This window comes from Paenibacillus sp. J22P143 (assembly GCF_059692035.1).
Window position 1 is genome coordinate 1 of the sequence record NZ_JCAUAQ010000014.1, and the last position, 57,671, is coordinate 57,671.

57 protein-coding genes and 1 pseudogene (1 of these 58 running past the window's edge) are annotated in these 57,671 nt (G+C 44.8%); 20 read left to right on the top strand and 38 right to left on the bottom strand.

Going from position 1 to position 57,671, the window contains the following annotated elements; all coding sequences use genetic code 11:
• Positions 1-198: 198 nt before the first annotated feature.
• The 4 genes and pseudogenes from AC58PQ_RS18490 to AC58PQ_RS18505 form a co-directional block, all read right to left on the bottom strand.
• A pseudogene (locus AC58PQ_RS18490) lies at positions 199-486 on the bottom strand (YolD-like family protein); the annotation flags it as partial.
• Between the two features lie 266 nt (positions 487-752).
• Positions 753-1,055, bottom strand: a complete 303-nt coding sequence (locus tag AC58PQ_RS18495; protein ID WP_497244237.1) for a DinB/UmuC family translesion DNA polymerase — start codon at positions 1,053-1,055, stop codon at positions 753-755.
• A 48-nt stretch (positions 1,056-1,103) separates the two neighbouring features.
• Positions 1,104-1,352, bottom strand: a complete 249-nt coding sequence (locus AC58PQ_RS18500; RefSeq protein ID WP_497244049.1) for a hypothetical protein — start codon at positions 1,350-1,352, stop codon at positions 1,104-1,106.
• Positions 1,349-1,540, bottom strand: a complete 192-nt coding sequence (locus AC58PQ_RS18505) for a Y-family DNA polymerase (RefSeq protein WP_497244051.1) — start codon at positions 1,538-1,540, stop codon at positions 1,349-1,351. Before AC58PQ_RS18505 ends, AC58PQ_RS18500 begins: the two co-directional genes overlap by 4 nt.
• Before the next feature lie 558 nt (positions 1,541-2,098).
• Here AC58PQ_RS18505 and AC58PQ_RS18510 point away from each other — a divergent pair.
• Genes AC58PQ_RS18510 through AC58PQ_RS18520 form a run of 3 tightly spaced genes read left to right on the top strand, consistent with a single transcriptional unit; the run spans position 2,099 to position 5,589 of the window.
• On the top strand, positions 2,099-3,367 hold the full coding sequence (locus AC58PQ_RS18510) for a nucleotide sugar dehydrogenase (RefSeq protein WP_497244053.1): 1,269 nt from the start codon (positions 2,099-2,101) through the stop codon (positions 3,365-3,367).
• 24 nt (positions 3,368-3,391) lie between these two features.
• On the top strand, positions 3,392-4,501 hold the full coding sequence (locus AC58PQ_RS18515) for a DegT/DnrJ/EryC1/StrS family aminotransferase (RefSeq protein ID WP_497244055.1): 1,110 nt from the start codon (positions 3,392-3,394) through the stop codon (positions 4,499-4,501).
• Positions 4,498-5,589, top strand: coding sequence for a Gfo/Idh/MocA family protein (locus AC58PQ_RS18520; protein WP_497244057.1), 1,092 nt, complete (start codon positions 4,498-4,500; stop codon positions 5,587-5,589). Before AC58PQ_RS18515 ends, AC58PQ_RS18520 begins: the two co-directional genes overlap by 4 nt.
• Positions 5,590-5,647: 58 nt before the next feature.
• On the opposite strand, the gene AC58PQ_RS18525 is transcribed toward AC58PQ_RS18520, so the two are convergent.
• Positions 5,648-7,021, bottom strand: a complete 1,374-nt coding sequence (locus AC58PQ_RS18525) for a glycosyltransferase (protein ID WP_497244059.1) — start codon at positions 7,019-7,021, stop codon at positions 5,648-5,650.
• Between the two features lie 237 nt (positions 7,022-7,258).
• On the opposite strand from AC58PQ_RS18525, the gene AC58PQ_RS18530 reads away from it, so the two are divergent.
• Genes AC58PQ_RS18530 through AC58PQ_RS18545 form a run of 4 tightly spaced genes read left to right on the top strand, consistent with a single transcriptional unit; the run spans position 7,259 to position 10,856 of the window.
• Positions 7,259-8,212, top strand: coding sequence for an NAD-dependent epimerase/dehydratase family protein (locus AC58PQ_RS18530; protein WP_497244061.1), 954 nt, complete (start codon positions 7,259-7,261; stop codon positions 8,210-8,212).
• 16 nt (positions 8,213-8,228) lie between these two features.
• Positions 8,229-9,197, top strand: coding sequence for a CgeB family protein (locus tag AC58PQ_RS18535; protein ID WP_497244063.1), 969 nt, complete (start codon positions 8,229-8,231; stop codon positions 9,195-9,197).
• 25 nt (positions 9,198-9,222) lie between these two features.
• On the top strand, positions 9,223-10,191 hold the full coding sequence (locus AC58PQ_RS18540; RefSeq protein WP_497244065.1) for an ATP-grasp domain-containing protein: 969 nt from the start codon (positions 9,223-9,225) through the stop codon (positions 10,189-10,191).
• Entirely contained in the window at positions 10,188-10,856 is a 669-nt protein-coding gene (locus tag AC58PQ_RS18545; protein ID WP_497244067.1) for an HAD family hydrolase, read from the top strand. Before AC58PQ_RS18540 ends, AC58PQ_RS18545 begins: the two co-directional genes overlap by 4 nt.
• A 169-nt stretch (positions 10,857-11,025) precedes the next feature.
• On the opposite strand, the gene AC58PQ_RS18550 is transcribed toward AC58PQ_RS18545, so the two are convergent.
• Positions 11,026-11,379, bottom strand: coding sequence for an O-methyltransferase (locus tag AC58PQ_RS18550; RefSeq protein ID WP_497244239.1), 354 nt, complete (start codon positions 11,377-11,379; stop codon positions 11,026-11,028).
• Positions 11,380-11,676: 297 nt separating this feature from the next.
• Between AC58PQ_RS18550 and AC58PQ_RS18555 the strand changes: the two genes are divergently transcribed.
• Positions 11,677-12,936, top strand: a complete 1,260-nt coding sequence (locus tag AC58PQ_RS18555; RefSeq protein WP_497244069.1) for a methyl-accepting chemotaxis protein — start codon at positions 11,677-11,679, stop codon at positions 12,934-12,936.
• Between the two features lie 119 nt (positions 12,937-13,055).
• Here AC58PQ_RS18555 and AC58PQ_RS18560 read toward each other — a convergent pair whose 3' ends face one another.
• On the bottom strand, positions 13,056-14,873 hold the full coding sequence (locus AC58PQ_RS18560; protein ID WP_497244071.1) for a M3 family oligoendopeptidase: 1,818 nt from the start codon (positions 14,871-14,873) through the stop codon (positions 13,056-13,058).
• Between the two features lie 147 nt (positions 14,874-15,020).
• On the opposite strand from AC58PQ_RS18560, the gene AC58PQ_RS18565 reads away from it, so the two are divergent.
• From AC58PQ_RS18565 to AC58PQ_RS18575, 3 genes are read left to right on the top strand one after another with little or no spacing between them, the layout of a single operon-like run.
• Positions 15,021-15,185 carry a YycC family protein gene (locus AC58PQ_RS18565; protein WP_497244073.1) on the top strand — a complete coding sequence of 55 codons (165 nt, stop codon included), beginning with the start codon at positions 15,021-15,023 and terminating at the stop codon, positions 15,183-15,185.
• Between the two features lie 3 nt (positions 15,186-15,188).
• Positions 15,189-15,434 carry a hypothetical protein gene (locus AC58PQ_RS18570; RefSeq protein ID WP_497244075.1) on the top strand — a complete coding sequence of 82 codons (246 nt, stop codon included), beginning with the start codon at positions 15,189-15,191 and terminating at the stop codon, positions 15,432-15,434.
• Between the two features lie 27 nt (positions 15,435-15,461).
• Positions 15,462-16,571, top strand: coding sequence for a diguanylate cyclase (locus tag AC58PQ_RS18575; protein WP_497244077.1), 1,110 nt, complete (start codon positions 15,462-15,464; stop codon positions 16,569-16,571).
• Positions 16,572-16,634: 63 nt separating this feature from the next.
• On the opposite strand, the gene AC58PQ_RS18580 is transcribed toward AC58PQ_RS18575, so the two are convergent.
• Positions 16,635-17,336, bottom strand: coding sequence for a DUF2225 domain-containing protein (locus AC58PQ_RS18580; RefSeq protein ID WP_497244079.1), 702 nt, complete (start codon positions 17,334-17,336; stop codon positions 16,635-16,637).
• Between the two features lie 88 nt (positions 17,337-17,424).
• Positions 17,425-17,817: a globin domain-containing protein gene (locus AC58PQ_RS18585; protein ID WP_497244081.1), complete on the bottom strand. Its 393-nt coding sequence runs from the start codon at positions 17,815-17,817 to the stop codon at positions 17,425-17,427.
• A gap of 298 nt (positions 17,818-18,115) precedes the next feature.
• Between AC58PQ_RS18585 and ylbJ the strand changes: the two genes are divergently transcribed.
• The 4 genes from ylbJ to AC58PQ_RS18605 all read left to right on the top strand — a co-directional run bounded on the left by ylbJ (position 18,116) and on the right by AC58PQ_RS18605 (position 23,579).
• Positions 18,116-19,354 carry a sporulation integral membrane protein YlbJ gene (gene ylbJ, locus AC58PQ_RS18590; protein ID WP_497244083.1) on the top strand — a complete coding sequence of 413 codons (1,239 nt, stop codon included), beginning with the start codon at positions 18,116-18,118 and terminating at the stop codon, positions 19,352-19,354.
• Positions 19,341-21,950 carry an alpha-glucan family phosphorylase gene (gene glgP, locus AC58PQ_RS18595; RefSeq protein ID WP_497244241.1) on the top strand — a complete coding sequence of 870 codons (2,610 nt, stop codon included), beginning with the start codon at positions 19,341-19,343 and terminating at the stop codon, positions 21,948-21,950. Before ylbJ ends, glgP begins: the two co-directional genes overlap by 14 nt.
• 133 nt (positions 21,951-22,083) lie before the next feature.
• Positions 22,084-22,755, top strand: coding sequence for a flagellar brake protein (locus AC58PQ_RS18600; protein WP_497244085.1), 672 nt, complete (start codon positions 22,084-22,086; stop codon positions 22,753-22,755).
• Between the two features lie 11 nt (positions 22,756-22,766).
• Positions 22,767-23,579: an NAD kinase gene (locus AC58PQ_RS18605; RefSeq protein WP_477590437.1), complete on the top strand. Its 813-nt coding sequence runs from the start codon at positions 22,767-22,769 to the stop codon at positions 23,577-23,579.
• A gap of 87 nt (positions 23,580-23,666) precedes the next feature.
• Here AC58PQ_RS18605 and AC58PQ_RS18610 read toward each other — a convergent pair whose 3' ends face one another.
• Positions 23,667-23,987, bottom strand: a complete 321-nt coding sequence (locus AC58PQ_RS18610) for a YutD family protein (protein WP_497244087.1) — start codon at positions 23,985-23,987, stop codon at positions 23,667-23,669.
• A gap of 42 nt (positions 23,988-24,029) precedes the next feature.
• On the bottom strand, positions 24,030-24,977 hold the full coding sequence (gene lipA / locus AC58PQ_RS18615; RefSeq protein ID WP_497244089.1) for a lipoyl synthase: 948 nt from the start codon (positions 24,975-24,977) through the stop codon (positions 24,030-24,032).
• Between the two features lie 85 nt (positions 24,978-25,062).
• Here lipA and larE point away from each other — a divergent pair, with 85 nt between their 5' ends.
• From larE to larC, 3 genes are read left to right on the top strand one after another with little or no spacing between them, the layout of a single operon-like run.
• Positions 25,063-25,911 (top strand): ATP-dependent sacrificial sulfur transferase LarE, encoded by an 849-nt coding sequence (gene larE, locus AC58PQ_RS18620; protein ID WP_497244091.1) that lies wholly within the window; start codon positions 25,063-25,065, stop codon positions 25,909-25,911.
• Complete coding sequence (gene larB, locus AC58PQ_RS18625; protein ID WP_497244093.1) at positions 25,908-26,681, top strand: nickel pincer cofactor biosynthesis protein LarB; 774 nt, start codon at positions 25,908-25,910, stop codon at positions 26,679-26,681. Before larE ends, larB begins: the two co-directional genes overlap by 4 nt.
• 9 nt (positions 26,682-26,690) lie before the next feature.
• On the top strand, positions 26,691-27,614 hold the full coding sequence (gene larC / locus AC58PQ_RS18630) for a nickel pincer cofactor biosynthesis protein LarC (RefSeq protein ID WP_497244095.1): 924 nt from the start codon (positions 26,691-26,693) through the stop codon (positions 27,612-27,614).
• A 25-nt stretch (positions 27,615-27,639) separates the two neighbouring features.
• Here the strand turns inward: larC and larC2 are convergent, their stop codons facing one another.
• Positions 27,640-28,134 carry a nickel pincer cofactor biosynthesis protein LarC2 gene (gene larC2 / locus AC58PQ_RS18635; RefSeq protein WP_497244097.1) on the bottom strand — a complete coding sequence of 165 codons (495 nt, stop codon included), beginning with the start codon at positions 28,132-28,134 and terminating at the stop codon, positions 27,640-27,642.
• Between the two features lie 215 nt (positions 28,135-28,349).
• Here larC2 and AC58PQ_RS18640 point away from each other — a divergent pair, with 215 nt between their 5' ends.
• Positions 28,350-29,297 (top strand): M23 family metallopeptidase, encoded by a 948-nt coding sequence (locus tag AC58PQ_RS18640; RefSeq protein ID WP_497244099.1) that lies wholly within the window; start codon positions 28,350-28,352, stop codon positions 29,295-29,297.
• A gap of 36 nt (positions 29,298-29,333) precedes the next feature.
• Here the strand turns inward: AC58PQ_RS18640 and yunB are convergent, their stop codons facing one another.
• Positions 29,334-30,101: a sporulation protein YunB gene (gene yunB, locus AC58PQ_RS18645; protein ID WP_497244101.1), complete on the bottom strand. Its 768-nt coding sequence runs from the start codon at positions 30,099-30,101 to the stop codon at positions 29,334-29,336.
• A 524-nt stretch (positions 30,102-30,625) separates the two neighbouring features.
• Here yunB and AC58PQ_RS18650 point away from each other — a divergent pair.
• On the top strand, positions 30,626-31,489 hold the full coding sequence (locus tag AC58PQ_RS18650; protein ID WP_497244103.1) for an IS1595 family transposase: 864 nt from the start codon (positions 30,626-30,628) through the stop codon (positions 31,487-31,489).
• A gap of 429 nt (positions 31,490-31,918) precedes the next feature.
• Here AC58PQ_RS18650 and AC58PQ_RS18655 read toward each other — a convergent pair whose 3' ends face one another.
• The 25 genes from AC58PQ_RS18655 to AC58PQ_RS18775 all read right to left on the bottom strand — a co-directional run.
• On the bottom strand, positions 31,919-32,482 hold the full coding sequence (locus AC58PQ_RS18655) for a 5' nucleotidase, NT5C type (RefSeq protein WP_497244105.1): 564 nt from the start codon (positions 32,480-32,482) through the stop codon (positions 31,919-31,921).
• 26 nt (positions 32,483-32,508) lie between these two features.
• The gene (locus tag AC58PQ_RS18660; RefSeq protein WP_497244107.1) at positions 32,509-33,153 is read right to left on the bottom strand and encodes a pentapeptide repeat-containing protein; all 645 of its coding nucleotides are present in this window, start codon (positions 33,151-33,153) and stop codon (positions 32,509-32,511) included.
• Positions 33,154-33,210: 57 nt separating this feature from the next.
• Entirely contained in the window at positions 33,211-33,819 is a 609-nt protein-coding gene (locus AC58PQ_RS18665) for a sigma-70 family RNA polymerase sigma factor (RefSeq protein ID WP_497244109.1), read from the bottom strand.
• Between the two features lie 261 nt (positions 33,820-34,080).
• Positions 34,081-35,103 (bottom strand): ATP-grasp domain-containing protein, encoded by a 1,023-nt coding sequence (locus tag AC58PQ_RS18670; RefSeq protein ID WP_497244111.1) that lies wholly within the window; start codon positions 35,101-35,103, stop codon positions 34,081-34,083.
• Positions 35,100-35,933 carry an HAD family hydrolase gene (locus AC58PQ_RS18675; RefSeq protein WP_497244113.1) on the bottom strand — a complete coding sequence of 278 codons (834 nt, stop codon included), beginning with the start codon at positions 35,931-35,933 and terminating at the stop codon, positions 35,100-35,102. Before AC58PQ_RS18675 ends, AC58PQ_RS18670 begins: the two co-directional genes overlap by 4 nt.
• The gene (locus AC58PQ_RS18680; RefSeq protein ID WP_497244115.1) at positions 35,930-37,063 is read right to left on the bottom strand and encodes a cysteine protease StiP family protein; all 1,134 of its coding nucleotides are present in this window, start codon (positions 37,061-37,063) and stop codon (positions 35,930-35,932) included. The genes AC58PQ_RS18675 and AC58PQ_RS18680 overlap by 4 nt, the downstream gene beginning before the upstream one ends.
• Complete coding sequence (locus AC58PQ_RS18685) at positions 37,036-38,451, bottom strand: phosphoribosyltransferase family protein (protein WP_497244117.1); 1,416 nt, start codon at positions 38,449-38,451, stop codon at positions 37,036-37,038. Before AC58PQ_RS18685 ends, AC58PQ_RS18680 begins: the two co-directional genes overlap by 28 nt.
• A complete protein-coding gene (locus AC58PQ_RS18690; RefSeq protein WP_497244119.1) occupies positions 38,396-39,499 on the bottom strand; it encodes an HpcH/HpaI aldolase/citrate lyase family protein in 1,104 nt (367 codons plus the stop codon). Before AC58PQ_RS18690 ends, AC58PQ_RS18685 begins: the two co-directional genes overlap by 56 nt.
• 86 nt (positions 39,500-39,585) lie before the next feature.
• Positions 39,586-40,332, bottom strand: a complete 747-nt coding sequence (locus AC58PQ_RS18695) for a TerC family protein (RefSeq protein WP_497244121.1) — start codon at positions 40,330-40,332, stop codon at positions 39,586-39,588.
• A 219-nt stretch (positions 40,333-40,551) separates the two neighbouring features.
• A complete protein-coding gene (locus tag AC58PQ_RS18700; RefSeq protein ID WP_497244123.1) occupies positions 40,552-41,133 on the bottom strand; it encodes a TerD family protein in 582 nt (193 codons plus the stop codon).
• A gap of 49 nt (positions 41,134-41,182) precedes the next feature.
• Entirely contained in the window at positions 41,183-41,782 is a 600-nt protein-coding gene (locus AC58PQ_RS18705) for a TerD family protein (RefSeq protein ID WP_497244125.1), read from the bottom strand.
• 239 nt (positions 41,783-42,021) lie between these two features.
• Positions 42,022-42,948: a sulfatase-like hydrolase/transferase gene (locus AC58PQ_RS18710; RefSeq protein WP_497244127.1), complete on the bottom strand. Its 927-nt coding sequence runs from the start codon at positions 42,946-42,948 to the stop codon at positions 42,022-42,024.
• Between the two features lie 33 nt (positions 42,949-42,981).
• A complete protein-coding gene (locus AC58PQ_RS18715) occupies positions 42,982-44,352 on the bottom strand; it encodes a TrkH family potassium uptake protein (RefSeq protein WP_497244129.1) in 1,371 nt (456 codons plus the stop codon).
• Between the two features lie 30 nt (positions 44,353-44,382).
• Positions 44,383-45,183, bottom strand: a complete 801-nt coding sequence (locus AC58PQ_RS18720; protein WP_497244131.1) for a sugar phosphate isomerase/epimerase family protein — start codon at positions 45,181-45,183, stop codon at positions 44,383-44,385.
• Positions 45,184-45,361: 178 nt separating this feature from the next.
• Complete coding sequence (locus AC58PQ_RS18725; RefSeq protein WP_497244133.1) at positions 45,362-45,532, bottom strand: hypothetical protein; 171 nt, start codon at positions 45,530-45,532, stop codon at positions 45,362-45,364.
• Positions 45,505-45,693: a hypothetical protein gene (locus AC58PQ_RS18730; RefSeq protein WP_497244135.1), complete on the bottom strand. Its 189-nt coding sequence runs from the start codon at positions 45,691-45,693 to the stop codon at positions 45,505-45,507. The genes AC58PQ_RS18725 and AC58PQ_RS18730 overlap by 28 nt, the downstream gene beginning before the upstream one ends.
• Positions 45,694-46,055: 362 nt before the next feature.
• On the bottom strand, positions 46,056-46,328 hold the full coding sequence (locus tag AC58PQ_RS18735) for a hypothetical protein (RefSeq protein ID WP_497244137.1): 273 nt from the start codon (positions 46,326-46,328) through the stop codon (positions 46,056-46,058).
• A gap of 122 nt (positions 46,329-46,450) precedes the next feature.
• Positions 46,451-47,296, bottom strand: a complete 846-nt coding sequence (locus AC58PQ_RS18740) for an ATP-dependent DNA ligase (protein WP_497244139.1) — start codon at positions 47,294-47,296, stop codon at positions 46,451-46,453.
• 109 nt (positions 47,297-47,405) lie between these two features.
• On the bottom strand, positions 47,406-48,488 hold the full coding sequence (locus AC58PQ_RS18745) for a Gfo/Idh/MocA family protein (protein ID WP_497244141.1): 1,083 nt from the start codon (positions 48,486-48,488) through the stop codon (positions 47,406-47,408).
• Between the two features lie 321 nt (positions 48,489-48,809).
• Positions 48,810-50,687 carry a heparinase II/III domain-containing protein gene (locus AC58PQ_RS18750; RefSeq protein ID WP_497244143.1) on the bottom strand — a complete coding sequence of 626 codons (1,878 nt, stop codon included), beginning with the start codon at positions 50,685-50,687 and terminating at the stop codon, positions 48,810-48,812.
• A gap of 85 nt (positions 50,688-50,772) precedes the next feature.
• A complete protein-coding gene (locus tag AC58PQ_RS18755; RefSeq protein WP_497244145.1) occupies positions 50,773-52,344 on the bottom strand; it encodes an extracellular solute-binding protein in 1,572 nt (523 codons plus the stop codon).
• Positions 52,345-52,456: 112 nt separating this feature from the next.
• Complete coding sequence (locus AC58PQ_RS18760) at positions 52,457-53,317, bottom strand: carbohydrate ABC transporter permease (RefSeq protein ID WP_497244147.1); 861 nt, start codon at positions 53,315-53,317, stop codon at positions 52,457-52,459.
• A 1-nt stretch (position 53,318) separates the two neighbouring features.
• The gene (locus tag AC58PQ_RS18765; protein WP_497244149.1) at positions 53,319-54,239 is read right to left on the bottom strand and encodes an ABC transporter permease; all 921 of its coding nucleotides are present in this window, start codon (positions 54,237-54,239) and stop codon (positions 53,319-53,321) included.
• Between the two features lie 237 nt (positions 54,240-54,476).
• Positions 54,477-56,774, bottom strand: a complete 2,298-nt coding sequence (locus AC58PQ_RS18770; RefSeq protein WP_497244151.1) for an AraC family transcriptional regulator — start codon at positions 56,772-56,774, stop codon at positions 54,477-54,479.
• Positions 56,775-56,904: 130 nt separating this feature from the next.
• A protein-coding gene (locus AC58PQ_RS18775; RefSeq protein WP_497244153.1) for an endo-alpha-N-acetylgalactosaminidase family protein crosses the window boundary here: on the bottom strand, positions 56,905-57,671 show its final stretch. The gene runs 6,949 nt beyond the window's last position; 767 of the gene's 7,716 nt are visible here — the last part of the coding sequence; its start codon lies off the right edge, out of view; the stop codon is at positions 56,905-56,907.

The window sequence follows — 57,671 nt, forward strand, 5'->3', positions numbered from 1 at the left end:
CACGTTTTATGGAGGCGTCCTTTTCCTTTACTGTGATACGGTCATTATATTCGTCAATCCCTGGACAGGCAATTCCGTCAGCTTTTGGGCATTATGATTCAGCGGCAACACGACTAGTTAGTACAGTAAAATTACCTACTTAGCGTATAATGGCTTTAGGTATCTATTATAAATCATTAAGGATCGATCAATTCATCTTTAGTCCATTTCTTTGCTTAACTCTGCCTTCAGAACATTTCTGTAACCAATCCATTCCCAATCCTCTGCTCCACTAAACAGTTCAACAGTGTCTAATCGAAATTCTCCATGTTTACTACGCGCTACGATACCTGTAATTGAGTGAATCTTAAATTCTTCATATAAAGTTAACTCGATCGGTGTCTTGTACATCTGCGACAGACTCAGCACCGCTGATATATTTAGTATTTCTTGCTCATCACGTATAGGACGCGAGATTCGTTGACTTTCTCTTTGATTTCTAATTGCCGACTCTTTATGTTAAGGAAGCATCATCCGACTGGACACCCAAAGACCATTCAGTTCTAATTTCTTGCTCATCTATAATGACCTCCAATTTTGCCAGCTCTATCCGCAGCAAGACCGGCTTTCATTAAACTCGAAGCGCGAATAATTGCTGTATTCCCTTTTTAATCCCATCAAGAACGCTATTGAGTTTTCGAATCTTCGTTATGTCTTCGAAGACAAGTTGTGTCACTTCCTCATCTTCAAGTGATCCAAGTGTGACACCAACTTTACGGACTGGGAGACCGTTCCAATTGCGGTGTACTGTAAGGCATTTTTCGTTGCTGACTGAATCCTGTAGGGGCATCGTAAGGTGAACACATGCAAAATACATGGACGGTTCCGCTGTTGAATCCTCTAGTTCTTGCATCGCGGCACACCTCTTCCGTTAATTCCAAGAGAACGATATCAACTTCTTCCGCTGTCGTGTAATCTCGCGGCAACGTCATTGCATGGCCGCTGGACTTTGGTGCTACGTTAAATGTCCCTGGTGTAACTAGACTATCGTCGAGACCATTGGCAGTCCGCCACATCACCTCTGCTTGTATATCCGATTGCTTACCAAAGCGAGCTCGAAACTTCTATTTAAGGGCAGCGAGAGGAGTTCGAGCAACATGACCAATCGTCGTCATTCCAAGCGCCACAAAGTGCCTCGTCATCCTAGAACCCACCCCGTACATCTTATCCACGGTTAGAGGCCATAGATCACGCTCTACATTTTCTTTACCGAGAGTGAAAATACCGTTTGCATTTATCTTTGCAAAATTATCTGTCGCTTGCTTTGCAAGTATTTTGGTCGGACCGATACCTACGCGGACACGTATGTTCATGGATGCTGCAAATTTTTTTGAATCATGACTGCCAACTCTTCTGGTGTGGTGTGGAAATGATTAAGTGATCCTGTCACGTTCAAGAACTGTTCATCAATTGAAAACACCTCTACAAGATCCGTATACTCCTTGTAAATGTCTGTAATCGCTAGTGAAACATCAATATACCGCTGCATGTGCGGACGCATTACGATACCGTCTGGACATAGTTGCAGCGCCTCCCCTAGCCGCTGTGTTAGTGATTCCAAAGCTTTTAGCGATTGGGCATGCTGCCAAAATTATTCCTGATCTCCTAGCAGGATCTCCGGCCACAATCGCCCTCTCTCCATCTATTGACAGAAAGGCAAAAAACGACGGTTTATTTTATATGCAGTCTGACTTATGTCCAAGCAATCACTATGTACCGAGCGTAAATTATACCGTAATGAAAATTCACTTACTGAGAGGAATGAGTAAATATGAGCGGAGTAGGTTATGGTGTTGTTGACAGCCAGTAAGATGACCATAACTACGATGTTCTCTTGGAGTGTAACCATGAGCTTTCCGTCTCGCAGTTCGAAATAGACTATTGACGCCTTCACTTCGGAAGTAACACGCCTTTAGTGTTATCCTGTATGTTTTTAATTGGATGGCTGTCCCCGTTTCAATGACCAGTAAAAATAATTGAATAAATAGAAATTTCATCTTCATCACTTTTAGATATTTCTTGTACTACAATGAGAACGTCTGAAGGAGGTCTGGCACTTATGTCCAACAATAGGGAAACTGTTGCCATTATTGGCTTAGGTTATGTGGGGCTGCCGCTCGCCATTGCTTTTGTTAAAAAAGGCTACAAGGTATTCGGTGTTGATATTAACGAAAAGAGAGTCGAGGTATTGCGTAATGGAAAAAGCTTTATTTCTGACATAAGTGATGATGAGATCGGAAGACTCATAGATTGCAAAAGATTTGAAGCAACAACGGACTACCTTGTTCTAAGTAAAACGGATCATATTATTATCTGTGTACCAACTCCCCTGCGAAATAAAGAGCCGGATTTATCTTATGTCTACTCAACTATTAATCAGATGGCACCTTATCTGCAGCCGGGACAATTAGTAGTACTCGAGAGCTCCACTTACCCCGGAACTACAGAGGATATCATTAAGCCGCTTTTGGAAAACCATGGCTTTACAATAGGTTCTAATCTTTTTCTTGGATATTCTCCGGAACGAATTGATCCGGGCAACATGCAGTTTACTCTGGAGCAAATTCCGAAAATTGTGAGTGGGGTGACGGATTGTTGTCTCGAGAAAGTAGCAAAGCTGTATAGAGACGTTTTCCAAACAATCGTTCCTGTATCTTCCCCTCGTATTGCGGAGTTTGTAAAAATCTTAGAAAATAGCCAACGGCTTATTAATATTTCGTTTATCAACGAGGTCAACATGCTGGCAAACTTGCTGCAAATCAATATATGGGAAGTCATTCAAACGGCATCCACGAAACCTTTCGGTTTTACCCCATTTTATCCCAGCCCAGGAGTCGGCGGGCACTGTATCCCTGTCGATCCATTTTACTTAACATGGATTGGCATGCAGGAGGGGTTTCCTTTAACAATGATTCAGCAGGCTGGAATTGTGAATGAAATGATGCCCCACTTTGTAGTCAAACGGATCACGCAGATTCTTTCGGAAAGAGGAGTTTCCGCCCAGCAAGCAAATATTGGTATCATCGGCCTCACCTACAAAAAAGATGTAAACGATATTCGAGAATCGGCTTCCATGAAGGTGATTGAACTTTTGCTCAATAAAAAAATGAAAGTCTCCGTTCATGATCCGGTCTATCAGGGGAACGTCCCTTTTAACTTGCCTATCCTTCAAATAGAGCAATTGAAGTTACAGGAGTTGGACGCCATCGTAGTGCTTGTCGATCATTCTTGCATCAAATGGAATGATGTAGTCAACCATAGCCGGTGCGTGATCGATACGAGAAATGTAACGGCCTCCTATAAGGGCGATCATATTGTACGAATTTAGAAAACAAAAGGGAGTGAATGGGGGATGATTCCTTTAGTGGACCTCGCTCGCCAGTTTCAATCCATCAAAAAAGAAATACTACAGCAAATGGAGGGCGTGATCGACAGCGGCAAATATATAATCGGTGATCATGTGAGGCAAGTAGAGCAGCGGATTGCGGAAAAGACAAGTGCAGCCTTCGCGATAGGCGTAGGAAATGGAACGGATGCCTTAATCATGACTTTGGATGCGTATGGCATCGGGGAAGGGGACGAAGTCATCACGACTCCTTTTACTTTTTTCGCTACCGCTGAGGCCATATCCAGATTAGGCGCCAAGCCGGTGTTCGTTGATATTGATCCACTCACTTATAACATTGATCCTTTGAGGGTAGAGAAGGCCATTACACCGAAAACAAAAGCGATTATACCCGTTCATTTATTCGGCCAACCCGCCGAAATGGACGTACTGATAGAGGTGGCAAAGCGGCATCATTTAATCGTCATTGAAGATGCTTGCCAAGCTTTTGGATCAGCGTATAAAGGAAAGCCTCTAGGAAGCCTGGGTGATGCGGCCTGCTTCTCCTTCTTTCCTACCAAAAATTTGGGAACGATCGGAGATGGCGGGATGATCACCACGTCTAATCCGGAAATTGCCGCAAAAATCCGCAAGCTGCGCCAACACGGAAGTTCCATGAAGTATTATCATGATATGCTTGGGTACAATAGCCGCCTGGATGAACTGCATGCTGCGATTCTAAACGTCGCTCTGGACCACATCGATGAATGGAACCGCATGCGCAGGAAGCTGTCGGCTCGCTATCGAGAAGGGTTGGAAAATCTGTCATTTCTACGGATACCGTATGAAAATGACGACAACACGCATATTTATCATCTCTATTGTATAGAGTCCGCAGAACGGGAAGCGATCACCGCTAAGCTCAAACAGTCTGGCATACAAACGGGTGTTTACTATCCTTGTCCGCTTCATCTGCAAAATGCGTACGCTCATCTTTCCTACAAGAAAGATGATTTTCCAGTGGCAGAGAAGCTGTCACTCCAGTTGTTTGCAATCCCGATGAGCCCCTTCTTACAGGAAAGTGAACAAGATTACATTATTTCTGTACTGAAAAGCTATGGTAGTGAAGCGACATGAGCGTGACCTTCGGCATCATCGGCTGCGGCAGGATCGCCGAACGTCACCTTCGTACGCTCGCCCGCTGCAAGGAGGCAAGGCTGATTGCGGTAAGCGATGTCGCCGAGGAACGAATGGAACAGGCAGAAGCATTGTGGCAACAAACGACGGACAGCTGCGCTACGTTGGCAAAATCGACCGACTACCGAGTCCTGCTTGCCGATCCCTCCGTTCAAACCGTCATCATCTCTACTTTATCAGGAATGCATGCGGAAATGGCCAAAGCGGCACTTCTTATGGGCAAACATATCGTGTTGGAGAAGCCCATGACGTTATCACTAAAGGACGCAGATGAAATTATTGAACTGGCAGCCGCTCAGCAGCGCTTCGTCCAAGTATGCCACCAGCTCCGATATCGGCCGATCATGAAAAAGATTAAGGAGATCATTGCAACCGGTGCTCTTGGCCGGATTTACATGGGATCGGCAACGCTAAGAATTAATCGGTCATCCAACTATTATAGCGAGGCTTCCTGGAGGGGAACATGGTCGCAGGATGGCGGAATGCTGCTTAATCAAGGTATCCACGTCATCGACCTGCTTCAATGGTTTCTTGGCGGTGTTCAGTGTGTTTATGGAGAATTGTCTAATGGAAATATCCGAAAAGAGACGGAGGATATTGCTCTGGGCATCCTTACTTTTGAAAATGGCGCGAAAGGGATCATCGAGGCGAATTCAGTTACCCTTCCCAATAATCTGGAAAATTCGATATCCATATTTGCCGAAAAAGGGACGATATGCATCGGCGGCACTTCCTTGAATAAGCTGGAACGGTGGCACATGGAAGAGACCGCGATCAGTACGGATGAAGCGATGAAACTAATGGACGATACGGATGAACATCTATATATGTATCAAAGTTTCATTGATGCTGTGTTGGCACAAAACCATCCGACTCTGATTGATGCTATCGAAGGGAAACGAGCTCTTGAAATCATTTTCGCGCAATATATATCATCCATTAAAGGTAATCCTCAAACATTACCGATAGATTCCTTTTCGACAAACATGATGAAGGATACCGGACCGAAAACACCAAATACGTTTTAAGAGAAGCGGTGGGATTGCCGATACAGGCTCTCTCACCGCTTTAGTGTCAGAATACTTTCTAATCAGCCAAAGTTAATATAAGAGAAGGATGTCTCCACAATTTTTTCGAAATGTAGACACCGTGGTTTCTCAATTGGCCGTTGTGCCAGCTTTTGGTTAAAAGAGTGCAATCCCAAGCTACAACGGAGCGAATAGACTTCTTCTTTCCGCGCTGAGCGATCAATTTTTTTATAGGCTTTCGATATAGCATCGGCCGTTTATAAGGAATTCTCTTGCGGTCCCATCCTGTTTTTACGCGAAATACCGATACGTTTTTTTGTTTGCCGACTATGACGGGGAAATGCATAACAGCATTTACGATCGACACGGATGAAGGGACTTGTGCCAAATTAAAGGAAAAATATGATGCCGCCCTCATCTTTCCTTTCCTCGTAAAAAATCGATTGGGTTGCAAAGAAATAGTGTTGGTCTTTGGTTTATTCGGAATCGTTGCCCTTTCACTTTGATAAATTCGGTCCAGTTGGCGGGCTACTTCAGGAAGCGCATGCTCTCTCTCGACATACTCCCTTCCTGCTCTACCTTTTTCCTTACGAAGCGCAGGATTCTGAAGCAAAGAGGCTACAGCATTGTATAGGTTGGCAGGATTGGCGGAAATAATCGGCAAATCTGACGGATAACGATGCTTAAGATCCTCCCTGATATAGGAAATAACCGGTTTTCCCAAAGCCATCCCTTCGATGGCCACTAAACCGTATGATCCTCTTAACAGGTGATCAATAATGAGATCGGCTTGCCGATATCGCTGTAAAGCTTCACCTCTGTTCAAACCCTCAACTCGTTCATAATGGAAGGAATATCCCTCACTGCGAAGCCGGTCCAATACTTCCTCAACATATTCAGTTCCTTTGCCTTCCATCGGAGCATGGATAATAAGCGGTTCGCTTCTATGCGCCGATGCGGACGGGGCCAGATTGTCTATTTCTTGTAAGTCTACAGCAAGCGGGAGAACATATACCCGATCGTGCACCTTGGATGCGTAGGCTTGTAATTCATAATCTTTGACAATACAAGCGGGGAATTTTTTCGAAATCATATCCAAGGTTTGTTTAATCTTCTCATCCTCAAAATCATATCCGAGTCTGATATAAGGATTATGAATGATGGCTTTTTCTTCGGTTCGAAGATCTTTTCCCCAGTATTGAAATAGCTTTTTTGCATGGTTTAGCTTTTCAAATTCTGGGCCGGTTAGCTGCTCTGAAAAATACAGTCCGTTATGAAAATGAAAAATGTCGGCGGTCTGATTGGCGACATTCAATAGATGCCGCAGATCCTCAGCTCGATAAACTGAAGCATCGTGTCCTAGATTCTTTAATCCTTTCATGAATAGTTCCATCTGCCCCCCAATTTCGGCAGCACAATGTATGACCTTCAAATGTTTCATCTCCTTTATCAAAAGATATCCGTTAACTAAAAACCTAGTTCACTCTGTATATGATTATGTCAATGTAAGCTAGTGCGTATGGACATATCTCCTCCCTTGTTAGCCTAATAGATGGGAGGACAACGGCTATTCGTGCAGCAATTTCCCGTTTTCTCTTTGATTTAGGTAATCGTACAAACATCTGCAACTCTGCTCGCATACTCTCATAAACGAAGGGAGATGTTGTTAATGCGCTTTAGTCATGTCTTGGTAACTGGAGGGGCTGGGTTTGTCGGTTCGCAGCTCGTCCGCAAATTAGAGCCTATCTCAGAACATATTTATGTCATCGATGATTTGTCCGCCGGGAACCGAAATTCCGTTATGAATTCCGACAAAATCACTTTCTATCAGGATAGCATTACAAATGAAAAATTGTTGGAAGAAGTACTCCCTAAAGTGGAATGGATTTTCCATCTGGCATGCCGCAGTCTTACTCGATCTGTCCTGAATTTGCATGAAGATTTCCACACAAACCTCTACGGCGGTTTTTTACTGCTTCATAAAGCGAAAGAGCTTTGTCCCCATTTAAAAAGGATGCTCTATACGTCTACAGCCTCTGTCTATGGAAATGCATCCGTTCGTCCTACACCCGAACACTGGTATCAGCTGACTACGCCTTATTCCGCCAGCAAGTTTTCCGTCGAGCATTATTGCGAAGTGTTTTATCACATGTATCGTTTCCCCGTCACGACGGTACGGTTGTCCAACGTTTTTGGGCCCGGTCAGTTGTCATCCAATCCATACTGCGGTGTCGTGGCCAGATTTTTTGAAGCGTTGGAGAACAATGTGCCGATGGACATATACGGGGACGGGGAACAAACCAGGGACTTTACGTATGTTGAAGATGCTATAGAAGCTTTGCTTGCTTCCATCACTCATCCAAACAGCCTTGGGAAGCTTTATAATATTGGCACAGGAAAGGAAACAGCTGTCCGTCAGCTCGCAACCATGATATCCGACGTCGCGGGACGTCCGAATTATCCGATTACTTACAGACAGAAGAGAGTGATCGACAATGTCAGCCATCGTTCTGTTGATATAAGCGCTATCATGAATGATTTACAATGGTGTCCAAAACACTCCATGCAGGAAGGCCTCGATAGTACCTATCAATGGCTGCGTCACCAAAATCACAGCTTGTAAGAGAGGGGATAACGTTATGAAAATACTTTCACTAATGACTCTGGATATGTTCCGCTTGACATTCGGATGGGCACTGGAATCAAATGGTCACCAGGTATACCATCTCAACGATATTAGTGAGGAACTGCTGGAGCAGGCGATTCACACATTTCGACCCGACATGATCGTAACGATCGGATGGGATGTGCTGCATACTAAAACAGATGTTTTTGCGGAGTTTTTAAAACGCCATCGTATTTTTCATTTATATTTCGCGGAAGAGGATTGGTTTCATTTTGAACGTTGGTCCAAACCGTATGTTTCCAAGACATCCCCCCAGTTTGTAATGACCCGTAGCGCCGATAAAATTTCTTCTTATCGAACAATGGGGATAAAAGCCGAATATTTAGACGTGGGCTGCAATCCGCATTTTCACCGCCCCATGCCTCCCAATCCAAAGTATGCATGTGATGTTTCCGTGATCGTGAACGGGCAGTTCATGTGGGATATTTTTCGCCGAAAAAGCATCATGGACTTGGTGGCTCCGTTATTGGACGCTCCCTTTCATACGAAAATATGGGGGCGCGATTGGCATGAGATGAAAGACTATCTTGGCGTATCGCCGCGAAGCGAGTTGATGCAAGGCAGTATTCCTTATCACCTGACGCCTCAAGTTTATAATTCAGCCAAGATCAATATTAGCGTACAAACCGTTGAGGACCAAATCAGCAGCCGCACTTACGATATTTTGGCATCAGGCGGTTTTTTGCTGACATCGGACAGTCCGGGAGTCCGGGCCAAATTGTCATCGGAGAATGATTGTGCAGTCTCAAGCTCACCGGAAGAAACAATCAAAAAAATCAAATATTATTTGGAGCACGAAGATATACGCAAAAAAAAGGCTGCAAACGGATTAAAGTATGTACGCGAACAGGCTTCCTACCAAAACACGATTGCTAAAGTATGGCCTCAGATTGAAAGAGAAGTCAAAGCATTTTATGGTTAGTTTTAACCTGGGAGGCTGAGCGACGATGATTAAAAACTTAACCATATTGATTACCTCAGCAGGAGGGCTAACTGGAACGTTCTTAATAAAACACTTATTGCAACATCCCATTCAAGGATATAAGTATCATATCGTAGCTGTGGATAGCAGCGAATACGTGTACGCTAAACATGTGGTCGACTCGTTTTATAAAGTGCCTGCCAGCAGTGACCCGAGTTACGAAAACATTGTTCTTTCCCTAGTCGAACAAGAACACGTTGATATCATATTTCCAACCACCTCATATGACACGCCATTTTACTCCAAACACAAAGCGGACTTATTAAAAAAGGGGGTTCAGTTGCTTGTTTGCGATGTGAACACCCATGAAATACTTCACCATAAGCAAAAGATGTATCTGTTTATGAAGAACATTGGGCTGCCCGTTCCCGAGGTATTTGAGACGAAAGAAGCCGTTACTTATCCGGCCATCATCAAAAAATGCGAAAGCAGCGGGAGCAAAGAGGTTCGAAAGCTCGAAGATCGTATGGACCTCGACTATTGGAGTGTAAAAATGAAAGATTATGTCGTTACGGATTACATCAGCGGCAAGGAATACACGGTGGATTGCCTTTTTGATCAGAAGGGACTGTTGATTGTTTGCAATCAAAGAGAAAGATTGAAAACGTTAGGCGGAGGAGCTGTCATCTGCCAAAATCAGCATCCTCTGGAAATAAGAGATTACATTCGCTCCATATCTAAACATATCCATTTGGAAGGCCCCGTCAATTTCCAGTACATTCTCAATAGGCATAATCAGCCGTTTATTATCGATTTTAATACCCGATTTGCTTCCGGAGGGCTCCCGTTAACAATCGCTTCCGGTTATGATATTCCAAATTTGATGATTCGCCTCATGCTGGGCGACCCCATCGATGAGCATATCAAGTACAAGAAGGACCAATTAACGATGTACCGCTATTTTCAAGAATATTTCACCGAGGAACCTTCATGAAGCCGACCATATTTTTTGACCTCGATGGAACGATCATTGATGTATGGCACCGATACTATAGCATCATGAGCTCCTTTTTTGAAAATGAGACGGGGCTGCCGTTCCCTTCCTTGGCGGATTATAAGCGGTTGAAGCTGTCTTTAACCGACGATACATCCATCGTCCATCGTATTTATGGTAAGCTTGTTGCCAACCAGCAGGACACGATGCAGCGCTATAAGCATTATAAAAGCAACCGCTTGGAAAGTATGGACTTACTAGATCTGGATACGATGATAGAAGACTTCCCCAGCTTTGCCGCCAACGTGAAGGGGAAATACCATCTGGCTCTGATTACGATAAGAAATCATAATGAACATGTCTATCTTCAACTTAAACGTCTAAGGGTTTATGACTTGTTCGATCATATTTACGTTGTTACGCCACTGAAGGGAGGAAATCCGAAGCAGCGAGCTTTAATGAATATCGCGAGACGCAACGATGTGATCATAGGAGATAGTGAAATCGATATAGAATGCGGGAATAGGTTAGGAATGAGTACATTTCATGTAAGCACTGGTCTAAGAAGCTACGAATTCGCGACTAAGCAAGGACCGGCAGTCAGGCTCGGCAATTACACGGAACTGCTGGAGTATTGTAAATTCTACTCAAAATTGGACAATTAGAGTGGGACTGTTTGATAACCCATGCTTCCCCCTCAAGGACAACTTTCCCATTTGTGGTTGGAACTCCCATGTGCATTCCTTATGGCAAGGGTCGCATTTTGCTCCAAAAAGAACCCCAATCACAATTGTGATCGGGGTCCTTTTGATAAAAATAATAGGAGTATGAGTGCTAAATCGTTCTTGCATATGTAGCCATATTATAATTACTCTCAAACATGATACTAATCGAAATGATATTCTTCCTTACCGTAAAATCAAACAATATTTCCCCATGTGTCCAGCTCTTCTTACGTTTAAGAGATTCGATCGCCATTTGACGAAAAGATTGAAATTGCAGCTCAGTTAGCCCCATGCTAGCCGCTGCAGGTAATACTCCCTCTGAACTTTCAAACGGTAAATGTTTAATGCCAAATTTGCCAATCTCATTGTTGCGAATGTGAACAAAAACCGTACCTGAGTTCACGTGTGAAAGCTCTTCCTTGATCTTTCGAAAAACCACATCAATTTGTCTAGCGAGTGTCATCTGTTCCAATTTGTAATTAATCCCCCTTAAATTATACTTATTTACTAATTATGTTAATTTCGTGACTGTAGACCTATTATATATAGTGGATTTACATAATTCAACAGTTTATTTCCAATATTTGAACAATTCACTAAATTCTTTATATTCACTTAATATAAATTCCAGTTTTCTTGTAAATAACGAACGATTGTTGTCGAAAAACTGTAGAATGTTTCCATGTTCAATGATATAATTTTCAAATATACCTATTATTTTCTCCACAAGTAAACAAATTTTGCAGAGGAGTCGGTCGGATTGGAACATATTTCATCCCTATCGTTTAGAAAGAAACTACAAATTGGTTGTTTTGCACTAATTGGCTTAAATCTACTTTTCTTAATGATTGTAACTTTCGCCTCAGACTGGAACCGCTTACTCGGCATTATTTTCCTAATAATTGTTCTTGCTGGAAGCTTACCATTCATCCGTTGGTTTGAAGCTCAACTCACGGAGCCAATTGCGGATATCTCTCGCATTGCCCTAAACATCTCCAAAGGTGACTTCTCTCAAAAGGTTGCAATCACTACGGATGATTCACTTGGTCAGCTGGGTCAATCCTTTAACAAAATGATTGACAAGCTCCGCGATATTTTACGGGATACAGGTTCTATTTCGAAGCAAGTTTTCCAGACAAGCCGTGATATCTATGTTAAAAACGAAAGCTTCCGTTCAGTTCTAGAACAAGTGAGCATTTCGGCCCACGAGCTAGCAGCTGGTGCGGGACAAATCTCCGAGGAGGTTTCAGGCGTTTCCATTACTTCCAAAGATATTGAAGTGAAAATCGTGAATTATGCCGGATCGGCCAATGAAATGAAAAACCGTTCGGATCAAATGATGACGCTTGTTGAAAAAGGACGCACCTCGGTTGAAAGCCAAGGCGTAGGTATGAAACGAAATGTTGAAGTAACAAGGCAGGTATCGGATACGATTGACATGCTGGCTCGTCAAGCCGCTGGTATTTCGACCGTTACTCGCTCCATTTCCGAGATTGCTGAGCAAACAAACCTATTGTCCCTCAACGCCTCCATTGAAGCAGCTAGAGCTGGTGAGCATGGACGAGGCTTTGCGATCGTAGCGCAAGAAGTACGTAAGCTTGCTGAAGAATCCACATCCCTTACACGTGAAGTATTTGGCTTCGTCAAAAGCATTGAGCAAGGCATTCAAGATGCGATTCGCAGCATTCAAGTCAATGAGGACGTCGTTAAGAAACAAACCGTCTTAATCGATCAAACGGAGATTGTATTTGCTGAGATTGTCGGCAGTGTTAGTTTCATTTCCGAGGAGATTACACGCTTCGCACAAGAAAGCGAAAGCATGCTACAAAGCTCAGGTCAAATTGCTGCAGCTATGGAAAATATTTCAGCGATTACAGAAGAGTCCGCGGCTGGTACGCAAGAAGTGTCCGCTTCCATGAATGAGCAAATTGCAACTGTACAGGGCATCGTTACGCAAGCGGAAGAAATGACGCGCGTTGTGACTCAGTTGCAGCAGACGATTCAAATATTTAAGCTTTAAACTATACAGAAACAGCCCCTCTGAGGCCAACCTCAGGGGGGCTGTTTCTTTGTGCGAATAGCGAGAGCGTTGGCGAGGCATGGGAGGCGACGTTGGTCCTCCCTTCTACCCGCCACATCCTACACGCGAACTTTCGCTTCCGTTAGCTCCATGAACTGTTTTACATCTTGCGCCGCCATGTCAACGGCACTTTGCCAGAAATCCGGCTCCGTGAGATCCACACCCAGATGCTTCTGTGCGAGCTCTTCTACGTTCATACTGCCTGTATCTCTAAGCAAGGAGATGTACTTGTCTTCGAAGGTTGCGGCTTCCTGCACAGCTCTTGCATAAATCCCAGCAGAGAACATGTACCCGAAGGTATACGGGAAATTGTAGAAAGGAACATCCGTCGCATAGAAGTGCAGTTTAGCGGCCCAGAAATGCGGATGATAGCTGCTTAGGGCATCCTTATAAGCCAGCTTTTGCGCATCGACCATGAGCTCATTAAGTCGCTCAACACTGACTAAACCTTGACTGCGTTCCGCGTAGAAGTTCGTCTCAAAAATAAACCGCGCATGAATGTTCATGAAGAAAGCGATCGCCCGTTGAATTTTATCCTCGAGCAAAACAATGCGCTCATCATCTGTCGATGCACTCTTCACAACGGCATCTGCCACGATCATTTCAGCGAAAGTGGACGCTGTTTCTGCCACATTCATCGCATACTCCTGCGCGAGAGCCGGCATATCCGTCATGACATGCTGGTGGTAACCATGCCCTAGCTCATGAGCAAGCGTAGAGACGTTATTCAGCGTCCCACCGTACGTCATGAAGATACGTGTCTCACCCGCTAGCGGGAATGAGGTGCAGAAGCCTCCAGGACGCTTACCTGGGCGATCCTCTGCTTCGATCCAGCGTTTCTCGAAGGCCTCCTCGGAGAAGGCAGCAAGCTTCGGACTAAATCGCTTGAATTGATCAATGATCAGACTCGCACCCTCGTCATAGGAAATCTTCTTGGATGAATCGCCCAGTGGCGCATCTACGTCAACCCATGCCAGCTTGTCAACGCCAAGCAGCTTTGCTTTTCTATTCAGATATTCCACGAAAAGACCTTTATTACGGTCAATGACATCCCACATCACGTTCAATGTTTTTTCTTCCATCCGATTGATCGCAAGTGGTTCTTTATGTATGCTTTTCCAGCCTCGAGCCTTATAGACCTGAAGTCGGAAGCCAGCCAAGTGATTTAATGCTTCTGCACAGTATTCTTCTTTATCTGTCCATGCTTTTTCCCATTTATCAAATAGATCTAACCGTTCTTCACGATTCTCTGTATGCAGCTTATTAAATGCTTGACCTGCGGATAATTCAACCTGCTTACCGTCGACTTCAACAGCCATGCTGAATTGACCTACGGTCGAATTATACAAATCGCTCCACCCATGATAGCCATCTACGGCCAAATCGTTAATTAATGCCTCTTGCTCTGGCGGCAGCTTTTCCTTAGCTAGTGAGCGACGTTCATTGAGCGAAAAGGCGATAGCCTGAAATGGCTCTTGCTGCAGCAACGCTGCCCAAACCTGATCTGGAACCCCTGTCAGAATTTGATCAAAATGTGTGAGAGAAGATAAATGCTCGGCATATAAGCTTTTGACTTGCCCACTCAGCACAGGCGCTTTCTTATCCTTCTGATTATCCGCTTGCAAACAGCCCACGAAGGAATCTGCCTCGTGAATATGCATCACATTGTGCTGGAGCAATTCAATCAAGTGTGCCAGCGCTGAAGTATCCTCTAGGCTTTGTGGGGATGCCGTACGACGTACTTGCTCTTGAAAAGTTGCAATGGATTCCTGAAGCTTCTTCAGGTGTGCAGCGAATGCAGGAGAATCACTTCCTCCAGGGAAAAATGTTTCAAGATTCCATGTTTGATTAAGAGGTAATGTTAACAATGCGATCACCTTTCCTTTCCACTTTTAATTAAATCATATCCTGCAGCCAATCGCCAACTATCCGCATCTTCCTCATTGCTTCTATGCAAAAAGTATGATTCAATTATGTATAGTTCCTTCGGACTAAATCGGAACAGGATGGGTGATTTCTCGATAATGAAACCGTTGCAAATATCTCCTGAAACAGCTGTTAAGTTAGCTGAACAGCTTAAAGTACCTTTAGAACATCTCATGCATATGCCACAACATATTCTCCTGCAGAAATTAGCTGAGCTCGCGAAGACTACTTCTTCAGATAAAAGCGAACCGGAATCGAAGTAGACCTTGATCCCTTTTGCTAACACTTGGCCTTACGACATCATCATGAAGGACATTTACGTGGCCCAATGTCCATTCTGTCTAAGCTCAAATGTCTTACTGCCGCTCAAAATCCATGAACTTACTTCCATACATGAAGGTAAAAAGAAACTGCTCGTCTTCCCATGTTGCCATAACAAGCTGACACTTGTGGATACGGATCGGGATTATTTACTAGCGGACACCGCGGTACGAAACAAAGACAATTCGTAGTTCATTGCAAGGAGCAAACTAACCCTTATGAATGAGTACCTCATTCCTTTGACAAGCGCATGTACCTTAGTAACCTTAAATTATTTAGCATTGAAAGTTCACAGCAAGATGTTGATCGATTCGCACGAGCGTCTATTCGCATCGTTACTGACAGGTCTAGCCAGCATCATCATGATGCTGGTTCCACTGCCGGAGACATTTGGTTTAATTGATCTTCGCTCGTTACCCATCTTCATGGCCGGATTGCGATATGGATTGCCTGTTGCTATCTTCTCAACCCTATTGCCTGCTGGCTTAGGTCTCATCTCACATGAAAGTTCAGCCTGGTTCATCATCGCACAAGACCTCATTGCCCCAGCACTCATTAGCTCCTTTTTCCATAACAAAGAATATCGCAATGGCTTCTTGGACATTCCTATTCGACTTGCCCTCCAAATATGTGCTTTCGTATTCATGCTGCGTCTAGTAACGCATAGCTTCCTGACAAGCAGCTTTTCTTGGTCGTATACGCTTGATCAATTGTTTATGTTTGCGCTCACATCTGCCACCTTGTTCATGATCATCCTCATGGTGAATGACGAGAACAACAATTGGCGACTACAACGTAAGCTTGAGCTGCAAGCTAATCAAGATGGATTAACCAAGTTGCCGAATTTACGAAGCTTTATGCCGATCGCCCACAGTGCACTACATAAGCGGAAAGTAACCATCATGATGATTGATCTCGATAATTTTAAGCTATACAACGATCGATTTGGACATCTGGAAGGCGATCAACTACTCCAAGAAATAAGCTCCGTTCTGCGTCATCTTATTCATGAGCAAGACTACCTCGCCAGATACGGGGGTGAAGAGTTTATTCTGCTCTGTACAGAGACTGACCCTACCCGAGTCCTTAGCTACGGCCAAACCTTATGTACCTCGATTGCCGAATTATTTCTTCATAAAAAGAACGGCCTGGAAGCAGCACCCATCTCTATTTCGATCGGGATCTCGACGGCTGCCTCCTCGCAAACTGATCTTAGAACGCTTATCTCAGAAGCTGATCACGCACTTTATCAGTCCAAGCATACTGGTAAAAACCGCCCCACTCTATATAGGCACTCACAAGTAAATGAACAAAAAATGAACGCTTGACCCTTCGGTTCAATACCGAATTATGGTTTAGCGTTCATTTTATTGGGTTGCTTATCGATTTATTTATGTAGCTTGCTTCATCTCATCTGGCAATTCTAAGCGCATAGCCAGCATATCCTCACGCGTTGTAATCCATTGCTCACGACTAGCTCTAATCATCCCTGCATCCATAATCTTACGATCATTAATGATCCGTGAAAACCATTTAACAGCATCAGGGAAACGTTTTAATCTCCGGTTCAACTCGCCCATTAAATACATAAGCTTCGCGTTATTTAAATCCATGCCTTCCGTTTCAAATACGCTCACATACGCATCCAACGCGAATGAAAGAAAGCGTTCTTCCTGCTCCCTATCCTCTTTGATACGGTAAAGCCAAGCCAAGTGATGCAATAGACCAGCAACCACACGCGACTTCTCATTTTTGATCTGTGCACTCAGAAGTGCCAGTTTAAAGCTCTGAAGTGAATCTTCCCACGTTCTTTCCCTGCAATAATCGCGCATCGACCAGTTCTGTGCAACTTTATCCTGGAAAACTGCTCGCTCCGCCAAAGTCCATTTATCCGAAAAGTTCTCCGTATGGGCATATCCGCAAAATGGACAGATCCGTACCACGTAGAAATCGGGATTTATATCCTTGTAGTGAATGCAAAAATCCGTATCTGATTTACTTGCTTTTTTGAAGCTTGGTCGAACTTTCTTTGATTTGAACTCATTGGTACAGAAGGTGCAAGTCACTGTAATATCGTATAAGGGTTCGACCACTTGAAATCCCGCCTTTTTCCCTAGTTAATGTGGTGAGAAAAACTTCTATCGAATTCCCTCGAAGATGAGCAACCGTAGGAATAACGGGCTAGTCTTCCTCAGGTGTGTTTATGAAATGATAGGCAGAACCTTTAAGCCGTTCTATTAGAAAAGCCTTTAAATCATCGGGCACGCCCACATCCGCCATCGCTTCCGTCATACAAGCTAACCAAGCATCGGCATGTTCTCTTGTGATCGGAAATGGCATATGCCTAGCTCGCATCATGGGATGACCATGGCGATCTGAGTACAAGGTTGGCCCGCCAAAGAATTGGGTCAAAAACAGCGTTTGTTTCTCAATAACGGGTCCTATATTAGCGGGAAAGAGCGGCGCAAGTAACGGATGCTGTTGTACTTTCGGATAAAAAGCCTCAACCAAACGACTTACCGTCTCCGCCCCCCCCATTAACTCAAATAATGTTCTGTTCCTGCTCTCTGACATACAATTGAACCTCGCAATTCATTTTCAATAGTTCTCTAAATCCTCATCCCCTGCGTGCATGAGCGTTTCTCGAATGACAAACACAAACATACAGACAACCAATCCGGCAATGACACCTGTCATTTGAATCACTCCCGATGTATAGGATTCTAGTTTACTAGTTCTATTTTACCATAAAAACAAGGAGTGAACAGTACTATGGACCAAAATAAACAGATACACAGACCTACTCGGACGTGGACGGCATGTATGTCCAAGCTTATTCATATAGTTGAATAAGAGGAGGTATCCATCGTCAATGCCCAAACCAAACTTCACCCCTGCATTACTCATGTCGTTCGTGATTATTGCCATTATTGTATGCTTAGTTCTGTTCCCGCATGTCGGATTTCAATCCGCTATTCGCGGTGTTTCCATTTGGTGGGACGTCCTCTTCCCAGCTTTATTTCCATTCTTCGTCATCTCCGAAATTTTGCTCGGCTTCGGCATTGTTCATTTCTTCGGCACGCTGCTTGATCCCATGATGCGCCCCGTCTTCCGTATCCCCGGTATCGGCGGATTCGTCATGGCTATGGGCTTTGCAGCCGGCTATCCAGTAGCGGCTAAGTTAACTGCGCAGCTTTGGGAACAGAAGCTGGTGAATCGTGAGGAAGGCGAACGACTTGTTGCCTTTACAACAAGCTCGGATCCGATATTTCTAATCGGAGCTGTTTCCATCGGCTTTTTCCACGATGCCTCATTAGCGTTTATTTTAGCCATTGCCCATTATGGAGGCTCGTTCATGATTGGTCTCATCATGCGGTTTCACGGCAGGAAGGCCTTACCCACCCCTCAGCCACTTAAAGAGAGAGGACCTATTTGGAAGCAGGCCTTTGAGACTATGCATAACGCGAGAATACAGGATGGAAGATCTTTAGGAACTTTGTTAAGCCAATCGATTCTTCACTCTATCCGATTAATTTTCGTTGTTGGTGGACTTGTTGTTTTCTTCTCCGTCGTTTTGGAGGTACTCACTTCTGCCCAGATCATGAATGTGTTCTATTTGCTAATCACTTCCCTTTTAACCATTACAGGATTACCGCATGAGCTCTCACAAGCCGTCATGAATGGGATATTCGAGGTCACACTCGGCGCTAAAGCAGCAGGGGGTGCACCGGCCGATCTGGCCCTCACCAGTAAAGTCGCCATTGGCGCCTTCATCCTCTCTTGGGCTGGCATGTCCGTCCATGCTCAAATTGTCAGCTTATTAAGCCATACGAATATGCGTTATCTCCCTTTTCTTTTTGCCCGCCTTCTTCATGGATTTCTCTCTGCTGCTATTGTTCTCCTGATTTGGGAGCCTATGCAGCGATTTCGAAGTCCACAGGCCGTATTTTCGCCTCTCTATGATGCAACAGCACCCATCACGAGCTATTTAAAGCTCATTTTCCCGATAAGTGCGATGGTCTTTGTTGGTGCTTTTACTGTCATCATGGGTCTCTTCCTCGCATATTCCTTACTTAAACTGGTGTATGAAAAGGTTGGTGGATCAAGATAATATGGGTAACTACGATCATGTTTATAAAGGGAGAGAATATTCAGATATGATAGCAGCCGTCCCCCAAGAGGCGAAAGGTTTACCGCAGGCGATTGAACGTCTACACGAGCTATCCTTTAATTTATGGTTCAGTTGGAATCATGATGCTCTGCAGCTTTTTGAAAGCATGGACCCTGTTCGTTGGAAAACGCTCGGTCATAATCCTGTTCGACTGATTCATGAGCTAGATGCAACACAATTACATGCGCTAAGTGAGGACGATGACTTTGTCCGCCGTTATCTACACGTCATGACGAGATTTGATACGTATATGAACGAACCCGGTTGGTTCCAAAACAACCACTCCGAGGAGGGATATGTGCAAATTGCTTATTTCTCCGCAGAATTTGGTTTTCATGAATCGCTCCCGATTTATTCAGGGGGGCTTGGTATCCTGGCTGGTGATCATATCAAATCATCCAGTGACCTTGGGATACCTCTCGCTGGCGTTGGCCTTCTCTATAAAAAAGGCTATTTCACACAAAAAATTGATGCTAGCGGCAGTCAGCAAAGCGAACTGTTCACCTATGATTTTAAGCAGTTACCGATTCGTCCTGTGTTGCAAAATGACCAACAGCTCACCGTCTCACTAGATATCTCCGGTCGTAGCATCACGCTTTTAGTTTGGGCTGCGCGAGTAGGAAGAAACTTGGTCTTCTTACTGGATACGGATCATGAAGCCAATAATGACTCCGATAAAGCGCTGACCGCACAGCTATACGGGGGCAATCAAGATATGCGAATTGCCCAAGAAATGGTTCTAGGGATCGGCGGTGTCAAGGCGCTTCGAGCACTCGGCATTTACCCGAATGTGTATCATATCAATGAAGGTCACGCAGCCTTCCTTACCTTAGAGCGATTGAAGGAGCTGCTTCACTTAGACCTTCCTTTTCACGTTGCGGTAGAGACCGTCCGCTCCGCCACTGTATTTACGACCCATACACCTGTTCCAGCGGGGCATGATACCTTCTCAGTCGGGATGGTGGAACATTATCTCGGTCACCTGTTTAGCGAGCTTCCTAAGCATAAACAAAGCATCATCTCGTTAGGACTTGATCATAAGTCCGGTCAATTCAATATGACCCATTTGGCGATGAATACGGCTGGGCTTCGCAATGGTGTCAGCAAATTGCATGGGCAGGTTTCACGCGAAATGTTCAAAGAATTTCACGGACATATCGATGCGAGCGAGGTGCCTATCGGCTCCATCACGAACGGGGTTCACTTGGATACCTGGACAGCGCCTGCGTGGAAAGAGCTATTCGAACGCTTCCTTCCTGGCACATGGCGAGCGGAGCAATCCAACCAGGATCAATGGGCGCAAATCGAGGTTATTCCTGATGAGTCCATTTGGAAGGTACATCAACAATTGAAGGACGATTTAGTACGTTATGCTCGCAAAAGTCTCATGGACCAGCGCAAAAGAAATGAGGAATCCGAGGAACGGATCGAAGAGGTTCGGCACTATTTAAATCCTAAAGCCCTTACAATTGGCTTCGCGCGACGCTTCGCCACCTACAAACGGGCGAATCTGATTTTCAATGATTTGTATCGGCTCAAGAAATTAATTAATGATCCCGAAAGACCGGTGCAATTTATTTTTGCAGGTAAGGCCCACCCTGCTGACTACCCTGGTCAAGATCTCATTCGAGAAATTTACCGCATCTCTCAGTTGAAAGAATTTCTCGGTAAAATCGTTATTCTCGAGAATTATGATATCAACATGGCTCGCTATCTCGTTCAAGGCGTCGACATATGGTTAAATAATCCTCGCAGACCCCTTGAGGCTAGCGGAACAAGCGGCCAGAAAGCGGCCATGAATGGCGTTCTTAATTTCAGTGTGCTCGATGGTTGGTGGGAAGAAGGCTACAACGGTATGAATGGTTGGGCTATCGGATCTACAGGAGCCGCGGACTGGGCCGTACAGGAAAAAGAAAATACGAAAGCGATTTATCACCTTTTGGAGAATGAGATTATCCCCCTCTATTACAATCAAGGTGAGGTCCCTCATCAATGGATTAAACGTATGAAGCGGTCAGTTCAATCGCTCAGCCCGGTCTATAATACGCACCGAATGGTGCAGGACTATACGAATCTTTCGTACGTACCAACAGCCAAACGAGCTCGCCTTTTCGTAGCTGATCATTACGATGTGGCTACCAAAGTTGCCGATTACAAGCAATTCATCCGCAATAATTGGCATCAGGTCCGAATCATGAATATTGATGACCGCGCCAATAAATCCACTTCTGACGTCCCATTGGATGAGATTCCGCCCGGGACGAAAGTGATTACGGCGCAGATTCAGTTCGGGCCCATTTGGCCGCAGGATACGGCAGTAGAAGTCATTTATTATGCAGAAAATGGCGAAACATGGGAGCAGAAAATCATCCTCATGTCTCCAATCGGGGAACTCCTTGAGCAATCTCAAAGCTTCCAAGCTACGATTCCATCACATCTTGTCCATGGGCCTCACTTCTCGATTCGTGTGCGTCCTATCTCAACCAACTTCGCTCATTCGTTTGAACTCTCCCTTGTTACGAGCACCTTGTCTTAACAATAAATCAGTTAACCTTCGATAAAGCCCCGTTTGGGGCTTTTCTTATTGACTTAGATAAATTATGATGAGAAGAGAATTTACAAGATGTTACAGGCAGATGTGAATGTAAATCTAATGACTTGGTGATGCTATGGATTGGAATAAGGTACTAGAATTGGCTTCCTTTTCGCCAAATCAGGAATGTCATATTATCATTGTTGGTGAATGTAAAGATGGACAGCCTTTCTGCTTTGAAGATAACTTTGCTATCGACAAAATAAGTGAAGATTCGATAACGGTGTGTTTAGAGCAATTGGGCTTATACCCCTTCGACAAGCTCGAACATGTTTCATTCGTTGAATTCTCTTTCAAAGATGGCGCCATTTTATATTACGCATATGTCGATTTAATTCAGCTTGAACTCAAAAAGACGATCTGTTACCTGATCTTATCGATTCCAGAGGAAGTTTTTCAGCATCAAAACAGACGGTATCCCCGCGCAAAACTTTCACTACGAACACCGATCACACTACGTGTCGCTGGCATACGAAGCTTATCTGTGCAGAAGGGCGTCGCTTTTACCGGACAACTCCTCGATATCAGTGCGGGCGGATTATCATTTGTCACATCTAACCGACTATTCTTTCCTTTGATTTTAGAATTCAGCTTCATTCTCCCTAATTTCTCGCAACCGATTACGGTCTATGGTGAAATTGTAAGGGTTACGCATTTCAGTAACGATAGCTATCGGATTGCTGCAGAATTCCGGCATACGCCTGAATCCATTCTCCAGGAAATCGATTCATATTGCTCTAATTATTAGGAGGAACCCGATTGAAATATAACGTCATTGAACGAGGCGATGACATCTCCAAGGGGCTGACCGAACGGTTCCACGCTCTCGCCGCAAAGCAAGGTATGCCAAGGGATGAAGAACATCCCGATATCGTCCTGTCGATTGGCGGTGATGGCACGATGCTCCAAGCTTTTCATAAATATGTCGACAAGTTAGATCACATTGCGTTCGTGGGGATCCATACGGGTCACCTCGGTTTTTTTGCGGATTGGAAACCTGACGAGTTAGATCATCTAGCATCACTCATGTTCAATGTAGCAACACCTGAGGAGCTGCAAGTGGTGCGATACCCCGTTGTCGAAATCGAAATTACGACGGACAAGGGTGTTGAAACGCATCTAGCGCTTAACGAGTTCACGATTCGAGGCATCGAAGTTTCACTAGTTGCAAGACTTCACGTTAACGACGAAATGTTCGAAATGTTCCGCGGTGACGGCATCTGCATCTCTTCTCCCGCAGGCAGTACCGCTTACAACAAGAGCTTAGGCGGTGCCATGGTCCATCCATCGCTAGAAGCTATTCAAATTGCGGAGATCGCGTCGATTAACAATCGTGTATACCGTACACTTGGCTCATCCATGATTTTGCCGAAGCATCACCACTGTGACATTTATCCGAAAGCACAGCAGAATATGCTGCTGTCGTTGGATCACTTATATATGCAGCGTGCAGATGTCGTCTCCATTCGCTGCCGTGTAGCTTCCAATGTAAAAGTGAAATTTGCCCGGTTCCGTCCGTTCCCTTTCTGGAATCGCGTTCGCGAGGCATTCGTTGGCCTTGAAGTTAAATAACTACATATGTCGCAACCTGAATGACAAAACGCCATCTGCTCTCCACGATTGTTGGAGTTCAGATGGCGTTTTTATTGGTAATGCTGATTATACGGAAGTTGAACTAATAACTTCGGAAAGTATTTGCTGTTTAGGCGCGTTTACCTTTTCGATAATAAAATACGCACAGCCGAAGTTGCAATACTCATTCAAGTAATCTTGAAGCGCAGCGATGGAGGATTCTTTGGTCGCCTTCGGGTGGATTTCTTTGAAAAACCCTCTTAGTCGTAATTGACTATATCCCCAATCGCCCACAATATAATCGTACCGTTCTAACACTTCGCTGAAGCGTTCCTTGAACACTTCGAAATTCCAACCATTTTTATGATCGGTAACAAGCTCGTATGTTTTATTTGCAATATGAATCATGGTGGTAGGAAGCTCTCCTTTCTATGATCCGTTCAATAATTGTTAGACGCTGGATGCCGCTTTCACCTGTTCGTGAGCGTGATAGGAGCTGCGCACCAATGGGCCAGACTCCACGTGCTTGAAGCCACGTTTCATGCCTTCTTCCTTCAGCATGGCAAACTGTTCAGGTGTGTAATACTTCGATACCGATAAATGCGTCGTAGACGGCTGCAAATATTGACCAATCGTCATAATATCACAATCCACTTCACGCAGGTCTTCCATCGTTTGGAGCAACTCGTCCCATTCTTCCCCCACGCCAATCATGACACTGGATTTCGTTGGGATGTTCGGTGCTATCCGTTTGGAACGCTGCAACAGCTCGAGTGAACGACGATATTTCGCTTTGGAACGGACACGATCTGACATCCGCTCAACCGTTTCCATATTGTGATTAAGAATATCAGGCTTTGCCGCAAGCACAGTTGCTAGTGATTCTTCTCGACCCAAGAAGTCAGGAATAAGTACCTCAACTGTGCACATTGGCAGCTTGCGCCGAATCGCTTTGATCGTCTCTGCAAAAATCATGGCACCGCCATCCGTCAAATCATCACGTGCTACGGAAGTAACAACACAATGACGAAGACCCATCTGCAACGCTGCATCTGCAACGCGTTCCGGCTCTTCCAGATCAAGCTCTGTAGGGAGACCTGTTTTGACTGCACAAAAACGACATGCACGCGTACAAATATCGCCTAATATCATAAAAGTCGCTGTCCGATTCGCCCAGCATTCATGAATGTTCGGACATTTGGCTTCTTCACAAACCGTATGCAAGGTTTTGGAGCGCATCATCGATTTTATTTCTTTAAAATTCTCATCGGTTTTAAGATTGATCTTTAACCAGTCTGGTTTTCTCTCTAAAACTTTTCTAGGCACTGTATTTCCCGCCTTTTTATTTGGTTTCTCAATGATGTTATTATAACATGAATGACTGACAAAACAATCCACTTTGGGGGTCAGTTGTGATACACTTGTTTAGATGAACCAAAACAGCTCAGCTTACGACATAAAGGCTGTATGGGAGGATTGAAACATGAGCATACAAGAAGTAACGCGCGAGAAAGATCGCAAGCTTGGTGGAATTTTAAGAAACATGGGCCGTGTCATCGTCGCCTTCTCTGGAGGGGTTGATAGTACATTCGTCCTCAAACGTGCACAGCAAGAGCTTGGTGACCAAGTGCTTGCCGTAACCGCAGCATCTGAAACTTTTCCCACGAGGGAGTTCGATGCCGCCGCACAACTAGCCGAACAATTTGGCGTTCGCTTGCACAAGACTGAGGTAAAGGAATTGGAGAACGCGAATTTCGTTGCCAATAATCCTGACCGTTGTTATCACTGCAAGACGGGGCTTTATTCCCATTTACAAGATATTGCGAAAGAGTTGGGGTATCCATTTCTCTTGGATGGTTCCAATGTGGACGATCTAGGCGACTATAGACCAGGTCTCCAAGCGAAGAATGAGCAAGGCGTCCGCAGTACGCTGCAAGAAGCCGGTTTAACCAAAGACGAGATCCGAGCGCTTTCCAAAGAGCTAGGTCTGAGCACATGGAACAAGCCTTCCTTTGCGTGTTTGTCCTCTCGTATCCCGTATGGGACACAAATTGAGAAGTGGAAGATTGACCAATTGGACGAAGGCGAATATTTTCTGTCCCAGCTTGGTCTATATCAGGTACGTGTGCGTCACCACGAGAAGATTGCTCGGATTGAAGTCATGCCCGATGAAATACATAAGGTCGTTGAACATCGTGATGCGATTTATGAAAAATTCAGCAAGCTTGGCTTTACCTATGTCACGTTAGACTTGCAGGGCTACAGAACGGGCAGCATGAATGAAGTGCTGTCTCAAGAAACGAAAGATAAGGTGAAAGAAGCATCCTTATGATGGACTTAGAGAAGATCCTAAAACTCGTCCAGACAGGCGATCTGGACATCGACGAAGCCAAGAAGCAAATCATCAAGGAAGGCGGCGCAGGTCCCGCCAACCTTGATCTTGGATTTGCGCAGCTCGACATCGATCGCGAGAAGCGTACTGGCTTCCCCGAGGTCATTTTCGGGGAAGGCAAGACGCCCGAGCAGATCGAGGCCATTTTCCGGCGGCTGATGGAGCACACCGACCGCGTGCTGGCCACACGCGTCGACGCGGCCAAAGCCGCTCATGTTGTTGCCAACGTGGCAGGTGTCACCTACCACGAAACCGCACGGGCGCTCACATGGTTTAAGCGCCCTTTATTGAAAGTCCACGACGGCTACATTGCCGTCGTGTGTGCAGGCACCTCCGACCTCCCCGTGGCGGAGGAGGCAGCCCTTACAGCAGAATGCCTAGGCAGCCACGTTGAACGCGTATATGACGTTGGTGTCGCTGGCATTCATCGGCTTTTCCGCCGGCTCGAGCTCATTCGCGGTGCTAACGCGATTGTGGTTGTAGCCGGTATGGAAGGCGCACTCGCCAGCGTCATGGGCGGGCTTGTGTCTAAACCCATCGTGGCTGTGCCGACGAGTATTGGTTACGGTGCGAACCTTGCTGGCATCGCACCGCTGTTGTCCATGCTGAATAGCTGCTCGCCGGGCATTTCCGTCGTCAACATTGACAATGGCTTTGGCGCAGGCTACTATGCTGGACTCATTAACAAAAATATGTCGAAACGAGCGTGAAATACGACCATGCGCATTTTATATTTGGACTGCTTTTCTGGCATAAGCGGAGATATGACCTTAGGCGCTCTGGTAGATGCGGGAGCAGATCGAGCTTATATTGAGGATGAGCTTTCCAAAATCAAACTAGAGCCTTACACCTTAGAATGGAAGCGCGTTGTGAAACGCGGGATATCCGCACTAAAGCTAGATGTCATTCTCGACCCCGAGCATCCTCCTAAGAATCACAGACATTACTCAGAAATCGTCAATGTCATTCAAAAAGCAGAATTCAATGAGCGAGTCACGGCACTTAGCTTAGCTATTTTCGAAAAAATAGCGATTGCTGAGGCTAAGATTCACGGGACTCCCATTGAAAAAGTACACTTCCATGAAGTCGGTGCCATTGATTCCATCGTTGACATCGTTGGTGTCGCTTTAGCTATCGACTCTTTGCAAATCGAGCGTATTTTTGCTTCTCCAGTACCATTAGGGTCTGGAACGATACATATCGATCATGGCATTTATCCAGTACCCGCTCCTGCTACACTCGAAATGATGCGAGGTCTACCCATTGCTTCAACTCATTATAGCCTGGAGATGACAACCCCAACTGGAGCCGGTATTATTTCTGGGATTGTCGATGAATTCTCCAAAAGCTTCCCACCGATGATTGTTGACAGTATTGGTTATGGAGCAGGAACTAGAGACTTGCCTAAGCAGCCCAATGTACTGCGAGTTGTTGTCGGCAAAATTGACCCTTTTATTGGGAAATGGCAAGTTAGTCATGAGCATCTTGCGCATGAGCATAGTCATGAACATACACACACGCACGATGACCATCACCACCATCATGACCATTCTCACAGCCACGATCACGATCACGATCATCACCATGGCCATTCCCATACTCACACGCATCATGGGGCTGCTGCACCTAGCACTCCTCAATAGCCAAAAGATAAAAAACGCCCTTCCATCATTCTGGAAGAGCGTTTTTTTGTCTTTTCTGTTGCATAAATAACAACCTAACTTCCTCATAGACCATCTTCAGAGGAACTTCATGAATCTTTGCCACTTGTTCGCATTCCTTAAATTCAGGTGCATATTGCACTAATTTTCCAGCATGATAACCAACCTTTACCGTTAAAGGCCCCCAACGTGTCTCCACGTGCTCAAATTCCCTTGCCAATCGATGACAGGATGCATGCAGATATCGAATGCCTAGTGTCGTTGATTCACTAAAAATAATCTCCTCAATCAAAGAGAGTCGTTCCTCGTCCACAAGCACATTCAACATGATACCAGGACGCCCTCGCTTCATAATTATGGGGACTACATACACATCGTTCGCACCTGCCTCAAAAATCTTATCCATGATATAAGTCATCCATTCTGGATTCATATCATCCAAGTTAGCTTGAACTAACAGCATACGATCGTCAACGTGCTCTTCCCTATGGTTAAAAGTCACAATTTACACCTCTTATTGGCATCATAGCAAATATCACGGGGCAACGAAAGATCGAAGGATAAACAAGAACACATCCGTACATCCTAAGAACTAACATTTCAGGAAGGATGATAGAGATGCAAAGCAGAGCATTTTGGTCAAAGGTTCTCGTCCTTAGCCTCCTCCTATCAACAGTCACACCTACATCTTTTTCCAATCAAGATGTATCACATGCTATGGCAAATGACCAAATTACTCCAACAGTAGGTCCCCAAGCCATCAAACATACACAAGCGGAACGAAAGGAGCTTTTTGATAAGATAGGCTTACTCTCGGGAATCCCTTGGACGTATCTGGCTGCTGTAGATCAATATGAGAAAACCATGAACACCGTCAAAAAAAGAACTGTTCAACAAGGCATTACGAATATTTATTTCTCGGAGTTAGTTTGGGGGGGTATGCTCAACCCAGATCCACATGACACGAATCTAAAAAGTGTCACCTTTTTTCATGGACTCGGCAGAGATGGATCGGGGGATGGGATTGCTGACCGCACCAATGATTTGGATGTACTAGCAGCAATGGCTGCCATCTTAGGCAAGAACGGAACTAAAGTTGATAATTTACAAATTAACCTTTGGAATTATTACCACAATGCACGAAGTGTAGATCGCATTCGACAATTCGCAGCTATTTATGAGTCATTAGGTACATTAGAAGCCAATGACCATGCATTTCCACTCCCTGCTACGGCCGATTACTCCTATCGCAGCACCTGGGGAGATAGTCGCGGCTGGGGTGGGCACAGAACCCATGAGGGTACCGATCTTTTCGCTCACTATGGCGTTCCTGTAAGAAGTACTTGCTATGGGATTGTTGAAATTAAAGGTTGGAATCCCTATGGTGGCTGGAGAATTGGCATTCGTGATCTAAACAACATTTATCACTATTACGCCCACCTATCAGGCTTTCAAAAAACGCTCAAAATAAACGACATTGTCAAACCCGGGCAAACCATTGGTTGGGTTGGCAGCTCTGGCTATGGGAAGCCAGGTACATCTGGCAAATTTCCACCTCATCTTCACTTTGGACTTTATCGAGATAATGGCTCAACAGAGTGGAGTTACGATCCCTATCCATCCTTGCGAAGATGGGAGCGTGAAGATCGGAATAAGAAGAAATAAACCCACTTTTCAAGGTGGGTTTTTATTCGTTATGGCTTATGGTTTCGATACACCCTCTTTGGGAGTAGAATTCGTAGCCCCTGTATTCGGTATCGTTGGTAAAGTTATACTTGGCGGACTGCCATCCTTCGAACTCCCCACGGGATTGCCCTTATTATCATAGTAGTAAGTTGGAACATCACCCACAACAAGTGAGTAAGAAATTGGAATTTCAGTTTCAACAATTTCAGTTTCAGAATCGAAAGGGATAATAACGGAAACTTCAGCAATAATGTGTACATAAACTTCAAACATAACCATATTAATACCAACATTTTGCGTACGCGTATTCAAATCTACTTTTACACTTCCAACTGGCAGCAATCTGATCGGGATATCCGGACCAAAAGAAGCGAGAATAGCACTATTCATAGCTTGACCAATGGGAATATGATCCGAAATACTTTCTAAACTATTTAACTCACCCTGGACGGTTTTAATGGCTTCCGAAGTAATCCTCATGTGTTCGTTATAATTCAACATGAAGCCTGTGATTTTATTGTTTTTATCCATTTTCCAATCAATTAATTGCTCAGCATTCGTTCCTCCTGCAACATGATCGGCAATTGCACTATTAATCGCTTGCGTAGCAATTTGTTTAACTCTAACCTTGGCCAAATTCATCAGAGGAGGTCTGAGATTTCGTTCTACAAATATAAAAAAATGGATGCAAAACAAGACAAAGATGAGCAAACCAATCACAAGTACCTTTTTACGGCTTGTTTTCACAGTTGGTCTACTTCTCCATCGTCGTCTCTGCAGCATTCTGTTCCCCCTTTCTCTGTACCCAAATCCAGCTAAGGTGTGCCACAACTCATTAGTACTACCTTATGCGGACATGATATGAAAAAGACGATCGATTCCATTGCCGACTATCCTACATATACTCTTCTTTCCCTATCCACACTCCTTACACACCTCACTTACCATACCTAACTCCTCTTTCCCTATCTACACTCCTTACATTCCTTACTCTCCTTACACGCCTTTCACGCCTCATTTCCTCTACCTAAACACCCCTATTTACCAACCTACACTCCTCCTATCTTACCTATCTCTTCTTTCCCTAGCCGCCTCCTTTCACGCTTACCACTGTCATCTCTACATACCCCCCACTCCTATAACCACCCGACTTACTTCCACTTCCGCAACCCTATCTCCACTATCCCCTTCGCTCAGGTAAAAAAATACAAATACTTCACCCGATTTATTGAAAACAGATCATATGTTTGGTATAATATAAACAGAACAAATGTTTCTATTCCATACATTTTCTAGGGGAGCACTGCATGGATATTTCAAGCATGTCATACGAGCAATTTCATACGTGTTTTTCCTCTGAAGATATTTGCATCGACTTTCTTTTTCAAACGAAATGGCCAAAAGGCTTTCACTGCCCACGTTGTGAGCATCGCCATGCCTATATAACTACAACTCGTCGTTTACCCTTATATGAATGCTCGCACTGTCGTCACCAAGTGTCATTACTTTCTGGGACGATTATGGAAGGCTCCAGAACTGAGCTTCGTAAGTGGTTTTTAGCGATTTTTCTGATTTCACGTACTCATATTGGTACAACTGCAATGGAGCTTTCACGGCTTATTAAAGTTACATACAAAACAGCCTGGCTAATTTTATATAAAATTCGCGCGTCCATTCTTCAGGCAGATAGCCATAGTCCGCTGACAGGTTCAGTTCAAATTAACTCTGCTATCTACGGAAGACCCTTCAATCCAACTGTCCACAAGCATCCTCAAGAACATCTCCTACTCGTTGGCTCCTCGCACGATGATTCCGGTGAACACACGTATATCAAAATTAAGCACGTTGTACCCTCACACCCTAGAAACAAACATATAACGAAAGTCGACACGTCCACCTTCCAGCAGCTACATATCGAACCTACAGTGAGTGAAATCAACATGGTTACTGGCTTTTATACGCCAAAACGTCAACGACCCTTACTCGAAGTTGTTAAACAAGCGAGTACATGGATTAATTCAACCTTTCACGGTATCGGAGCCCGTCATCTTCAAAGCTATTTAGACGAATTCTGCTATCGGATTAATCTAACTGCATCGAATATATCTATCTTTGATCATTTAATTAGACGCTGCACATCTAATTCTACTGGGGCCACCTCTCATTTCTAAACCAATTGCTCTTCTCTCACCTTTCTACTCCTAGACTCATACACTTAAGTTCGCTTTTCCTATTCCACTTAGCGTTCAGAACCATCACTTCACAACAAAGGGGATAGCGGTCATTGGTGGATCGCTATCACCTTTCTGAGCTAAGGGGATAGTGGACATAGGTGGATGTGAAAGTTATAGTGCTCTGTTCGTAATGCTCTATCGAGTTGAGGCCATTGGAGACTTTGGAGACTGTGTCGAAATAGATTGTTGTGATTGAATACTTTTTTGATTTGACCTGAACATACACAAAAAAACTTTCGTCCCCATCACGTGGATGGTTCTGAAAGTTTTTGTATTTGAATCTATGTAATTAGTAGTGTGTGGATGGAAAAAGAGCTGTGCCACCAAGTCCGCGTCCTTTAGCGATGAGAGCGTCTTTTTCTTTTGTTAACCCTTCAAAAGCTCACCAAGCTCATCCCAAGACGTGATCCGCGGCAAATCCAAATGTCGATTATAGGATCTATCTTTCACACAAATGCGGACAGGTAAGTGGGATAGTGTCTCTAGAACCTTCGGTTTATCATCGAAATAATAATCCAGCTCTAGCGCCTCAATAATATGTACCTTCTCGGAATCACTCATCCCACAGAAGAAATGCCCGTCTGCCACAGGGAACCCATTGTCCAGCAGCCATTGTCGCGTGCGCTCTGTATGCTCCACCGCTCTAGCGGTGATGTAGTATACCTCATGCCCCTGCTCCACCAACTGGTTCAATACCTCACGCGCATGAGGGAAGGTTGCACAGTCCGAATAATAAATCTCATCGCGGAGGCTGTGCCACAGCTTTCCTCCCTCCTCTTTGGATAATCCAAACGCACTGTGGATTTCCATTGTAGGCAGCGCTTGAAACACCTCTAGACCAATATTCTGCTGTAGCTTCTGATTGTAAATGTGAAACGCATGCTCTCTCAGATTAATGAGGGTGTCATCAATATCAAATCCAAGCTTCACCGTCTAACCCTCCATTCACCTGGCCTTTATTCCTTTAATTTCATCCCAAAAAGACTTACAAATACCGATGCCTGACCTCGTGAAATAATACATCCGCGCAAATCCTCAATGCTTACACCTAAACTGGTAAACTCACACGAGCTTAAGTCGATCCCCTCCAGCTTGGTACCGGTAAATTGTGCTTGGTCCAGCTGGCAGGCTTCAAACTGTAGCTTCTGCAATGTCGCCTCATAAAAGTCAGAACTGGTTAAAGAACAGGAATGAAATGAGATCTGTTTGAGATTCGCCATCCGGAAAGTAGCAAAGTCGCCCAAGCAATCTTGAAAGTGGATGTTTCGCAACGTTGCTCCGGAAAGATCCATACCGATGATTTTACAATTTCGAAATTCGGTTCTGTGAATCGTCGCTTCCGTAAAATCGACATTGGACAAGTCGCATCGGTCAAAAATAACATCCGTCAGCTCAATTTCTTTCATCGAGATCCGCGTAAAGGTCACGTTGCGAAAAATAATTTTATCAAACGCAACCTTATAGGCCGATTGATTATCGATCACGCAGTCACTAATAATGCCGGTATGGAAGCTATCCTCAGGCTCAAATTTCCCCTCTTGCAAGGAAATGACGGGCAATTCTTTAGGCATTTTGGGTGCATCTAATTTAAGATTACTCATGTGAAGCTCCTTTATAATAGGGTCATAGGCAAAAAAATAAGCCTTATCGGCTTACCGCTAAAAAATAATAACAGATGTTAAGCTATGCAGCATGAAGAATAAGGATCCCCATTTTCTTTTGATATAATTCCGGCCACGGAAAAGCCTAGTTTTAATTGTAGAAACAGGTAAATTCACTTCTCGGCTGATGTCTTCTAAGGACATATCCAAATAATATTTATACACAATGAGGTCTTTATATTTATCGGGCAGATCTTGAATCATTTGTTCGACCTGGCTGTACGTTTCCTGCTCGATGAGCTGAAGCTCAGGTGTCTTCTCATGGCTTACCAATTTCTCAATCAAAGGGCGTTCATCTTGGGATGGAAACGCACTGGTATCCATAGAGAGCTCTTTTTTCTTCTTCCGCATCAAATCAATGGTGACATTTTTGCCAATACTAAAGATCCAGCTGGAGAAGTTTTTGGTAGCGTCAAATCGATGAGAATTCAAATGTGCCCGCAAAAAAGTCTCCTGAACAACGTCTTCGGAATCCGATTTATTACGAAGCATGCGAAAAGCTAAACGATAAATTCTGTCCTTATACAGCTCCAGAAGTCGATTAAACGCTTTCGCATCTCCTTGACTCCACATTGTTGCAAGTTGACTATCACTTAATTGCAGCATGTTAAATCTCCTTCACTTGTGAAACTACCTATCTCCTATTCTACCAAATCAAAGCAAAAAAAAGAAACCTTTTCAGGCCTCAAAGATGACTATTTATCGATAAAATTGGACACATATTCCGCTTTCTCTGCGCTCGCTATCACAATTAACGTTACAATAATTCCGAATAGGATAATCCCGCCTACGATCATAATGCGCACCCACTTTGACTGATTGATACGAATGATCATCTATTATCAAAGATATGATGCGCGCTACTTATTATTCACCCAGATTCATAATAACATATTGCTCCAGATGACTCGCCAATATCCCGAAGGTAGGCTTTTGGACGTCAACCTTTTCACCAAGAACCGCTTTCACCCCTAAATATGGAAAATTAACACCTGACAGACAGCTAACTTGTAGCCCCCCCGACATTCTAGGATTAATCTCCAGCAGCTTCGGGACACCCTGATTGTATTTGATTTGAATATTGTAATTAAAAGGCATGCGGTACGTGGCAGCTACTTGATTAGCCAGCTCGAGCAGCTCTGGAACTTCCTCTAACAGCCTCAAGCGTCCATCCGCCTTACGACGTGGAACAGCGGCAAGCAGCTCGCCGGATGCGGAAGCCAAACAATCAATGCTGTATTCGTAGCCATTAAGTAATTCCATAACCATGACGTCATCAAAACATTCCACAGTCGATAAGTTCTGGTACACCTGCTCTTTCGTTAGATACGGCATTACCGGTCCAAACATATCACTCAGCGCATTCCGCTTATTGCTGACAATCCGAAATCCATTGCCGCCTTCGCCATTGGTTGGCTTCATGCAGATCCCGTGACCGGCCGCTGTAAGCGCCTCATGAGCCCTAAGAAACTGCTCCGCCGTATTTACCACATGATAATCGGGAATCGCGACGATACCCTTAGGTCGTATGTTTTCGTAAAACTTTTGTTTTTCCATGATGCTTTCGAGGAGTTCTAGATCGCGGCAAACTGTCACTTTTGTGCCTATTTCTTCAAAATCATCAATATGCTTAGCTATGGCGTACATATGCAACCTAGGGATAAATACATCGATACCATGCTGCTTGCAAAAGCTCAGCGCGAACTCCACGTAGTCATCGGCGGCGAGAACAGGCTCGGTATCCGCAAAATCTGCCGATCTCAGCGCCATATGAGAACGATCTGGATGCGTAGCATACATTTTGAACTGAGCCCCATCCTCATTGTTACGAATGCTGTTCATGTAATGATAAGCGACAGAAAACCAACGGTTAAACCATACTTTTTTCATGAGGGCTCCTTTACGAGCAACTTTTTGTGCTCTCTATGTGTAGAATGTACAAATGAAGTGATATCATCCGCTGCGAAAATACCGGATTCTTCGGTGAATCTATAGTTCCCGGACTGTCCCATTTGCTCTTGGCGGAATAACTCTCCATGACCAGGAGCAATGGCATAATCCGCGATGTCTAACAAGCTCTGATCCAGAAGTGAATCTCCGGAAGCGATGACTTTCCGTCCGCCAAGAACCTGGCTCAGGTGTGCGACCGCTGCACCCTTGCTCACAGCCTCAGGGACGATATACACCTTTCTTCCTTGAACAGAGGTGCGCCAGCCCATCCCTTTCAGCTGTGTGCTGAGATCGGCTATTTCCTGCAGCGGCATGCGGTCGCGATCGACGATATGGGAGTAGAATAACTCATCGCAAAAGCTTGAGCTGATCACCCAATCCTGACCGAGAACGCTATCCATAATAGGGCGAACATCTTCTACTGGAGAGCTCGACTCGCTAACGCGTGTCCTCACATGATCTCGCCATTCCGTATCCACCCTGCCATCAATCAGCATATTTCCCCCATTGCTAGTCACCGCATATTGGGGTTTCAGGATTTGACTGATGAGATGAATTCGCTCATATTGTGCAATAGTTCTGGTTGTCACAGGTATGAAAATGAGTTCATTCATCAGCTCTTGCAGGCGTTGATACGTATTCGAAGACATATAGGACCTTACCTTGCCATCAATAAGCTCAGCGATCATGATACGATCTCCCCAATGCTCTGCACGATCTGCCGGCTGGGAATAGATTAAGGTCTGATCTAAATCACTTGCATAAATCATTCGGTATCTCCTTTCACGGATTGTATGAGGCCGCAACATGAATAGGTGAGACCGGGATACACTTCAACGGGTACCCCACGTGCCTCAGCTAAAAGCAGGATATACCGAATATGCGGATTATCCATGCGGTCTACCAAGATCCGCCACGGTACTCTCCTGAGCAGCACGCGAGTCGTTTCTCCTACTCCTGGCTTAATCAGATTGATATCTGCCATCTGATAGGTCGTCTGAATCGCTTGAATATCTCGCAAGCCATACCAGGAAATCTCAGGTGGATGGGTTAAAATTTGTTGAGCAATTGCCTGAGCTTCCTTGGTCACCTCACTGAAATAAGGCACAATCGTATCGATGAAATGAGTTGACTGATCTTGATCTATCCATTCGCTGTAATATTTCGAGCCATGAAAATCATGGGGTCCAATCAGATCGTCGCGCAGCACCGTACGGCTCATCAAACCAGAGACCGTCGAGTTCAAGCATGCGCTTGGAATGAGAAAGTCCTCGCGGGTTCCGAACATATCCGTGCAATGACCCGGATCAGCGAGCACCGCTAGATCATCGTCCAGGATGATCCCGTATTCTCTTGCCATTTTGTCACAAGCTTGGGTAAGCACCTTACGTATGGCTCCCTTGCCTGTCCACCCATCAATGAATTGCAGCTTTGCATCAGGATGCTTCTGCAACATGTACAAGAGAGCGTTCTCATCGATCCCCTTGCCACGAATAATCGAGATACTATAGTGCGGTAAGTTCAGCTGATGGATATCTTGCAAGTATCGCTTAATCAAAATACCGACAGGCGTACCCGCTCTAGCTAAGGAAACTAGAACGGTATTCGGCCCTTTCTTAGTTCGGATAATCTCGGCTACGGCCCCCACGGATACGGCTACTTTCTCTGCAGACTGCTCTAGGGTTTCTTGATAAAGAGTCAAATAATCCGAGGATGGCAGATGCTCTTGCGGAAGCATTTCCGAATAGTGGGTGCCGGATTGAATGGCCCGTTCTCTGGCATCTAATGCGACTTCCAACTGTACATCGCTGATATCCTTCAGTAGAAATGTCACATCAGCTGGCGAATAGCTGCCCATCGGTTGGGGCGCAGCTATTGGTCTGGATCGCCAAGCTTCCATACTTTAGCCTCCTTCCAATCAACCGTTTGAGGTGAAAAGAAGACGATATGCAAGGTGTGTAGCCCCCTTGTTTGGAGAATGCGCAAGATTGGTTCCATCGATGAGGGGGAGGCTTCTCTTTCCATAAAAAGAAAAAGCTCCTGGTACATGCCGTACGGGATATTGTAGAAAAAGTGCACGACATGTTCATCCTCTGGTGAAGGAAAAGCATGTCCATATTTCACTGCATAGTCACTCTGTTCAATAATATGAATAGGACTGCGTGTTGTGGATTGATAAGACACTCCTGCACCCATCTCAGCAGCAATACGCATTGGGATATACATAAACTCCCCTGTACCAACACAAAGAGTCTTGATCCCCGCACGCATACGTTTGAGTCGCTCTGCTGTTTGCGTGATGGAACGATCCAATTGTCTGTTATTGGATGGTGTAAGACCGAATCTTCCACTATGCTGCAAATAGGGACGGTTGCCTGCAAAGGGCGCGTGTGAGAATAGATGATTCACATAAGCGATTTGCAGGAGTCCCGTTCGCTCCTCTTGCAAAGGACTAGGTGCTTGGAGGGATAAGCTCTCGCTAGAGCCAAATACCGTCGTCTTCCCTCGAATCAGTGAAATGACATGAATCGTGATGTTTAACTCCTGCTCTAATTGAGCAAATTGCAAAATGTCTTCCTCTTTACGCCAATCGAGCAACGCTAGCACGTAGTAGACTTTCTTTGGGTATTTTCCCTGCAGGTCACGAATAATATTGAGCGAGGTTTTGCCTGTCGTAATCTCATCATCAACGAGAACGAGAATTTCGGGCTGAGCAAGCATGGCAGGGTCGTCCGAATAGCCGTAGTGTGCCATGGCATGCGAATGCTCCTCTTCGAACTGAAGGATGGTCGGTGATTCTTCAATGACTTCACGTGTCGTATGTAAATAATGACTTCCCTGCCCAAAAGCCTCATATACCGCATGACCAATAGCCGTCGCTGTTTCAGCAAATCCAATGAAAGCGATGGGTTGCTGCAAATGTATACGCTCAGACATGATCGCCTTATAGGCCGATTCTGCTTTCTCCGGATATACGAGCCCCGCAATAGCTTGCTGCACCTTCTCTTCTGACTTCGTTCCTTGTAAAGCTTGCTCTAGTAACAACGCGAGTGTAGTTCCACTTAACAGTGAGGTGTATGGATTCACCGGGATATGTTTGCCGAGCACCTTGCTCACGAACAAAAAGGATCTTTTCTTATTAATTCTCGCCGCCATTGCGAATAACGCATCCAGTGGGATGCCATGGGGATTGGAGGTCACGGTGACGTGAAGCTCCAGATCGCCAGCGATTTTATACGTACGCTCGGTCAGGTTGGATGAATAGTCCATCAAAGGATTGTTGTTCATGCAGCACCCCATATATTTGTGATCGTAAAAGAATACGTTTCGCCCAATTGAAATGGGGCTTGAATTCATTCATTTTATTGCCGTAGGCGCTCTTCATCACCCCGAGGTCGCCATGATGGTTCGTCAGAATACTCGTGGCATCCGTATATTCTTCATGCGTGACCGCATAGAGCGATTGAACTGGCTTAATGTGCGTGGGATGAATAATGGTTTTGCCGATCATGCCATTTTCCTTATCCAGCATCGCTTCGTGAATGAGCCCTTTCGTAGGAAAATATTCCCATACAGGTCCAGAGATCACGTTGCAAGCCTCCATACGCCCAAAAATATTAATAATATCCGCGACACAATCCCGAATAGGTGCGATGTCGTAAATGGTTCGGTCCGGACTTCTGCGGAGCCCAAATAAGCTTGAGAAATCAGTAGCGCCAATCCGTACATTTAATAATAAATCCTTAAAATTCGTTATAATTTCATTAATCGCCAGTAAGGTAGAAGTGCGGCTTTCTTTAAAAATAATCGAGGCAGATTCCAGAATCGGTAATCCGTATAAGGTTGGTGCCGTTTCCGATTTCTCATCATTGTAATTTTCTAGAACTTGAAAATAATCCTCGCCATTGTCCATAGTAAATTTCGGAAATACAATACCAGTTAGAAGGCCGACATTCTCCTCCAACCTCTCCAGCACATAGTTCAACTGATTCACGCTTCTCACGCGAACGAATATCAATGGCAGATTGTCTGAGCTTAAAATACCAACATCCACCCAATTGGCGATCTGGTTCATTTGCCCAATAAGTGATTCCTCCGCAGCATGCACTTCGTTATCACCAACGGCATCCTCTAAATCAAGGACAACTGACACTAGGCCTTCGATTTTACCAAAGGCAATATCTTCTGCGAACGTACGACGGGTCGCTGGCATGTACAAGGCAGCGCCAACGGAATGAGCTAAAATGTCTTTGTGCGAATGATTATGGAAGGAATTCGGCGGTAAGTAAAATAAAGCTTTCTCTTCATCCGCGGTTAAATAATTGAAATATCGCATGCCGATTCCTCCCTCTTTATAAGAAAACCTCTATCGCGGCCATTCAACGATGAGCGACCGCGTCTAGAGGTAGGTTTTAGTTTTTCTTATGATTCTTTTACAGATCCTGACTTGTCCTTTTTGCGAAGCATACTAAGAATAATGGTTCCTCCGAACAAAGCAATAATGACGGAGAAGAAGATCACATGTGAAACGTGGAAACCGAATGCGCCAGCAATCATTTTGAGACCGATAACAATAATCAAAATAAACGCTGTTTTTTCCAATTCCGGAATCTTGTCAATGAGTTTCAAGAAGACTTGCGCGACGCCTCTCATCATCAGAACGCCCAAGATACCACCTAAGAACAATACCCATACCTTATCACTTACGCCGAATGCAGCAAGAACGCTATCGACACTAAATGCAATATCCATGATTTCTACAGCAAGCACTGTACGCCAGAAGGAAAGACCTTTATTCTTGACTTCCCCGCTTCCATCATCATGTTTCTTCATAAAGAGATTACTGTAAGCAATCCAGAGAAGATACGCCCCACCGGCTACTTTAATCCAGGTGATCTTGACTAAGAACGTACCTATGCCAATCGCTATAAATCTAAATATGTAGGCACCTAGTAGACCGTAGAATAAGGCTCTCTTCTGCTGTTCCTTCGGTAAGTGTTTCACCATCACAGCAAGTACGAGTGCATTATCTGCGGAAAGTAATCCCTCTAGGATAATAAGTGTACCGATGATTCCCCAGTTAACGGGATCTGTGAGGGTAGCTGAGAGTATGTCCCAACTAAAAAAGTTCATGAAATTATCAACAAAGCTTTGGAAAAATTCTGACATTAATGTGGACCCCCTGTGTTATTAGCTATTCGTAATTATGCAATCTAGCCCCATCTATATCATTCTCCGATATCACATGTCGTTTCCTCGGATCATTGATTTCCAATCCATAACGCAACAAAGCTGGTCAAGTGAACACCGTTTCTCGAGTCGAATTGATTCAGAAGAGTAGGGAAGGTGATGCTCAGAAAGCACCACCTTATTTATTAGACTTCAATCTTAAGAAGTTTGCAAACCATAATCGCGAGCCAACCCTGCTAAACCATCTTTATATCCACTGCCGATTGCACTAAATTTCCACTCGCCGCTATGACGATAAAGCTCACCAATCACAACACCTGTTTCAACGGAGAAATCCTCACCAAGATCAAAACGAATTAATTCGGCTCCAGATCCCTCGTTAAGTACACGTACGTAAGCGTTGGAAACTTGTCCGAAATTTTGCGATCTTGCTTCTGCATCATGAATCGTAATACAGAAAGCAATTTTCTCAGTTTCAGCCGGCACCGCACTAAGATCAACGCTGATAACTTCATCGTCGCCATCACCTGCGCCCGTACGATTGTCACCTTTGTGCTCGATAGAACCGTTCGAATTTTTACGATTGTTGTAGAAAATAAAATCAGATTCGTTGGCAACTTTACCAGCAGCGTTCGCTGCAAAAATGGAAGCATCCAAATCGAAATCCTTGCCGCCATCATATTTATTCGTATCCCAACCTAAGCCAACGATAACTTTCGTCAAGCCTGGGTTTGTTTTCGTCAAATCGACTTTCTGGCCTTTAGATAATGAAATTGACATATGAAATACCTCTCTTTATATAGGATTTAGCTAATTTATTGCTAAGCAATTACTGATATCTTTTGACCAATTGTCCAATGGTTGTATCTGTGCTGCCTTCACCGATTGCGCTAAATTTCCATTCGCCGCTGTGACGGTAAATTTCACCAACAATGAGGGAGGACATGCCTGAATAGTTGTCGGTTAGATTGAACTTCACCAACTCTTGTTGATTCGCACCATTCAACACACGAATATAGGCGGATTGAATAAGCCCGAAATCTTGCTTTCTGTTCACACAGTCATAGATATTAACAACGAAAACAATTTTGCTCACATCAGCCGGAACTTGTCCTAAATTAACGGAAACTGTCTCATCGTCACCATCGCCATCGCCCGTACGGTTATCACCAGAGTGAACGACCGAGCCATCAGGGCTTTGTAGATTAGCAAAATAAACTACATGCTTCTGGTTCGTTATTCTTCCCTTTTCATCCAATAAAATAACGGATGCGTCGCAATCAATTTCGACTGCCGATTTCTTCGAACCGAAGAATCCCTTCTTCTCTACAACAGCAGGATCCCAACCTAACCCAACCACAACTTTAGAAAGACCTGCGTTACCTTTTGTTAAATCGATCTTTTGACCTTTGACTAAACTAACTGTCAACGAGGTCACCTCCCTTCGCTTACCTGTTTTAGTGAACTCCCTTATCTGATACGCATGAAATTCAATCACGTTTCACTTTCCTGGGTAAATTATTTGTGAATTCGACTTCTGCCGTCAAAATCCCCCAGATTTCAAAAGAAAAGCAGCCACAGAGTGATCCTAGGCTGCACCTTCATCTATTATAACATTTTACAACTTGTGGTATTCAAATAATTTCCAATCACGATCCACACCCCATTCTACCAATTTCCGCCATATCGCATTGGGCCTCGCCAAGCAAAAGGATTCGTCGTTTTCAATTGCTCACCCCCCCCCCCCCCGCAAACATAATATAGATATTTCCACTCGCCGTTCGTCACCATATACAACCCGTCCTGATCATTCATATAGCCATAGATCCACGGACGCTCCTCGGCTAAAGTGCTCAAATCCAGCAAGCTTCGACCATCCCTCTTCCGATCATCCTCCTGCAAGCAGCCTGCAAATTCAAGCATAGTCGGGTAAATATCAGCCAATAGGATAGGTGTTGTGCTTACCGTCGAAGGTGTTAGTTCGCCTTCCCAATTTTTCGGCGGTTTCAGAAGGAACGGAACTTTGGCCGAAGATTCATAGAAGCACGTTTTGTGAAACAGTCCGTGGTCTCCCAGCATTTCTCCATGATCCGATGTGAAGATGACAACCGTGTTATCCCAAAGATGCTGACTCTTTAATTCACCAAATAATCGCCCTAACTCATAATCAATATGAGTCAGCTGCGCATAATAATGCTTCCTTGCCATACTTACAATGTGTGGAGGCAGCTTATAACTTAACTTCCTAGCACGAATCCATTCAGGAACTCCCTCCGTAGCATCCCAGTCCGCTGCTACAGGCTTAGGTATTTCCACGCCGTCATACAGCCTAACAAATGATTCTGGAGGATCATAGGGTGGATGCGGTGCCTCAAAGCTGGTCCACATGAAGAAAGGCATTTCAGCATCACGCTGACGCAGAAAGTCAATCGATTCATTCACTGTCCAATGCGTGCCTGTATACGGTATGGGAAGTGGATTATAGGTGGGATAAAGTACAGAAAAGGTTTGAAATATCCAGTAGTTACCTACTGTTGCTCTATCAGTGTCATCGCCAACGAGCATAGCATTCATAAAAAAACCGAGATAGATCATATGATCCACCTCGGTTTAAATGTGTATAGCCGATCAACCTATGATCAGCTTTTCTTCCGGATACCGGATGAGAGGTTTCTTTTTCCCATTGGTAAATAAGGAATAGAACAGAAACAGTCCGATGCGTCCGATAAACATGAGCACGATGAGCGAGATTTTGCTAACGCTGCCAAGCTCAGCGGTGATGCCCGTAGATAAACCGCATGTTCCAAATGCCGAAGCGACCTCGAACAGGATAGCGGACACTCCCCAGCGATTCGGCTCTGCCAGCAGCAGCATGAACACCCCTGCAAGGAGCAGGGCGATGCCAGTGAGGAAAAACACAAAGCTTTTGAGCGAGTCCTCTTGGCTAATCATCCGACCATAGACCTTCGGCTCCTTCTCACCGCGAGCATATGCAACAAGTGCCAGTACAATAACGGCTACAGTCGTTGTGCGAACACCGCCTCCCATACTAGATGGGCTTGCCCCAATAAACATCAGAATGGATACAAGCAGTAAGCTTGCCTCTGTAATTGTGAACATATCAATGGTAGTAAGCCCTGCGCTGCGAGATGTGACGGAGGTGAAGAGTGCACTAAGTATTTTCCCATGCCAGCTCATCCCAGCCAAAGCATGTGTCCGCTCCGTTAACCAAAAGCCGATCGCGCCGAACAGCAATAACACAGATGTCGTAACGAGTGTCAGCTTGGTAAACAAGGAGAATCGGAAATTCGTATGTCCGCCCCACAAGTACTCTCGCAGCTCAGCCAGTACTGGAAATCCGATACCGCCTAAAACAATCAAGACGATTGTAAACACCTGTACGAAATAGTCCTCCGAATAATCGAGCAACGAATTGCCGAACAGATCAAAACCAGCATTCGTAAACGCCGAAATCGTATGAAACATCCCATAGTACAGGGCGCTCCATATCGATCCGTACTCGCCGGCGAGATAGAAATACAAGCCAAACACTACTGTGCTAATCGCCTCAAGGATCAGCGTAAAGCCCAGCACCAGCTGCATTAATTGAACCAATCCAGATAAGTTGTTGCGATTCTGATCAATCATTATCATCTTACGCTGCAGCAATCCAATCTCCTGCCCGAACAACAGCCAATAAAAGCTACCTAGTGTCATGACGCCAATGCCGCCGAATTGAAAAGCAATGATCAGTACGCCAATTCCGAAGCCGCTTAGCGTATCTTTGATGCCAACAGTCGTCAAGCCTGTCACGCTGACAGCACTGGCTGATGTAAAGAGGGCGTCCACAAAAGAGATTGTGGCGCCCGACTTTAAACTGATAGGTAATTTAAGAAGGACGGCAATAAGCAGTATGCCGATCATATAAGCGATAACGATAAGTCTTGACGCAGGCATTTTCTGTAATTTTGTTAGCGTGATCTGTATTTTTCTTATCATGATGTGTACCTTCAACAGAGAGTAATTGGATTAGATACTCTTATATTGTCCTTTGAAATGTTTTCCCATCCAAAGGCACACTTCCCATAAATCTGCAACAGGCTGGTTCGTGTACGGCAAGGTGTGCAAATAACCCGGAGGACCAAATTCTGGGGTAAAGGTAATCGTCGTTTGGCCTGCAGCTTGCTTGGCTTGGACAATACTATCCCACCAACTCATATGCCGCTGCAATTCGTGTGCATACTCCGGTGCTCTTGGATCTGGTACCTGCGGTCCCTGTGCGTAACCTACGCGGCCGTGAATATGCTGTACACGGGAGAAGGATTTGCGCAGGTTCTCCTCTTGTTGCTCCAAGGTGGTCTCGGTTACACAGCACCAGTGGCTGTAATCAGCTGTTAGGTTGATCCCAGGTACGGCATCCAGCAGCCTTCCGGTTTCCCACGGATTGTATAATGATCGGCCTCGGTGAGTCTCATGGCCAATCGCAATCCCATATCTCTTCTCAATTTCAGCTGCTTCACGAAAGAACTCGACTTGCTCTTCAAAAGGCATCGAATCCTTGGCACTATGTGACGTAATGCTAATCGGACGAAATGAAACCGCACGTGCCACTTGCTCGCCAAAGGAAGCGACATGATCAGGTCCCATGGTAAATACCATGGCAATATAGTCCAATTGATGCGCTTCCAGTAGCTTACGGAACTGATCTTCCTCCGCAAGCGTAGGCATGGGCGCCTCAATTCCGTCATAGCCCGCAGCAGCAATTCGCTCAAACTGGGACTCTAGAGAGCCTTCCATGCCCCATAACGCTTTAAATAATTTGATTTCCACTGTCACAGCCTCCTCATCGCAATCCATCAATGAGTCAAGCTTAAAGCATCTTACATTATTTGACTAGTGCATTTTTTTAACCTTTTCCTTGATTAGCAAGCCTTATAAGCCTGACAATCGATCTACATTCAAATAATTGGTATTCCCTTTCGAGCTGGCAAATCCACGTCTGTTCGTGTTAGACCCGCTTGTGTGCGAAGTCGATTGAGGTTCCGGGCAAAAACCATTTTGAATCCAGGGTCGTCATTTCCCCTTCATATATTAGCGTGGTCGCCGAGGTCATATTAGTGATGACGTAATTAGCTGCATTATTCGCATCTGTCAAATAACTAGCTGTACCCGTAGCCATGTATAAGGCTGTAGCAGCGCCAAGATAAGTGCCGTAATTGTACGTAACTTCACGATACCTGCTCCTGTGCCCTCCATGTGATCATTCACTTTGCTGCCATTGACGAGCTTCGTCTGGATCCAGGCTGTAGATTTGCTGCGCTTTCGATAAGTAAGTCGCATTGTTATAGGTATTCTTTAGCTTAATAGCGGTCATATTTCTACTGGTAATCCCACTTTTGGGAGTCTAGTCCATGGTGCTTGGAGAGCTTCTAACGGACATGACGAGCGTTATTTCTACTAGAATTGCACATTTCAGTAACTAACGGACACCAAAGCCGTTATTATGGCATTAATCCCCCAATTGTTGATGGATTTCATGAAATAACGTCATCTGTGTCCGTTAGATTTTCAAAACCTCTCATTTTAAGCAAATAGCGGCTCCGATGTCCGTTAGCTAAGATTCGGGGGCCAGGTTCTGGCTTCTGGGGTCTGGGCTGGGGTCGGGGGCTGGAGCTCCTGTCCATCACCTGCCCCACCTCTTATTACTCGTTCAACAAGCTCTGCTTCTCCAACACAGCCATTCGTTCCAACAGCATGACGCCGCTTAAATTGACGCTTAAATCCTCGGCTGGTTCTGGCGAGGTCGACCACGACTTACAGAACATCTGGCGCTGCTCATCTCGTCCGTAAGACCAGAGGCTATCCACGTTCGTTACTAATAGGTCGAGTGACCCTTCTGACTCGGGTCTACCAACACGAGTTCTGCCAAATAGCGGACAAATATGCCCTGCCCTTGAACAGGCCTCCATCGCCATATGGTAGGTTTTATCGCCAATAAGCAAGCGGTTTTCGGAAATCGAAAGCTTATACTTTCTTATGTGGAAAAAAAGAGACTGAAATCACCCATTCTTCCTAGGTGCTTCCACTCTCTCCAAGCTCATATAACGAATTCTATAAATTCCGGTGAACGCAGTCTCCCGCTTTGGGTCCAGCTCCTCGTCTTAATTCTGGCCATGATCCGAGGTTCCATATAAGCAAAATTCTTGTCTTCCTTGAATACTAAGCGTCTCTTCACACGTTCTATGGCTTCTATATGGTTTGGTGATAAGCCAGATTCAATGATTCCTACTGGTAACTTAGATCCATCTGCTGCATCAATAGAGGCCAGAAAAGCAAAATTGCTTTTTCTATAACCTGAAATGTATACATCTGCATAAGTCCAATTAATCACTTTTTGCCATTGAATCGACCGTTTATTTATGGCGTAGTTGGAATTTTCTTTCGTAGATTTAATGATAATGCCTTCAAGACCACGCTCGCGAATCTGCTCAAAATAATCAACAGCATTTCCCTCAAACATGGTCACTTTTTTATAATTCTCATTTTCAGTGAAAGCTTGATCCAATAGCTCTTTACGCTTAAGTAAGCTTAAGCCCGTGACGTCTATTCCTTTGTATCGTAAAATGTCAAAAGCACAAAAAACCACAGGTTGCTTATTTGTCTTAGATAAAAACCTCGCGGACATCGCTTCAAAGTCAGGTTTCCCTTGATCATCCAACACGACTAATTCACCATCAAGTATGGTTCCTTCAGGTACAGGACATCTTAGTAACTCAGGAAATTTATGCGTAACCAAGTCATTGTGTCTCGTGTACACATATAGTTTATCCATGTTGGAAACAATACAACGTAAACCATCTAATTTTAATTCCGCTATATGATTCTTACTGTAAAATGGCTTATTGTTTTTGGCATTGTACAGCATCATAGGAGAAATGAACATTTGATATCACCCTGTTTTAAATGATACTTCACTATGATGCTTCTGCCTAATGGAAACTGTTTCCCCGTGTTACGACATCATGGTGGAGCAACCCTTATTAGATAATCGTTTATCTTGGCAACTCAACGGATACCTCGCGGCGGGCTGCTGCTGACCGTAGCACTCCGTCAATAATCGCTTGTTGGATGAGAATTTGTTCACCGGGTATCGGAGCTGGTCGACCGTCCCGAATCGCTTCGGCAAAATCGTGTACTTTTTGATCGAACAGATTTAATTTATGCTCGACGAGCGGAATCGGGGTTGATGTATGACCTCCGAATTCATCATGGAATAGCGTAATGGATCCAACTGCTCCATCCCACACACCCGACCATGGTCCAACACCAGCTGGCGTGACTTTAAGACCCGCATCTGTACCAAGAAACATCGTTGCGCCAAGTGTATCCATGTGCATTGCCCACGATATTTTGAACTGCAGCACAAGATCGTTCTCGAAGCGCACCATCGCTACACCGAAATCTTCGACTTCGAACTTGCTTGCTTCGGGATGATACAGTGCGTTTGTGCCGAAATGGTTAGACGTGAATGCGGACACTGTTAGCGGTCGAGGGTATCCCAGCGTGTTGAGCGCCATGTCCAGTGAGTAACAACCAATATCGGCCATCGCTCCGGCTCCTGCAAGCTTTTGACTGATGAATGTACCTCCTGGCATACCTCGGCGGCGTCCGCCCCCTGTCTCCACATAGTACACGTTACCTAAGCGTCCCGATTGCACAATCGTTTGCAACAGCTTCATATTCGGGTCATAGCGCGGCTGGAAACCTAGCGTTAGCATTTTCCCGCTCTCCTTCGCCGACTGCGTCATTTCTATCCCTTCCTGAAGCGTGACTGACATCGGTTTTTCAAGCAGCACATGTTTGCCCGAGCGCAAAGAATCAACCGTAGTCACGTGATGAGAGACATTGGGCGTGCAAATACTGACCCCATCCAAATCCATCCGCAATAACTCAGTATGGCTGTCAAAAGAAGCCGCTTCCGCCAAGCCCTCCGCCTGCGCAAATGCGAGCGCCTTGCCTGGAATAACATCCGCCACACCAACGATCTCAACGTAGGTTAGCTTTTTGTATGCAGATATATGAGCCCTAGCGATGCCCCCCGTTCCGATTATCCCAATACGCAGCTTTTTGCTCATTGTCGTCCATCCTTCTTCCTATGAAAGTGTATGAAATCATAATTGCCAGTCATTGCTATTCAGATTGAGAATAGCATATCGACTGGCAATTTTTTAGTTCATATTGATGCCATAGGAAGTGTAATTTCGCGACATTAACATGTTAATGTTGTTCCGAAAATTCTCCCAAAGAAGAGGTGAAGAGTGGATCGCAAATTTGAAAAAAGCAACCTACATATACAAATGTATAATGTGGATTGCTCTAGCATCAGAAAATTGTATGAAAACACGAATAATCACACACCATTTTAGTCATAGGCTATATTGGAAAGTCATGTCACGTCATCCTTTGCAAATACGCATTGTCCATACAGCTGCATTAACGGCATGTTTCGCCCTTAGAATGATTCTATACAAACAATCGCCCCAGGCGGCTTGCAGCCTCTCATCTGTTAGTTTGATTGCCTCGCTTGATGCTAAAAGATTACTTGCATCATATTGAATATTTACCTTCTCGCCGCCGGGATTCTGCAATAGAATGCTCCCATTGCTGTTAATCTGAGGCACACAAGGAGTCATCAAGTGGAGTATAATGTCATCGCTTGCCTGAATAAGTTCAAAATCGTCAACAATCTCGATATAAGCTTCTTTGCTTCTATTGAGACTATAAGTTCGTTTCCACGAAACGATACCTGCTGCCTCCGGATAGGCATAGGCCAGATTCATAGAAATTAGCGCCGCTGCATCATCGACCTGATAGCCCACTTCACTTGCTTTATACGCAATGCCAGCCTTCTGCTGAATGCCATTCACCAAAGGCACATTGTGATACGCTGACTGCATCGTCCAAATGTCGTACCGCTCCGGGCTAAACGTCTTGGCAGTATACGTTCCGACACCGACATCTATCAGAAAAGGTTTACCGTCCGAATATGCAAGAAAATGACCGATATCATTATGATTATGGCTCTCATCGTTATGGCCCCCTTTAACGGCCAGATACAAACCATCGCTGGAGCCTTCTTGTTCCCTGGCAGTCATAACTTCGATACTATTCATCCACACATCACGGACATATGGGGGTGTTTCTTTATTTTCCTCGAACTGTTCATCAACAAAAAAGAAAGGTATCACGCGATGCAGTGTTAGCCACCTGGAGAGTGGCGGTTTGTTCGTTTGATAGGCGGATGATGCTAATCTCACCAGATTCCGATCATGAATGCGGGACCCATATCGATATGCCGTCCCGGCTTCCATTTCAAAATTTGCGCTGCTGTCGGCAAAGTTGACAAAAAAGTTACCGTCAATGTGAACCCGGTATAAATATCGTCCGATTTCTTGAATCAATGGTTCATCATACAAGTAAATCTTGCCTTGGGAAGCCTCGCGCAGCAGTTCCAGACAGTCAAACAATGTACCGCCGGCACGATCCCAGTAAACCGGACCTTCATCGCATCCTCCGTCTGGACTACAATCGCTTATATACCTGTCCAAAGTACGCATAACCTTTTCTATTGCTCGGTAGCGGCGATCTTCGTCGCTCTCCATTAATAGGAAAGCAGATAAACAATTGGAATTAATCCACGGATTCCAGTTATTCATTTTACGGTTCGTTTCTATTCCCATCCACCATAAATTGTTACGTTCCAGATAAGGGTCAAAAATCCGGCGCTTCATTTCCATACGAATTCGACCGCAAATGTTGGAACTAATTGCATCCAGCGGTTTTTGCAATAGATAATGTGTCATTGCCATCAAACTTGCCGTCTCTGCGGCAAACAAATCGATGAATTGATCTGATATATTAGGAATACTGTCAGATGAGCTTGCTTTGGAAATAACCATATGTGCAGGAATTACCCAAGAAGATTCTTCGCAAATGCTCCAGATCCCGTTCATAATCTGATCGATAAAGCGACCTGCCCCCTCCATACATTCTGCAAGGACTAAAGAACTCAATGCAATTCTGCGTTCCTCGAATTTGCTCTGAAATCGCATTACATTTCCATTTCTTGAATATTCCATGTAATCAACCGCTGTCAGTGCAGGCCACGGAAAGCTAAGGTAAGCTTCTCCTCTGGAAATCCAGAAGTTTCGAAACGTATCAGGAATGGATTCCCAAATTGCCCTATCTTGGGCTTTTGGATATGGATGATAGTTTTCATACGTGGCTATTACACTGGAAATATCATTCGCATAGCGCTCAGTAAGCATATTCATCGCCTCTCCTTTGCTCAAAGTAAAAAACGGCTGGGTGATCGGCATTGAATAAGCCATATCACCCGCCGCGTTTGAAAACCGTTGCTTATTTACCACCTGATCTAGCTTTAGCGGCGTCGTTCACTTCTTTACTCAACTTCTGGAATGAAGAATCGTCAAGCATAGATTTAACGAATTTATCCCAATCGGCCAAGCTGCTTTTGCCTACAATCGTATTGATTTCGTTGTCGGTAATTTTCTTAAGGAAATCGGCACCCTTTTCTGCGTTCGTAGGCGTATTGATGCCAGCAGTCGGATCCAAAATAGAATTCTTGTTAATCGCGTCAATTAGATCATGATTATACTTGATAACCTCTGGCGACATGTCACCATTTTCGGCTCTGCCATATTTGTTAAAGAAGCCAGGAATCCATTGACCAGGGTTAGTGAATTGGTTGGCCTTGCCTGCATCCGTTTGTACGACAACCGTAGGAATGCTAGTGTCTGTATAATCTTTGTCTTTAACACCAAATTGGATTTGCTTCCAACCTTCGAGTGTATTGCCGTAATCCATTACTTCCAGAATCTTCTTCATTTTATCTTCTGGAACTTTCTTGCTGATCATCAACTGGCCGAAAGATCCTGCACTTCTTTCATAGTAACGCTTGCCATCAGGAGCAGATGGAAGCTCATAAGCGACTGCGTCCGCTTTCGGATTCGTCTTTTGAAGTTCTTTGATCACGTTTGGCGCATTGTAAATATCGACAACATTACCGATATACATCCCGATTTTACCTTGAATGAACATATCTTTTAGCTGCTGGGCTTTCATGACAGGATAATCGGGAACGATCAAGCCATCTTTAAACCCTTTGCTCCAGTAAGTGAGCGCATCCTTCATCTGCTGAGAAGCAAATGCCGCGGTAAATTTACCTGAGCTGTCTTTCTGCCAACCTTGCGCTAGAGCGCCATTTTGTGAAGAACCTGAACCGAACATCGAGAATAAGTAGGTCTGAGGCCCTGGCGTAGCATAGGAAGCAAAACCGTACGTATCAGGCTTGCCATTGCCGTCCGGATCATTTTTCGTAAATGCCTCCATGACTTTGTAGAACTCATCAGTCGTCTTTGGCGGCTGTAAGCCTAATTTATCCAGCCAGTCCTTGCGAACAATCAGTGATTCGTGGCCGTCCAGAGGTCGAACCCGCGGAACCCCCATTGTTTTTCCGTTAAAAGATAGAGCGCTATAAATGCCGGCATCGATCTTGGCTAAATTCGGATAGTTCTTGATATACGGCGTTAAATCCCAGAACGCACCTTGACTAAGCGCTTGCGTCCAATTTTGCTTCGTAATGTCCCACACTACTGTCAAATCCGGCAAGTCGTTAGAAGCCAGCATGACATTCACTTTTTCGTCGTAATTGTTGGAAGGTACATAGGTTGCATTGATTTTCACATTAAGCTTCTGATTCACTTGTTGAATGGCTTCCAAATCATTCTTAGGTGCATCATTGTACGTTGGTGAGATAATCGTGATTTCCGAAGGCGCTTTGTTTTCCGCTGTCTTTGTAGACGCCGATGGTTGAGTCTCGCTTGATTTAGAAGTAGTACCGCACGCAGTCGCGATAAGCATAAGTGCCGCTGTTGCTGTAAGGCCTGTCATTTTCAAATACTTTTTCATAGGTTGTTGGCTCCTTCATTTTTCTATTGGATGTTGCTGCCCGCCTTTGAGAATATGATAACTTTATGACCATTTCTAAAGCCCGGCATCCCCCCTCTCAAGGAATTTTTTCTTAACCCTTCACAGAACCGAGCGTTAAGCCTTTGACAAAATATTTTTGAAGGAACGGATACACCATTACGATCGGAACTGCTGCAATCACGACAGCCGCCATTTTCACGGTTTCCGCCGGTATGACAGACGCTGAGGCCTCGGAAAGATCGGCGGGCGTAGAGCTTGCGGCCAGCATTTGCTGCAATACCACTTGCAGCGGGCGCAGCGTTTCCTTATTGATGTACAGCACTCCGTTGAAATACGTGTTCCAATACCCAACGCCGTAAAATAAACTGAACGCTGCGATAACAGGAAGCGAAATCGGGAGAATAATCCGGAAAAAGATGCCAATGTCCGAGCAGCCGTCAATGGTACCAGATTCCTCTAGCTCTTCAGGAACATTTTGGAAGAAGCTTTTCATGAGCAGCACGTAAAATGCAGTCGCTAACCCCGGCAGTACCAGCGCCCAGAAACTGTTCAATAAGCCTACACTTCGAATCAACATATAGTTAGGCATGATGCCCGGATTAAACAACATGGTGAACAAAATCGCCGTCAAGAGGAAATTTCGACCTTTCAACCTCTTGCGTGATAATCCGTATGCCAAACCTGACGTCACGAAGAGCGCACAGACCGTACCGACGATCGTCAGCAGCGTTGTGATGAAGAAGGAATTGATAAATTGGCCCGACGACATGATGTAACGGTACGACGCTAAGCTCCATGTCTTCGGGAACAGCATCACAGGGGTCGAAATAAACTCATGCGGATCTGTGAAGGACACGATCGTGATGTAGATGAACGGCAATACGGTTGTGATTGAAAACAAAAATAGTACTGTATAGATGAAGACATCTAACCATTTGGAGGAACGATCCATCCTAATACACTCCTTCCTCGCCCATTTTCTTTGCTATGCGGTTGGCCGCAACGACTAAAATGAAGCCAACAATCGATTTGAACATGCCTGCAGCCACTGCAAAGCTGAATCTTCCTTGCTGAACACCGACGCGGTATGCATACGTATCGAACACGTCACCAATACTTTCTACAGGAGCGCTGCTCATCAAGTAGACCTGCTCGAAACCGACATCCATAACCGAGCCTAATCGCAGAATGAGCAGTATAACGATGGTGGACTTAATCCCCGGCAGCGTGATGTGCAGCAGCTGTTTCCATCGGCTTGCACCGTCGATCTGAGCCGCTTCGTATTGCTCAGGATTGATGCTGGTCAGCGCCGCCAGGAAAATGATCGTCCCATATCCAGCATCCTTCCAAATACTTTGCGACGTCAATAAGATCCAGAACATATTCGCATTCGTCAGGAAATCAATCTTCGTCCCTCCCGCGTCAACAATCAGCCCGTTAACGACCCCTGAGGACTTGCTTAGCAAAATGAAGGAAATACCAGCAATGACGACCCATGACACAAAGTGAGGCAAATAGATCGCCGTTTGTACAAATTTCTTAAACCTTATTCGGCGCACTTCGTTCAGCATCAATGCCAAGATGATCGGTGCCGGGAAAAAGAATAGGATGTTCAGGAAACTAATCGCGAGCGTATTCCGCAGCAGCTTAAAGAAATCAGGATTCGTCAAGAATTCGCTGAAATATTTGAAGCCAACCCATTCGCTCTTCCAGAACCCGAGGAACGGAGAGTAGTTTTGAAATGCTAATGACAACCCCCACATCGGTCCGTATTTAAAGATGAGAAAAAAAAGTAAGCCTGGCGTCATTAATAAATATAAATACTTGTCTCGTTTCAGGGCAGCGCCCCAGCCCCTTAACCATAATGTCATCATTCTTCACCTCTCATAGCTGCAAGCGCAGATTTCATACTTGCAATATACGCTTCATGCTTAGTAGCCTACAAGACGCAATTGTTGCACAGAGCCGCAACCCCGTCCTACCAAGGCTTTTCTGGGTCTTGTCGCATTCCTTGTTGCTGCGGGATCATCTGAAGCAAAAGATACGACTTTCGACTGGATTTAATTTAAACAACAAAAAAATGCTTGCAGGACTTAATCCCGCAAGCATTCTTATGGTTTGACTGACTCCCTATACTGTCCAGGCGTCGTCCCGACCTGTTTTTTGAAAACGCGCATAAAATTTTGACGCTGATACCCGACAAGATGAGAGATCTCGCTGACCGGCAAATCGGTTTCCGCTAATATTTGCTTTGCTTTCTCAATACGATATTCCGTCAAATAATCAATAAAGGCAGTCTGCATGATTTTCTTGAACCATTTACTAATTTGGAATGTGCTGACACCGCAATGATCTGCGCATTCTTCAAGCGAGATATCCCGATGATAATTGTCGTGAATATAGTTTACAGCAGTCATCACCATTCGTTCATACTCTACGTGTCGATTTCCTTGAACGGCAGAAATAATAGGTGAAATCAGCGCTGTCGTAAACCATATGTTAATATCCTCGATGCTTTTCAACTTGCGTAAATACGTATAAGGATCGTATTGTTCGAATAGTTGCTTCGGCTCCACTTTCAAGCTATAAGCCGTTCTCATTGTAGCGGCAAGCAGCTGATTGTAGTATAGAAGCAAACCTTCTGGAGATCCCGCCTGCCTTCTAACTGTCTCCATAAAGGCGTTCAACATGCGCTCCGCTTCCTCTTGATTGCCAAGCTTCAGCGAATTCTCGAAGTGCTGCTCCAGCTCTACGGGGTAGCTGCTCTCGTTGTCAAGGCTTCCTGCCTCCTGCAGCACTTTATTTCTTCCCGTAATGATGCGCGACTCAAGAGCGAACATCGCTTGGCGGTACAATCTCGGAACTTCCTTCGTCTCATAACCGATTCCGCTCAGCCCGACTGTCACCGGAAGATGCAAATAATTGGATAATGTATTTCGCATGTTTTCAGCGAAAGCGAAGAAATCGGGTTCCTCCTTGTCTGCTTCCGGCGTTTCCGGCACATGCCATAACCAAGAGACTAGACTATCGTTAAGTACGTTGACAGTAACGCCTAGCCAGCCACTCTGAGGAATAAATTCATCAATAATATTTTTCATCGAGAAGAGCATAAGCTCTTTGTCACTGTCACGGAATTTCCCCTCATTGGCTGCATCCATATCGAATGCAAACGAAAGCACAGTGAACTCTGCTTGATCAGGAAGCTGATAACGCTTCAATAGTTCGTCTAACTGCTTGTTGGTATAATGTGCAAATTGGCCTTGCAGCAGCTGCAGGACGAAAGACTCGCGAATGATCGGCAGCTGATGGGACAATTCATTCTTTAGTTGGGAAGCCGTATGCTTCAGCTCCAACCAATTTCGATGGACGAACCCCATTTCATCGGAATCAATTTCCGTACCAGAATCACCTCTTATGCTAGCCAGCAATCGCTCAACCGGCCGGTAAATTTTGCGACTGCCAATGAATGAACCACCGACGCTAACAAGGATGAAAAAGAAGACAATGCCCATCGTCATGAACGCAATACCTCTGGACTTGGCGTTCAATTCTTTCACTGGAATCACATCGATATATCTCCAATGACTGTAGTTTGAAGCGATGCTTGTAACCAGATAGGTGGTTCCATTCCAATTAAAATTATACTTGGACTGCCCTTCACCTGCCTGCAAAATGCTCTCATAGAAATCGCTCGGCTGAAGCTCGTTCGATGTCGTAGTAACTAGCTTCCCCGAATCGCTGACAACGAACATGAATTGCCCGTTATACACAGTCGAATCGCCGATTATTTCAAGGAATTGACTTGGATCTACTGACGCGATGACCATTCCAATCGGATCATTGCTGCCTAGCGGAAACTTGTTCACCAGTGTAACACCTTTGTCCGAATCGGTATTGGGGGTCACTGGAAATGTCTCATTCAGCCAACGAATCCGATAACTCTCTTTCAACTCATGATCGAATTTGTCCCGAACTGGCGCACTTAAACCATCCGGCCTGATCGTCCCGTTCGTCGGGGAGACATACGCGATATCCTGGATATAGAGCGCGAGTTCGCGCAAATCCCTATTCGTATTTTGAAAAGCCCCGAGTATCTTATATACATTAGTAAAGAATTCAATCTGATCTACTTTCAAATCCACGATGTAATCATTGAGAAAATAAGGTGAGTTCAATATTTGCAACAGATTGATCTGAATCGTCTGCAGCTTTTTATCCACATTATCGGAAGCGTTCTTCAAAATCTGATAATTAGCCTTGTTAACTTCAGTTTCTACGACAGACGAAGCATATAGGTAGCTGCCCAGTCCAGTGATGACCGTCGGCACAATCGAAATAAAAAGCGAGACGATGATCATTTTCCTCAGCATCGATTTCTCTTTCCTCGAAAATAATCCCATAATTTTCATTTGAACGGATCACCCCTCTATGATGTACGATGCCCAAGTAGTGTAACCGATTCCTTTTGTCGCAAGCAAGGCACAATTATTGCAGGCGCATAAAAGACCCTCCAACTAGGAGGGTCCAGAAGAATTAGAACTAATTAATAAACTGAGCGTAGCTCAAGAAACGCTTCAACATAACAGCTGCTTCTGCTCTTGTTGCATCAGCCACAGGAACGAAAGTATTGTCGGTTACGCCATTAACGATACCTGCTTTAGCAACCTGTGCCACGGCATCTTTTGCCCAACCATTGATACTCGTACTGTCGGTGAATTTATCCAGCAGATTAGCATTGACAGATTCCAACTTACCGGCAATTTTCATTGCTCGGGTAAACATCACAGCCATCTGCTCTCTGGTGATATTGGCATTTGGTTGGAACGTATTGTCCTCAAATCCCTCAACCAATCCAGCTTTCACTGCTATTTCTACATCACTTGCAAACCAACTGTTGCTCGGAACGTCGGAGAATGTTGCTGCAGTTGAATCGGATAGTCCAAGCGCTCTTACCAGAAGAGATGCAAATTCAGCGCGTGTAATGGAACTGTTCGGATTGAATGTAGTATTCGATGTGCCTTTGATTACCAGCTTGGAAGCAAGCAACTCAAGATCATCTTTCGCCCAATGGTCTGCAACATCGTCATAGGATTTAGACGATTGTACAACCGTATAGATATAGTTGCCCGGATCTTTGATGGTGACTTCTGTTTTTCCATTCACAGTTGTGAAGATCGCTGGTACGAACTTCATTTCACCGTTTTTCGGATTGTACATCACTGCTGTTGCATGTGTGGAGTCAACTTTTCCCTCTAGTGTAATCGTTTTTGTCACATAAGTAGTTCCAAAGTCGTTCACCGCAACAG

What these genes read in the sequence shown, in the direction of transcription:
- AC58PQ_RS18610 (WP_497244087.1), bottom strand. Translation starts at nt 23,987, where the DNA reads ATGATTCATATTGCAAATAAAACATACGAGCTTGTTACCGATCATAAA.
- AC58PQ_RS18695 (WP_497244121.1), bottom strand. Translation starts at nt 40,332, where the DNA reads ATGTCAGAATTTTTCCAAAGCTTTGTTGATAATTTCATGAACTTTTTT.
- AC58PQ_RS18540 (WP_497244065.1), top strand. Translation starts at nt 9,223, where the DNA reads ATGATTAAAAACTTAACCATATTGATTACCTCAGCAGGAGGGCTAACT.
- AC58PQ_RS18760 (WP_497244147.1), bottom strand. Translation starts at nt 53,317, where the DNA reads ATGGATCGTTCCTCCAAATGGTTAGATGTCTTCATCTATACAGTACTA.
- AC58PQ_RS18505 (WP_497244051.1), bottom strand. Translation starts at nt 1,540, where the DNA reads ATGCGTCCGCACATGCAGCGGTATATTGATGTTTCACTAGCGATTACA.
- AC58PQ_RS18770 (WP_497244151.1), bottom strand. Translation starts at nt 56,774, where the DNA reads ATGAAAATTATGGGATTATTTTCGAGGAAAGAGAAATCGATGCTGAGG.
- AC58PQ_RS18550 (WP_497244239.1), bottom strand. Translation starts at nt 11,379, where the DNA reads ATGACACTCGCTAGACAAATTGATGTGGTTTTTCGAAAGATCAAGGAA.
- AC58PQ_RS18680 (WP_497244115.1), bottom strand. Translation starts at nt 37,063, where the DNA reads ATGGAAGCTTGGCGATCCAGACCAATAGCTGCGCCCCAACCGATGGGC.
- AC58PQ_RS18670 (WP_497244111.1), bottom strand. Translation starts at nt 35,103, where the DNA reads ATGAAAAAAGTATGGTTTAACCGTTGGTTTTCTGTCGCTTATCATTAC.
- AC58PQ_RS18685 (WP_497244117.1), bottom strand. Translation starts at nt 38,451, where the DNA reads ATGAACAACAATCCTTTGATGGACTATTCATCCAACCTGACCGAGCGT.
- AC58PQ_RS18520 (WP_497244057.1), top strand. Translation starts at nt 4,498, where the DNA reads ATGAGCGTGACCTTCGGCATCATCGGCTGCGGCAGGATCGCCGAACGT.
- AC58PQ_RS18730 (WP_497244135.1), bottom strand. Translation starts at nt 45,693, where the DNA reads ATGCGACTTACTTATCGAAAGCGCAGCAAATCTACAGCCTGGATCCAG.
- AC58PQ_RS18640 (WP_497244099.1), top strand. Translation starts at nt 28,350, where the DNA reads ATGGCAAATGACCAAATTACTCCAACAGTAGGTCCCCAAGCCATCAAA.
- AC58PQ_RS18585 (WP_497244081.1), bottom strand. Translation starts at nt 17,817, where the DNA reads ATGTCAGAGAGCAGGAACAGAACATTATTTGAGTTAATGGGGGGGGCG.
- ylbJ (WP_497244083.1), top strand. Translation starts at nt 18,116, where the DNA reads ATGCCCAAACCAAACTTCACCCCTGCATTACTCATGTCGTTCGTGATT.
- AC58PQ_RS18745 (WP_497244141.1), bottom strand. Translation starts at nt 48,488, where the DNA reads ATGAGCAAAAAGCTGCGTATTGGGATAATCGGAACGGGGGGCATCGCT.
- AC58PQ_RS18530 (WP_497244061.1), top strand. Translation starts at nt 7,259, where the DNA reads ATGCGCTTTAGTCATGTCTTGGTAACTGGAGGGGCTGGGTTTGTCGGT.
- AC58PQ_RS18535 (WP_497244063.1), top strand. Translation starts at nt 8,229, where the DNA reads ATGAAAATACTTTCACTAATGACTCTGGATATGTTCCGCTTGACATTC.
- AC58PQ_RS18510 (WP_497244053.1), top strand. Translation starts at nt 2,099, where the DNA reads ATGTCCAACAATAGGGAAACTGTTGCCATTATTGGCTTAGGTTATGTG.
- AC58PQ_RS18710 (WP_497244127.1), bottom strand. Translation starts at nt 42,948, where the DNA reads ATGATCTATCTCGGTTTTTTTATGAATGCTATGCTCGTTGGCGATGAC.
- AC58PQ_RS18515 (WP_497244055.1), top strand. Translation starts at nt 3,392, where the DNA reads ATGATTCCTTTAGTGGACCTCGCTCGCCAGTTTCAATCCATCAAAAAA.
- AC58PQ_RS18755 (WP_497244145.1), bottom strand. Translation starts at nt 52,344, where the DNA reads ATGAAAAAGTATTTGAAAATGACAGGCCTTACAGCAACAGCGGCACTT.
- AC58PQ_RS18675 (WP_497244113.1), bottom strand. Translation starts at nt 35,933, where the DNA reads ATGATTTATGCAAGTGATTTAGATCAGACCTTAATCTATTCCCAGCCG.
- AC58PQ_RS18600 (WP_497244085.1), top strand. Translation starts at nt 22,084, where the DNA reads ATGGATTGGAATAAGGTACTAGAATTGGCTTCCTTTTCGCCAAATCAG.
- AC58PQ_RS18650 (WP_497244103.1), top strand. Translation starts at nt 30,626, where the DNA reads ATGGATATTTCAAGCATGTCATACGAGCAATTTCATACGTGTTTTTCC.
- yunB (WP_497244101.1), bottom strand. Translation starts at nt 30,101, where the DNA reads ATGCTGCAGAGACGACGATGGAGAAGTAGACCAACTGTGAAAACAAGC.
- AC58PQ_RS18715 (WP_497244129.1), bottom strand. Translation starts at nt 44,352, where the DNA reads ATGATAAGAAAAATACAGATCACGCTAACAAAATTACAGAAAATGCCT.
- AC58PQ_RS18740 (WP_497244139.1), bottom strand. Translation starts at nt 47,296, where the DNA reads ATGTTCATTTCTCCTATGATGCTGTACAATGCCAAAAACAATAAGCCA.
- AC58PQ_RS18565 (WP_497244073.1), top strand. Translation starts at nt 15,021, where the DNA reads ATGAAACCGTTGCAAATATCTCCTGAAACAGCTGTTAAGTTAGCTGAA.
- larE (WP_497244091.1), top strand. Translation starts at nt 25,063, where the DNA reads ATGAGCATACAAGAAGTAACGCGCGAGAAAGATCGCAAGCTTGGTGGA.
- AC58PQ_RS18765 (WP_497244149.1), bottom strand. Translation starts at nt 54,239, where the DNA reads ATGATGACATTATGGTTAAGGGGCTGGGGCGCTGCCCTGAAACGAGAC.
- AC58PQ_RS18700 (WP_497244123.1), bottom strand. Translation starts at nt 41,133, where the DNA reads ATGTCAATTTCATTATCTAAAGGCCAGAAAGTCGATTTGACGAAAACA.
- AC58PQ_RS18500 (WP_497244049.1), bottom strand. Translation starts at nt 1,352, where the DNA reads ATGAACATACGTGTCCGCGTAGGTATCGGTCCGACCAAAATACTTGCA.
- AC58PQ_RS18725 (WP_497244133.1), bottom strand. Translation starts at nt 45,532, where the DNA reads ATGGCTACGGGTACAGCTAGTTATTTGACAGATGCGAATAATGCAGCT.
- AC58PQ_RS18750 (WP_497244143.1), bottom strand. Translation starts at nt 50,687, where the DNA reads ATGAATATGCTTACTGAGCGCTATGCGAATGATATTTCCAGTGTAATA.
- AC58PQ_RS18660 (WP_497244107.1), bottom strand. Translation starts at nt 33,153, where the DNA reads ATGAGTAATCTTAAATTAGATGCACCCAAAATGCCTAAAGAATTGCCC.
- AC58PQ_RS18545 (WP_497244067.1), top strand. Translation starts at nt 10,188, where the DNA reads ATGAAGCCGACCATATTTTTTGACCTCGATGGAACGATCATTGATGTA.
- AC58PQ_RS18690 (WP_497244119.1), bottom strand. Translation starts at nt 39,499, where the DNA reads ATGCGATATTTCAATTATTTAACCGCGGATGAAGAGAAAGCTTTATTT.
- larC (WP_497244095.1), top strand. Translation starts at nt 26,691, where the DNA reads ATGCGCATTTTATATTTGGACTGCTTTTCTGGCATAAGCGGAGATATG.
- AC58PQ_RS18495 (WP_497244237.1), bottom strand. Translation starts at nt 1,055, where the DNA reads ATGTGGCGGACTGCCAATGGTCTCGACGATAGTCTAGTTACACCAGGG.
- AC58PQ_RS18735 (WP_497244137.1), bottom strand. Translation starts at nt 46,328, where the DNA reads ATGGCGATGGAGGCCTGTTCAAGGGCAGGGCATATTTGTCCGCTATTT.
- AC58PQ_RS18575 (WP_497244077.1), top strand. Translation starts at nt 15,462, where the DNA reads ATGAATGAGTACCTCATTCCTTTGACAAGCGCATGTACCTTAGTAACC.
- larB (WP_497244093.1), top strand. Translation starts at nt 25,908, where the DNA reads ATGATGGACTTAGAGAAGATCCTAAAACTCGTCCAGACAGGCGATCTG.
- AC58PQ_RS18665 (WP_497244109.1), bottom strand. Translation starts at nt 33,819, where the DNA reads ATGCTGCAATTAAGTGATAGTCAACTTGCAACAATGTGGAGTCAAGGA.